We start from the raw sequence: 56,827 nt of genomic DNA on the forward strand, positions 1-56,827 counted from the left end.
CCTCGGCGCCGGCGGTCCGCTCCAGCTCGGCGGCCAGCCGCAGCGGCGCGTACATGAGCTCCTCGAAGCCGAGGACGAGGACGCGGGGCCGCGAGGCGCCTCGCGGGAGGTCCGCCAGCGCCTGCGTGAGCCGGGCCGTCATCCCCGGCAGGGCCGCCTCCAGGCGCTCCCGGTGCTCGGGCGTGAAGCCGTGCCGGCCGCCGTCGGGCAGGCCGGCCGGCCAGGCGAGCGGGACCCGCACGGGCGCGTGGCGCGGTGCGCGGGGGGCGGGCAGGGCGGCGGTCTCGTGGCGGGCGACGAGCTCCTGGCCCCTGGCGAGGACGCCGTCCGGCAGCTCGACGGTGCCGGCGGCGAGGGTGACCAGGTCGACGCGGGCGCCGAGGGCGTCGGCGAAGGCGGTGAGGCGCTCGCGGTCGGCGGGGGTGCGCATGTCGACGAGGGCGACGACGACGTAGCGGTCGCGGGGGTGGCGCTCGTGGAGGTCGCGGATGGTGTTGAGGACGGTGTTGCCGGTGGAGAACTCGTCGTCGACGAGGACCAGCGGGCCGTCGCCGGCGAGCAGCTTGGGGTCCTCGGGGAGCAGCAGGTGGGAGGTGGCGTGGGAGTGGGACTCCTCGAAGCCGCCGGCGGGGGCGACGCCGGGGACCGGGCGCCGGGTGGAGTGGAGGTAGGGGGCGAGGGCGAGGCCGTCGGCGACGCTGTGGCCGAGGCCGGTGGCGGTCTCGGCGTACCCGAGGACGACGGCCCGCGCCGCCTCGTGGTCGCCGAGCAGCCGCCGTACCCGTACGCCCAGGTCGTAGCCGGCGTCGCGGACCACCGAGGGGCGCTGCGGCACGTGCTTGCCGAGCACGTTGGAGACCAGCAGGTGCGCGCGCTTGGGGTTGCGGCGCAGGGCGAGGCCCAGCAGGCCCGGCAGCTGCTCGTCGCCCGTCAGTGCGACGCCCAGTCGCTCCGCGACCCAGGTTCCCGACCACACCATGTGTTCTCCAGACCTTCCGTCAGCCGGCCAGGCCGGCGGTGAGCAGCTCCACGAAGCCGACGTCCTCGCGCGCGACGCCGAAGACCTCGGCGCGCAGCAGGGTCCGTTCGGCCCACGCGCGGTGCGGCTTCACCTCGTTCATCTTGTTCGTGTACGCGGAGCGGAGCACCCCGCCACCGCCGCGTTCCGGCCGCAGGATGTCCTCGGCGTCGCTGTACTCCTCGTGGCTGACCACGGAGAGGGCGTGCACCGGCGGGACGTGGGTGGGGTGGATGCAGGTCTTGCCGAGCAGGCCGTTGGCGCGGTCGAGCTCGATCTCGCGCAGCAGCCCGTCGAGGTCGTGCTCGATGAGCGCGGTCCGCAGGTCCTCGGCGCGGCCCTCCAGGAAGGGGCTGCGGCGCAGCTGGGGCTTGAACATGCGCTCGCCGGGTCGGAAGTACTCCCAGACGGGGCCGGTGATGGTGAAGCCGGTGCCGTCGGAGCGGCCGAGGACGTTGACGACGTCGGCGATGACGTTCGCGACGATCTTGACGTCGTAGGCGGTCATGTCGGGCGAGCGGCGCAGGCCGTAGTGGGAGCAGAAGTCGGTGACGCCGAGGCGCAGCGCGAGGACGCGGTCGCGGTACTTGTCGGTGATCGAGGCGATGCCGGCCAGGGTCTCGGCCCGGGTCTCCAGGTGGAGGAGCTCGGGGGACTCCAGGACCGGCATGGCGAAGAGCCGCCGGCCGCAGTCGCGCTCGGCGACGGCGAGCGCTTCGAGGAAGGCTCGGCCGCGGGTCTCGGTGAACTTGGGGAGTACGAATCCGGACAGCAGCCGGACCGTTTCGCCGAGGCGCTCGACGAGGTCGGTGATCTGGCGGGGTTCGCGGACCCGGATGAAGAGCAGGGGCACGTCGGCGGCGTCGGCACCGTGGGCGGCGCTGCCGGCGGCGAGGTCGGCGAACTGCCGGACGAGGTTGTCCTCGCCCGCCTCGACCTCGGCGTCGCTGATGGAATCCTCCAGGCAGAGCACCATGGAGGCCACTCCGCGCGCGGCCTGCTTGCGTACGTCGTCGGCGAGCCGGGGCCGGGTGGCCGGGCTGTAGAGCGTGGCCCCGAGGGCCACGGCGAGCGTGCGCGCGGGCGAGTCGGCCGTGAACTCGGCCGGTTCCCGGTGGAACAGCCCGGCCCGCGCTGCGGCCGGGAGGTGCCCGAAATGACGCATGTATTTCCCCCGACTGGCCTGGGAGGCTCTGATGACATGTGGCCGGTAATAGTACGTAGGCAAGGGTGTCCGTAGTTCCCCACGTGCGTGAAGTTCAGGTAACTCGTCCGCATCCGGCACCCCGCGTTGTCCGGAAGGGCACCGGGCAGGAATGATGACGGGCATGACGCACGCGATGCTGAAGGGCTCCAACGTCCCTCTCGACACCGCGGCCGTACGGGCCGTGCTCCGCTGGACTCCGGGCCCCGGGGTGCCCGACGTGGACGCCTCGGCCCTGCTGCTCGGCGGGGACGGGCGCGTGCGGTCCGACGAGGACTTCGTCTTCTACAACCAGCCCCGGCATCCCTCGGGCCTGGTCCGCCGGCTGCCCCACAAGAAGCGGGTGGCGGAGGGCCTGACGGACACGGTGGAGGCCGATCTGGGCGATCTCGACGCCTCGGTCGACCGGGTGGTGATCGCGGCCTCATCGGACGGTGACACCTTCCGTTCGGTCTCCGACCTGCGGATCCTGCTGTACGACGCGGCGGCGGGCACCGGGGACCCCGAGCCCCTGGCGGTCTTCGACGTGTCGGCGGAGACCGGCGAGGAGACGGCGATCATCTGCGGCGAGCTGTACCGCCGCGGGGAGGGCTGGAAGTTCCGGGCGGTCGGCCAGGGCTATCCGACCGGGCTGGTGGGGCTCGCGACGGACTTCGGGGTCTCGGTCGACGACTCCGCCGACGCGGCGGCCGACGGGGTCGCGGCCGGGACCGGGGACGCTCCGGCGCCGGCGCACGACCCGGACGCGACGATGGTGCAGCCGGTGGCCGAGCGGACGCCGCCCGCCCCCACGGTGCCGCCGCAGCCGGCCGTCCCCCCGCTCCCGCCGACGGCCCCGGTGCCGGCCGCGGCTCCGGCGTACGGCTATCCGCAGCCGGTGCGCGAGTTCCGGATGCCTCCGATGGGACCGCAGTTCGCACGGTGACGGACGGGCCGCGGCGGGGCACGGCCTAGGTCTTCGACTTGTAGCCGCGGCCCCACTGCAGGCCCCAGCCGTACAGCCGGTCCAGTTCGGCCTGGAAGCCGTACACGAAGCGCACTTCGCGGCGGACGGTCAGCTCGCCCTTGACGTTCTCCACGCTGAAGACGGCGCAGGAGCGGGCCTGGGGGGCGTGCTCGTCCAGCTCGATCTCGATCCGCGGGCCGTTGCTCGGATAGAGCGTGACCTTGGCGTGGGTGCGGTCGAAGGCCGGCGTCTGGTCGTAGATGTAGACGAAGAAGAGCAGGCGCCTGATCTCGTCCTTGTGGTCCAGGTTGACGAAGATCGTCTCGCCCGAGGGCGCTCCGAACCGGTCGTCTCCGCTCAGCTTCACGTACGGCGCCTCGTTCAGCTCGCCGAAGAAGCCGCCGAGCGGCTGCACCACGCCCTTGCTGCCGTCGGCCAGCTCGTAGAGGCAGCCGAGGTCGAGGTCGACGTTGACCACGCCCTGGGTGTGGGCCTGGACCTCCTCGGGCTTGAAGAGCCGCGAGGGGTGGCGCAGCAGGCCCCCGGACTGGCGGGGGCGGCCCTCGATGTCGGAGGTGCGCATGCGCCAGGAGAGGTTGACCCGGAGGTTGCCGGTGGCGGCGCCCTGTTTGGTGAGGGAGACGGCGGGGCGGCGTCTGGTCAGGTCGATGGAGTGGGAGGGGCTGCCCGTGTCGAACTCCTCCGACCTGCCCGGAAACAGGTTGTCCCAGAAGGCCATGCGCCTTCACCCCCCACTCGTCGCCCACCCCTGTCACATGCTGCGGGGCGGCCGGGTGCACCGGCCGCCCCGCAGTGAAGCGTTCCTCATTGTCGGGGGTGTCACACCCCGGACGGCACCTCGGTCTTGTCGTCCGAGGAGTCGGCGTTCCCGCCCGAGGCGGCGAGGGCCTTGTTGCGGCGGACCGAGGACCAGAAGGACCAGCCGATGAGGGCGACACCGATGCCGCCGGTGACGATCTCGGGGATCTCGTACTGGATGGTGATCATGAGGACCACGGCCAGGGCGCCGATCGCGTAGTGGGCGCCGTGCTCCAGGTAGACGTAGTCGTCGAGGGTGCCCTGGCGGACCAGGTAGACGGTCAGCGAACGCACGTACATGGCACCGACGCCGAGGCCGAGGGCCATCAGGACGATGTCGTTGGTGATGGCGAAGGCGCCGATGACGCCGTCGAAGGAGAAGGAGGCGTCGAGGACCTCCAGGTAGAGGAACATGAAGAAGGCGGCCTTGCCGGCCAGCTGGACCGCGGAGACCTGCTTGCCGCTGCGCTTGGCCTCTTCCTCGGCCTCGTGCTCGCGCTCCTCTTCCTCCTCCAGCTTGTTCTCGAAGTAGCCGGAGAGACCGCCGACGACGAGGTACGTGATGAGGCCGGCGATGCCGGAGATCAGGACCGTCTGCGCCTTGTCGACGTGGACGCCGCCGTGCTGGTGGGCGTGGGTCGCGAAGGTCATCGAGGTGACCAGCAGGACGATCAGGGCGATGCAGACCGACAGCATGTCGACCTTGCCCAGCTTGGCCAGCGGGCGCTCGATCCAGCGCAGCCACTGGATGTCGCGGTCCTCGAAGATGAAGTCGAGGAAGATCATCAGCAGGAACATGCCACCGAAGGCGGCGATCGACGGATGCGCGTCGGTGACCAGCTGCTGGTAGTGGTCCGGCTCGTTCAGCGCGAGGTTGACGGCCTCGATCGGGCCGACCTTGGCGCTGATGGCGACGATGACGACGGGGAAGACCAGGCGCATGCCGAAGACGGCGATGAGCACGCCGACCGTGAGGAAGATCTTCTGCCAGAAGGCATTCATCTTCTTCAGGATTCCGGCGTTGACCACCGCGTTGTCGAAGGACAGCGAGATCTCGAGGATGCAGAGGATCGCGACGACTCCGAACGCCTCCCACCCCCCGTAGGCCACGGCGGCGGCCAGGCCGAGCACAGTGATCGCGAACGACCACCCGAAGGTTTTCAGAACCACTGTCTACCCCATCGTGTAATAACGCGGCTTTACGAAACGTTGACCCCGAAGTCTAGAGCGATGCCCCGGAGGCCGGACGCGTACCCCTGTCCCACCGCCCTGAACTTCCATTCGCCGTTGTAGCGGTAGAGCTCGCCGAAGATCATCGCGGTCTCCGTGGAGGCGTCCTCGGAGAGGTCGTAACGGGCGAGTTCCTGCCCGTCCGTCTGGTTCACGACACGGATGAACGCGTTCGCCACCTGGCCGAAGGACTGGCCGCGGTTGTCGGCCTCGTGGATCGAGACCGGGAAGATGATCTTGTCGCAGTGGGCCGGCACCTTGGTGAGGTCCACGATGAGGGACTCGTCGTCGCCGTCCCCCTCGCCGGTGAGGTTGTCACCGGTGTGCTCGACGGAGCCCTCGGGGCTCTTGAGGTTGTTGTAGAAGACGAAGTACTCGTCCCCGAGCACCCGGCCCGACTGGCACAGCAGGGCGCTGGCGTCGAGGTCGAAGGGGGCCCCGGTGGTGGAGCGCGCGTCCCAGCCGAGCCCCACCAGCACCTGGGTGAGGTTGGGTGCGGCCTTGGAGAGGGAGACGTTGCCTCCCTTGGCGAGCGTGACGCCCATGATGATGGTCCTCCCCGGTGATGACTGCTGATGAGGCACGTCCGGCGCCGCACGGAGGGTGCGGCGCCGGACGGATGCGGTGGCGTCGGTCAGACGTTGACGCCGAAGTCCTGCGCGATGCCGCGCAGGCCCGAGGCGTAGCCCTGGCCGACGGCGCGGAACTTCCACTCCGCGCCGTTGCGGTACAGCTCGCCGAAGACCATGGCGGTCTCGGTCGAGGCGTCCTCGGAGAGGTCGTACCGCGCGATCTCGGCGCCGCCGGCCTGGTTCACGACGCGGATGAACGCGTTGCGGACCTGGCCGAAGGACTGCTGGCGGTTGTCGGCGTCGTAGATCGAGACCGGGAAGACGATCTTGGCGACATCCGCGGGGACACCGGCCAGGTTGACCTTGACCTGCTCGTCGTCACCCTCGCCCTCGCCGGTGAGGTTGTCACCGGTGTGCTCGACGGAGCCGTCGGCGCTCTTCAGGTTGTTGAAGAACACGAAGTCCTGGTCGTTGCGGACCTTGCCCTCCGCGTTCACCAGGATGGCGCTGGCGTCGAGGTCGAAGTCCGTCCCGGTGGTGGTGCGGACGTCCCAGCCCAGACCGACGGTGACGGCGGTCAGGCCAGGGGCCTCCTTGGTCAGCGAGACGTTGCCGCCCTTGCTGAGGCTGACTCCCACGAGTCCCTCCATTGGTTTCAGGGGCAGCGCCCCCAGTCGTGCGTTGGCATCGGATCAACGTCTGGATCCTAGTGACGGGTTCCCCGTGGAAACAGACGTTTCGCCCGAGTGTTGGAGCGGGAGCCCCCGGTGGGGGCCGTCAGAGCGCCGCGAGGGCCTTGACGCAGTCGTCGAGGTCACGGGCGTCCGGCAGGGCGTTGACGACCGACCAGCGGACCATGCCGGCCTTGTCGATGACGAAGGTGCCGCGCACCGCGCAGCCCTTGTCCTCGTCGAGGACGCCGTAGGCGCGGGAGGCCGCGCCGTGCGGCCAGAAGTCGGAGAGCAGCGGGAACTCCAGGCCCTCCTGCTCGCCGAAGACACGCAGGGTGTGGATGGAGTCGTTGGAGACGGCGAGGAGCTGGGTGTCGTCGTTGACGAAGGTGTCCAGGTTGTCGCGCAGCTCGCGCAGCTCGCCGGTGCACACCCCGGTGAAGGCGAAGGGGTAGAAGAACAGCACCACGTTACGGCTGTCCGGGGAGTCCCCGAAGAACGCGGAGAGCCGCACCGTGCGGCCGTGGTTGTCCTTCAGCTCGAAGTCCGGTGCCCGGGCGCCGATCTCGATCGCCATCGCGTACGCATCCCTTCACCCGGCGGCCGGTCCTTGGGCCGATCCGGTGAAACCCACCCTAAGGGGCGGCGGGTACGCGCAGAGCCCCCGCCGGTCGTGACCGGCGGGGGCTCCGTGCAGCGTATGGGTGGATCAGCGCTTCGGGGCGGCCAGGCGGGTGCCCGTCCAGTCCTTGGCGACGCTGATGCTCTTGGTCTGGGAGAGACCAGCGGTCTGCGCGGCATCCTGGATGTCGCTCGGCTCGATGTAGCCGTCGCGGCCGGTCTTCGGGGTCAGCAGCCAGATGTTGCCGCCGTCCTCCAGAAGGCCGATGGCATCCACCAGGGCGTCGGTGAGGTCACCGTCCTCGTCACGGAACCACAGCAGCACGACGTCGGCGACGTCGTCGTAGTCCTCGTCCACGAGATCCTGGTTGATGAGGGACTCGATGCCTTCACGGAGATCGAAGTCGACGTCGTCGTCGTAGCCGATCTCCTGGACCACCTGTCCGGGCTCGAACCCCAGCCTCGCTGCCGGGTTGGTCCGCTCCTCCGCGTGGTCCGCGGTCGCGCTCACGGCTTGCCTCCTGATCGTGTATCGGAAAATGCTTCGGCCGCGCGCGTACGCGCGGCGCTGGCCGTAGTCCACACGGGCCGGGGCTCATCGCGCAAGTACCCGGCCGTGGAGACCGCCGAAACGGTGACGTTTGGGGCCGTCTCGCCGCAACTTCCGGCGAGCGCCCGTCGCGCTCCGTGACGAGTCGTGCACTCTTCGCCCCTTATTGAGGGACTCTGCGGCTTCAGTCTGCCGAACGTGCTGACGAAACGCATGCGCGGGATGGGCGTAAGGTTGCGATTTGACCGAACAAGGCACCTCGGGAGGGTTACCCCGCGGTAAAGATGACGTTTGCCGCCGACGGGGTACACGATGGTCACCCCGGCCTCCGCGGGCCCCTCCCCGTGGGCTCCACCGACCAGCGAAGGAACAGCGTGGCTTCCGCATCCGATCGCAGCCCGATCATCATTGGCGGCCTTCCCAGCCAGGTCCCGGATTTCGATCCCGAAGAGACCCAGGAATGGCTCGACTCCCTGGACGCCGCCGTCGACGAGCGGGGCCGGGAGCGGGCCCGCTACCTCATGCTGCGGCTGATCGAGCGGGCCCGCGAGAAGCGGGTCGCGGTGCCCGAGATGCGCAGCACGGACTACGTCAACACCATCGCCACCAAGGACGAGCCGTTCTTCCCCGGCAACGAGGAGATCGAGCGCAAGGTCCTCAACGCCACCCGCTGGAACGCGGCCGTGATGGTCTCGCGCGCCCAGCGCCCCGGCATCGGCGTCGGCGGCCACATCGCGACCTTCGCCTCCTCCGCCTCGCTGTACGACGTGGGCTTCAACCACTTCTTCCGCGGCAAGGACGAGGGCGACGGCGGCGACCAGATCTTCTTCCAGGGGCACGCCTCCCCCGGCATCTACGCCCGCGCCTTCCTCCTCGACCGGCTGACCGAGACGCAGCTCGACGCCTTCCGCCAGGAGAAGTCGAAGTTCCCGAACGGCCTGTCCTCCTACCCGCACCCGCGGCTGATGCCGGACTTCTGGGAGTTCCCGACCGTGTCGATGGGCCTCGGCCCGCTCGGCGCGATCTACCAGGCCCGGATGAACCGCTACATGGAGGCGCGCGGCATCGCCGACACCTCCAAGTCGCACGTGTGGGCCTTCCTCGGCGACGGCGAGATGGACGAGCCGGAGTCGCTCGGCCAGCTGACCATCGCGGCCCGGGAGAACCTGGACAACCTCACCTTCGTCGTCAACTGCAACCTGCAGCGCCTCGACGGCCCGGTGCGCGGCAACGGCAAGGTCATCCAGGAGCTGGAGTCGGTCTTCCGCGGCGCCGGCTGGAACGTCATCAAGCTGGTCTGGGACCGCTCCTGGGACCCGCTGCTCGCGCAGGACCGCGACGGCGTGCTGGTCAACCGGATGAACACCACGCCGGACGGGCAGTTCCAGACGTACGCGACGGAGACCGGCGCCTACATCCGCGACCACTTCTTCGGCGACGACCAGCGGCTGCGGGCCATGGTCGAGAACATGACCGACGACCAGATCCTGCACCTGGGCCGCGGCGGTCACGACCACAAGAAGATCTTCGCGGCGTTCTCGGCGGCCAAGGCCCACAAGGGCCAGCCGACGGTGATCCTGGCCAAGACGGTCAAGGGCTGGACGCTGGGCCCCAACTTCGAGGGCCGCAACGCCACCCACCAGATGAAGAAGCTGACGGTCGACGACCTCAAGCGCTTCCGCGACCGGCTGCACATCCCGATCACGGACAAGCAGCTGGAGGACGGCCTGCCGCCGTACTACCACCCGGGCCGGAACTCCGAGGAGATCCAGTACATGCACGACCGCCGCAAGGCGCTCGGCGGGTACGTCCCGACACGGGTGGTGCGCGCGAAGCCGCTGGCGCTGCCCGACGAGAAGACCTACGCCCCGGTGAAGAAGGGCTCGGGCCAGCAGTCGATCGCCACCACGATGGCCTTCGTCCGGCTGCTCAAGGACCTGATGCGGGACAAGGAGATCGGCAAGCGCTTCGTGCTGATCGCGCCGGACGAGTACCGCACGTTCGGCATGGACTCGTTCTTCCCGAGCGCCAAGATCTACAACCCGCTGGGCCAGCAGTACGAGGCCGTGGACCGCGAACTGCTCCTGGCCTACAAGGAGTCCCCGACCGGCCAGATGCTGCACGACGGCATCTCCGAGGCGGGCTGCACCGCCTCGCTGATCGCCGCGGGCTCGGCGTACGCCACCCACGGCGAGCCGCTGATCCCGGTCTACGTCTTCTACTCGATGTTCGGTTTCCAGCGCACCGGCGACCAGTTCTGGCAGATGGCCGACCAGCTCGCCCGCGGCTTCGTGCTCGGCGCCACCGCCGGCCGCACCACGCTGACCGGCGAGGGCCTCCAGCACGCCGACGGCCACTCGCACCTCCTCGCCTCGACCAACCCGGCCTGTGTCGCCTACGACCCGGCCTTCGGCTTCGAGATCGCGCACATCGTCCAGGACGGCCTGCGACGCATGTACGGCCCCGAGGCCGAGGACGTCTTCTACTACCTGACGGTCTACAACGAGCCGATCCAGCACCCGGCCGAGCCGGCGGACGTGGACGTCGAGGGCATCCTCAAGGGCATCCACCGCTACAAGGCAGGCGAGTCCGGCGCCATCCCGGCGCAGATCATGGCCTCCGGCGTCGGCGTCCCGTGGGCCCTGGAGGCCCAGCGGATCCTCGCCGAGGAGTGGAACGTCCGCGCCGACGTCTGGTCCGCCACCTCCTGGAACGAGCTGCGCCGCGAGGCCGTGGCCGTCGAGGAGCACAACCTGCTCCACCCGGACGAGGAGCAGCGCGTCCCGTACGTGACGCGCAAGCTCCAGGGCGCCCAGGGCCCGTTCGTGGCGGTCTCCGACTGGATGCGCTCGGTGCCGGACCAGATCTCCCGCTGGGTGCCGGGCTCGTACACCTCGCTGGGCGCGGACGGCTTCGGCTTCGCGGACACCCGGGGCGCGGCCCGCCGCTACTTCCACATCGACGCCCAGTCGATCGTGCTGGCGGTCCTGACCGAGCTGGCCCGTGACGGCAAGATCGACCGGTCGGCCCTGAAGCAGGCCGTGGACCGCTATCAGCTGCTCGACGTGGCGGCGGCCGACCCCGGCGCCGCGGGCGGCGACGCGTAGGCACGGACGCGCTGCCGAGGGGCGGTGGGACCGACGGTCCCGCCGCCCTTCGGCGTTCCCTACGATTTCGGGCATGAAGGATCGCCCGTCATGAAGGACCGCTGGGAAGAGCGCACCCAGACGCCGCTGCTCGTACTGGCCGTGGCCTTCGGCATCGCCTACGCGGTGCCGATCGTCGCCCCCGGCGCCGACGCGTGGGTGCACCGGCTGTGCACCCATGTGGAGTGGGTGGTGTGGGCCGCGTTCGCCCTGGACTACCTCGTACGCCTCGCGCTCGCCCCGGCCCGGTGGACGTTCGTGCGGGGGCATCCGCTGGACCTGCTCGCGGTGATACTGCCGATGGTGCAGCCGCTGCGGCTGCTGCGGGTGGTGTCGACGCTCCTCCTGGTGGGCCGGCGGGCCCGGATGGCCCCGCAGATAACGCTCACCACGTATGTGGCGGGCGCGGTGGTCGGGCTGATGATGTTCGGCTCGCTGGCCGTGCTCCATGTGGAGCGGGACGCGCCGAACGGCAACATCAAGACGCTGGGCGACGCGGTCTGGTGGTCCTTCACCACGATGACCACCGTCGGCTACGGCGACCACGCCCCGACCACGGGCCTCGGCCGGGTGCTCGCGGTGGGCCTGATGCTGTCGGGCATCGCCCTGCTCGGTGTGGTGACGGCCAACATCGCGGCCTGGTTCATCTCCCGCTTCGAGCGGGACGACGAGAGCGAGCGGCGTCAGCTGGCGCTCCTGGAGGCGCTGACCGTCGAGGTGCGGGAGCTGCGGGCCGAGGTCGCGCGCCTCTCCGCCCCGCTGCCCGGCGCCCCTCCGCCAGGCGCCCCGCACGCCCCGGATCCGGATGCCGCGGACGCCCCGGGCTCCCTGCACGTCCCGGGCGCCCTGGACGTATCGGGCGCCCTGGACGCCCCGGACGCCCCGGGCTCCCCGGACGTCCCGGCGCCGGCCGCTACCTCTCCCAGATCTTGAAGGCCCTGACCTGGTAGGGCGTCTGGGGCACCCAGGTGCCTCTGCCCGGGTAGGTCTCGAACTCGCCGGTCTCCGCGCACTCGGCGGACTGGTAGGTGGTGACCGGCCGCCCGGTGCGGTTGGCGAGGGCCTGGGCGGTGGTCCCCGCCGGCAGGGCGACACAGCTCTCGATGTCGACCGAGGCCAGCTCGTGGGTCTGGGCCTTGCCCTTGAAGTCGGCCTTGGGCCACAGGCACAGCTGGCCGGGCCCGCAGGCGCCGAGCGCGGTGCCGCTGGTACCGCTCGGGGCCGCCGCCTCCGCGGGCATCGCCACCAGGGCGGTCAGCAGGACTCCGGCGACCAGCATCGTCTTCGTATACATGCAGGTGAACCCCCGTTTCGTAACTCTCCGTAATCAAGAGCATGGCGGAGCGCATCCCTGACACGGAAGAGGGGCCGCCCCCGTTCACGCGAACGGGTGACGGCCCCCTACGGGAACCCTGACGGACGCCGGAGCGGCCTCAGATGTGGGCCGCGCCCGCACCCGCCTCCGCGTTGGCGCCGCGCTTGGTGAGCGTGGCGACGAGGGCGGCGACGACGGCCACGACACCGGCGACGGTGAAGGCGAGCCCCATGCCGTCCATGAACGTGTCGTGGATGACCTTGCCGATCGTCTGCACGGCCTCGGGCGTCATGCCCGGCGCCTTGGCCAGCTCCGGCGGCACCATGCCGAACTCGGCGGCCTGCTCCAGGCGCGGGTCAGGAGGCGTCGGGATGCCGGCGGCCTTCCAGTTCTCCGCGAAGGCGCTGGAGACCTTGGAGGACATCACCGCACCGAGCACGGCCGTGCCGAGCGCGCCGCCGACCTGCATCGCGGCCTGCTGCAGTCCGCCGGCCACACCGGAGAGCTCCAGCGGCGCGTTGCCGACGATGACCTCGGTGGCGCCGACCATGACCGGGGCCAGGCCCAGGCCGAGCAGCGCGAACCAGAGGGACATCGCCAGCGTGCCCGTCCCGGCGGTGAGCGTGATCATGCCGAACATCGCGACGGCGGTGCAGACCATGCCGCCGACCAGCGGGACGCGCGGGCCGAACTTGGTGATGAGCGCGCCGGCCAGGGGCGAGGAGACGATCATCATGCCGGTCAGCGGCAGCAGGTGCATGCCGCTGTCGACCGGGCTGAGCCCCTTCACGCCCTGGAGGTAGAAGGTCACGAAGAACAGACCGCCCATGAAGGCGAAGGCCATCAGGACCATCAGCACCACACCGGCCGAGAGCGGCACGGAGCGGAACATGCCCAGCGGGATGAGCGGCTCCTTGACGCGGGTCTCCCAGAAGGCGAAGACGCCGAAGAGCAGCACCGCGCCGAGCAGACAGCCCCAGGTGTTGCCGCTGGACCAGCCCCAGGACTCACCGGCCTTGATGATGCCCCAGATCAGCGAGGCCATGGCGCCGGAGAGCAGCAGGATGCCGAGCACGTCGAAGGAGCGCGGGGCGTTCTCGGCGCGGTGGTCCTTGAGGATCACCAGGCCGAGGACGAGGGCGAGGGCGCCGACGGGCACGTTGATGAAGAAGACGGACTGCCAGCTGACGTGCTCGACGAGCAGACCGCCGACGATCGGGCCGCCCGCGGTGGAGGCGCCGATGACCATGCCCCAGATGCCGATGGCCATGTTGAGCTTCTCGGCCGGGAAGGTGGCGCGCAGCAGGCCGAGCGCGGCCGGCATCAGCAGGGCGCCGAAGAGGCCCTGGAGGACGCGGAAGGCGACCACGAGCCCGATCGAGCCGGACAGGCCGATCGCGCCGGAGGAGGCGGCGAAGCCCGCGATGCCGATGAGGAAGGTCTGCCGGTGCCCGAAGCGGTCACCGAGCTTGCCGGCGGTGATCAGCGCGACGGCGAGCGCGAGCAGATAGCCGTTGGTGATCCACTGGACCTCGGCGAGGGAGGCCTGGAGGTCGTCCTTGATGGCGGGGTTGGCGATGGCGACGATCGTGCCGTCGAGCGCGACCATCATGACGCCCACTGCGACGGCGAACAGCGTCAACCACGGGTGCCCCCGCAGCCCCTTCGCCTGAGCCGGCGCCGGCGTCGCGTCGGAGCTCCGGCCACCCCCCTGCCCCTGCGGGGTCTTTTCCACGGTGGTCTGACTAGTCATGGGAACGAGGCTAATGTCAGCCGCTGACAATTGACTAATCAGTTCACGCGCCGGTAACTGTCATGTAGCTCACAGGTACGCTGAGCCGGACGAAGTGGCCGAAACACGACGCGAAAAGGGGCCCCCACCGTGACCGTTCCCGCGGCTTCCGGTCTGCGCGAGCGGAAGAAGCAGCGCACCCGCGACGCGCTGATCCGGGTGGCCCTGGAGCTCTTCACCACCCAGGGGTACGAGGGGACCACCGTCGACGAGATCGCCGACACGGTCGAGGTCTCCCAGCGCACCTTCTTCCGCTACTTCGCCTCCAAGGAGGACGTGGCCTTCGCCGTCCAGCAGATGGTGGAGGAGCGGTTCATCCGCGCGCTGACCGAACGCCCCCCGGAGGAGGGCCCCTTCGACGCGATGCGCAACGCGGTCCTGAGCGCCTGGGACACCATCGGCGAGGCCATCGCCGAGGTCGTCCCCGTCGAGCTGTACCTGCGCAGCTTCCAGGTCATCGAGTCCACGCCCGCACTGCTCGCCGTCCATCTGCGCCGCTCCACGGAGATGGAGGAGTCCATCTCGCGGATCATCGCCGGGCGCGAGGGGCTGGACGTGGACGAGGACCCGCGCCCGCGGATCGCCGTCGCGGCCTTCAGCGGGGTGATGCGCGTGACCGGCCAGTTGTGGGGCCGGGGCGAGGACCCGACCCTGGAGGCGATCCGCGCGCTCACCGAGCGGTATCTGGACCACCTCGGCCCGGCACTCGCGCCGCGCTGGAGGGCGTGAACAACCGCCCGTACGGACACGGGGACACCAGGTCCACCGGGACGCTCAGGGCGCGGAGGACAACAGGGCACCGGGACACCCGGACACCGGCGCGCACCCGGACACCCGGACACACTCCGCACCCGGCACCCCCACACACCCGCCCGTATACGAGCTCCGCGTGCGCCCGCGCACACGGAACGTCACCACACCCCACCGGGAGAGTGATCCGCGTCACTCGCCCACCCGGGGGTACGACCGCGCCCCCTAGGGTGGCGCCCAATGCCTTCCTTCGATACCTCCCCCACCCCCACCGTCTGGCGCATGCTGCTCGCGCTGGCCGTGGTGTTCGTCTTCCTCGCGACCACCGGGTGGACCACGATCCGGCATCAGGGCACGCCAGGAGAGTCCCGCGCGAGCGCGCTCGCCGCCTGGGCACACGACAGGGCCGGCAACCGCCCGCTGCCCGACCCGGCGGCCCCCGCGCGGACGATCGCCTCCTTCTTCGCCTCGCTCTCCCCCGCGCAGGGCGCCCGGCTCGCCGACACCCACCCGCTGGTCGTCGGAAACCTCAACGGCGTCCCCGTCACCCTCCGCTATCGCGCCAACCGCGTCTCGCTCGCACGGTCGCTCGACGCCGAGCGGGGCCGCGTCGACGACCCCCGGCTCAGCGCCGAGGGCCTGCACGAGGCGCAGCGCCGCCTGGACCGCTTCCGCTCGCTGATGCGCCCGGGCCGCCAGATCCTCGCCTTCGACCCGACCGGTACGGGCCGGACCGCGGAGGTCCTCGGCGATCTGGAGCGGGCCCGGCGGGTGTCCGTGATCGTGCCGGGCGTCGACACCAATCTGCTGACCTTCCAGAAGACGGCCCGGATGTACTCGGCGCCCGCCGGCATGGCCGCTTCCCTGTACGCGGCCGAGCACCGCGCCGACCCGAGCGCCCGCACCGCCGTGATCGCCTGGGCCGACTACACGGCGCCGGTCGGCGTCGGGATCGAGGCGGCCATCGGACGGCTCGCCGAGAACGGCGCCGTACGGCTCGTCGACCTGACCGCCGCACTGCCCGGGGACGCCCCGATCAGCCTGTTCTGCCACAGCTACGGCTCCGTGCTCTGCGGGGTCGCCGCGCCCCGGCTGCCCGCCCGGGTCACCGACGTCGTGGTGGCCGGCAGCCCCGGCATGCGCGCCGAACACGCCGCCGACCTCGCCACCCCGGCCCGGATCTGGGCCATGCGCGACGCCGACGACTGGATCGCCGACGTCCCCCACCTGGAGCTCGGCGGAGTCGGCCACGGAGCCGACCCGGTGGCGCCGGAGTTCGGCGCGCGGCTGCTCTCGGCGGCCGGGGCCGCCGGGCACGCCGGCTACTTCGAGCCGGGCACCGGCAGCCTGGAGAACTTCGCGGCGATAGGCGTCGGGGCGTACGACGAACTGACCTGCGCCGGCGCCGACAGCGCTTGCCGCAGGGGAATCTCCGGTGCGGAAGCGGCCTGACGCGCGTAGATCACGGCGGATTTCCGGCGTTCCCACAGGGGCGACGTCGGGGCATACGCCGCATACGATGAAGCGTATGGGTGATGTGCTGGCCGGAATTCATGCCACCTGGCAGTTCGAGAGCGACGCCATCGTCATCCGTTTCGAACGGGGGATCCGCACGCCGAAGCTATTCGGCACGCTGCGCGAACGGCGCATCCCGCACGAGGCGCTGGCGTCCGTGACGCTCGCCCCGGGCAAGCGGGGCACCGTGGTGCTGCACGCCGTGCCGAGAGCCGGGGCCGATCCGCTGGTCGAGGCGGCGGCGGGGCAGCTGAAGGAGGGGGGCGACCCCTATCGGCTCGTGCTGTCCGCCGAGCGCGAGGCGCAGGCCGCGTACCACCGCGACGAGCTGCTCGCGCTGCTCGCCCCGGACGCGGCGGAGCCCACCGACGGCTTCCTGGTCGCGGCGCCCGAGGGCCCGCAGTCCTTCAAGGCGTACGACGGGAAGGCGAGCTTCGACGGAGCCGGGGAGGTCTCCTTCCGCTGGTCGCGGACGGGCGCGTCCTCGGAGAAGTGGCGGGCGGGCGACCAGACCTTCCCCGTACGGGAGCTGAGCGGGGTCGAGTGGCACTCGCCGGACGGCCCGGACGGCTGCCTGCGGCTGCTGCGGCGCGACGGGCACGCCTCCCGCCCGGACCACCCGGACCGGGACCCGGCCTCGGTGGTCTTCGGCCTCGGCTACGGGCCGGTGCACGAGTCGCTGCCCTTCGCCGCCGCGGTGCTCGCCGCGATCCGCGGCTCCGCGCGGGTCCCCGCCCTCCCCGGCCAGACCCGGCCGTACGACCCCGCCGGGGTCGGGGAAAGGATTCGGCACCTCGGGGAGCTGCACCAGGCGGGCCTCGTGACGGACGAGGAGTTCTCCTCCAGGAAAGCGGAACTGCTCGCCGAGCTCTAGGGGCCGGTGGCCCCCCGCCCTCGTACCGGGGTATGACCCCCTGGCCCGCACCCCGGTATGACGTGTGGCCCCCTGGGGGCTGCCTACGCTGTGGGGGCCATGACGATCGAAGAGAAGCGGCGGCTGCCGCACCTGCCGAGGACGGCGCTCCGCGCGGTCGGGACCTGGGCCAGCGGCCTGCTCCGGGGCGTCGGGATCGCGCTCACCACGCCCACCGGACCCGGCGAGGCGCTGCTCGGGCGGGCCTCCTCGCCCTGGGTGCGGCTGCTGCCGTACGGGGTCGCGCTGGCGTTCACCGCCTCGCTGCTGCCCGTCACCATCGCCGTGCTCGTGCACGACTACGGGGTGCACGGCGCCGTCGCCGGCGCCCTCGCCACCGCGCAGACCGCGCCCCTCGTGCTCGCCGTCACCCGGCCGCTGCAGGCCTGGTGGGTGATCTTCGCGGCCGATGTCCTCGGCGGCTTCGTGCTGCTCGGCTCCGAGGGCGTCGACGGGCGGCCCTGGCCGTGGACGCCGATGGTCGTGGTCGGCTACCTGGTCCTGATGCTCGCCCTCGGCCTGCGCGAGTCACGGCGCGCGCTGCTCTCGGTGTGGCTGGTGACCGGGGCCGCGGCGGCCCTCTTCGAGATCGTCTCGCCGAACCGGGCCCGCGGCATCACGCTGCTCCTGTTCGTACTCAGCGGGGTCGTGCTGCTGATCACCGCGACCCTGCGGGGCCGCGGCGAGGCCGAGCGGCGGCTCATCGAGCAGGAGACCATCAGCGAGGCCGAGCGCGCCCGCCGCACCCTCCTGGAGGAGCGGGCCAGGATCGCCCGCGAGTTGCACGACGTGGTCGCCCACCACATGTCCGTGATCACCGTGCAGGCGGACTCCGCCCCGTACCGCATCCCGGAGCTCCCGGACGCGGCCCGCGAGGAGTTCGCCTCGATCGCGGCCGGCGCCCGCGAGTCGCTCGCGGAGATGCGGCGGCTGCTCGTGGTGCTGCGCAGCGAGGGCACGGAGGGCGAGCGGGCCCCGCAGCCCGGGCTCGACCGGGTCCAGCAGCTGGTCGAGGCGACGGTAAGGGCCGGGGTGCCGGCCGAGCTGTCCCTCGCGGCCGAACTGGGCGCCGTACCGCAGGCGGTGGACCTCTCGGCGTACCGGATCGTGCAGGAGGCCCTGGCCAACGTCGTCCGGCACGCGCCGGGCGCCGCCACCCGGGTGTCGGTACGCCCGGACGGCGAGGGCTGGCTGACCGTCCTGGTCGTCAACGGACCGCCGAGGGGCGCCGGTTCGCCCGTCGAGGGCGGGGCCGGGACCGGGCACGGACTCGTCGGGATGCGGGAGCGCGTACGGTTGACCGGCGGCTCGCTCGACACCGGGCCGCTGCCGGACGGGGGCTTCCGGGTCGCCGCCCGGCTGCCGCTGGGTACCACCGACAGCTGAGGAAGCCCGTGACCATCCGCGTGATCATCGTCGACGACCAGGCCATGGTGCGGGCGGGCTTCGCCGCACTGCTCTCCGCGCAGCCCGACATCGACGTCGTGGGCGAGGCGCCGGACGGCCGGCAGGGCGTCGACGTGGCCCGCTCCACCCATCCGGACGTGGTCCTCATGGACGTGCGGATGCCGGAGCTCGACGGACTCGCGGCGGCGCGGGAGATCCTGAACCCCCCGCCGGGCGTGGTCCACCGCCCGAAGGTGCTGATGCTCACCACCTTCGACGTGGACGACTACGTGTACGAGGCGCTGCGCGCCGGCGCCTCCGGCTTCCTCCTGAAGGACGCGCCGCCGGCCGACCTGATCGCGGCGGTACGGGTGGTGGCGGCCGGCGAGGCGCTGCTCGCGCCTTCCGTGACCCGCCGCCTGATCGCCGACTTCGCCGCCTCCAGGCCCGCCCCCCGCGCCGACCGGGCGGCGCTGCGCCTCAACGGCCTGACCCCGCGCGAGACGGAGGTCCTGGAACTGATCGCCCGGGGCCTGTCGAACCAGGAGATCGCCGACCACCTGGTGCTCGCCGAGCAGACCGTGAAGACCCACATCGGGCGGGTCCTGGCCAAGATGGACCTGCGCGACCGGGCGCAGGCGGTCATCTTCGCGTACGAGTCGGGGCTGGTCACGCCGGGCGACGGCCGCTAGCCGCGGCCGGAGCCGGGGGGGAACCGGGGGAACCGGGGGAAAACCCCACCCCCGTCCTCGGGGTGGCTGCTCGTCCTCCCCCTACCCCGGTATCACCTCACGGTTGGCGCCCCGGTGTGACGTCCCGTCACCCGTCCCGTTCCTACCTTCCTCTCGCCAACGACGAGAGAGAGGAAGGGCCGTCACATGCGCCGCTTCACGAGGACCCTGGTCGCCGCCGCGCTCACCGCGACCGTGGTGGCCGGGACCGCAGGCTGGGCGTCCGGCAACAGCCAGCAGCCCGTGACGGGCGCCCCGGTCGGGACGACGGCCTGGCGGGCCGACGGGCTGCCCGACCCGGAGCGCATGACGCCCGCTCAGACCGCCGCCTACTTCGGCTCCTTGAGCCTGCGACGGCAGCAGGAGCTCGCCGCCGCCCACCCGTCCGTCGTCGGCAACCTGGACGGCGCACCGCTCGCGCTGCGCTACGCCGCCAACGCCCGTACGGCGGGCGCCCGTTTCCCCGGCCGGCAGGTCCTCGCGTACGACCCCCGGGGGCGCGGCCAGGCGGTCCTCGTCTTCGGGGACCTGGCCAAGGCCGCGCACGTGGCCGTGATCGTGCCGGGCTCCGACATCGACGCGGCGAACCTCGCGCCGCTCACCCGCAAGGCCACCGCCCTGCGCGAGGCCACCGGCGGCCGGACCGCCGTCGTCGCCTGGGCCGGTTACACCACGCCGGTGGGGGTCGGCGTGGACGCCGCCACCGGGGAGCTCGCCGAGGCCGGCGCCGGGCGGCTCACCCGCTTCGCCGAGGGTCTCGCCGCCGTCGGCGCCGCCGAACCCTCGCTGTTCTGCCACAGCTACGGCTCCGTCGTCTGCGGGCTCGCCGCGCACGAGATCGCGGCCAAGGACCTCGTCGTCCTCGGCTCCCCCGGGATGCGCGCCGAGAACGCGGCCGCCCTGGGCACCACCGCGCGGGTGTGGGCCGCGAAGGACCCCACCGACTGGATCGACCGGGTCCCCTACGTGGAGGTGGCCGGCCTCGGGCACGGCGCCGACCCCGCCGCGCCGGAGTTCGGCGCCCGCCGGATCGACGCCGAGGACGCGCGGGGCCACGACGGCTACTTCGCGCCCGGGACCGCGTCCCTGCGCACGTTCGCCGCCATCGCCGAGGGGGACGTCCGATGAGGCGGCTCGCCGCGAGGATCGAGGCCCGTACGCCCGCCCACCGCGACCGCGCGATCGACGGTCTGCGCGCCCTCGCCCTGCTCGCCGTGCCCACCGGGCACTGGCTGCTCGGCGGGTTCACGCTCTCCGCCGACCGCGCCATCCACAACGCAAGCCCGCTCTCCGCCTTCGGCGGGCTCGCCCCCGTCAGCTGGATCCTGCAGATGCTGGGCATCTTCTTCCTCGTCGGCGGCTACGCCTCGGTGCTCTCCTTCCGCCGCCACGAGGGGCCCGCAAGGGAGTGGCTCAAGGCGCGGCTCGCCCGGCTCGGACGGCCGGTGCTCGGTGTCACCGCCGTGTGGGCGGCGCTGCTGCCGCTGCTGCACTACGGCTTCGGGGTGCCGGGCGACACCCTGCGGACGGCGTCCACGCTGGTCGTCCAACCGCTGTGGTTCGTGGGCGTGTACGTGGTCGTCACCGCGCTCACCCCGTACTGCGTGCGGGCCGCGCGGCGGCTGGGGGTCTGGGCTGCGGCGCCGCTGCTCGGGACGGTCGCCGTCGTGGACGTGCTGCGGTACGGGCCGGCCGCCGATGCCATGCCCTCGTGGCTGAGCGTCCTCAACATCCTGCCCGGCTGGCTCTTCGCGTACCAGCTCGGCGTCTCCTGGGGCGAGGGCCGGGTCACCCGGCGGCACGCCTGGGGGCTGCTGATCGGCGGCGCCGCGCTCTTCGCCGCGCTCCTGGTCCTCTTCGGCTACCCCGCCTCGATGGTCGGCGTCCCCGGCGAGGCCCGCACCAACTCGCACCCGCCGTCGCTGCTGGTGCTCGCGCTGGCGGCGGCGCAGAGCGGGGCGGCGATCCTGCTGCGGGAGCGGCTGGGAAGGCTGCTGCGGCGGCCCGTGCTCTGGGCGCCCGTGGTCGTGATCAACCTGTCGGCGATGACGATCCTGTGCTGGCACCAGACGGCGATGCTGGCGGCCGCGATCCCCGCGTCGTACGTGGGGGAGGTCGGCGGACTCGTCGGGGCGCCGGACTCGGTGGGGTGGATCGTGGCGCGGCTGGCGTGGATGCCGGTGTTCGCGGGGCTGCTGGTGCTGATCGGGCGCTTCGCGCGGGGGTTCGAGTCGCCGTGGACGCGGACCGGCACCGCGAGGCGGGCGCTGGCGGGGGTGCTGGCGGCGGGGTTCGCGGTGTTCGCGCTGGGCTTGGCGTAGGGGGTCGGTGCGGGTTGCCCCGGCGCGGATCGCGCCCGCAAGGGCGCCGTCCCGTTGTGCCCACCCGTTCCCGCCCCAGCGGGACGAATGCCCACGACGGGTGGGCGAGCGCGACTGCCGCGACGGGACGGCGGCTTTCCCCCTCGTCTACGCCTCCCGTGCCGCCGACGTGAAGGTCATGTCCGGGTAGCGGTCGCCCGCCACCTGGGAGGCGATCGGTTCCAGGGTCGCCAGCTGGGCTTCGGTCAGGGTGATGCGGGTGGCGGCCGCGTTCTCCTGGAGGCGGGAGCGCTTGCGGGTGCCGGGGATGGGGACGACGGTCAGGCCGTGGACGGCGGAGCGCTGCTGGACCCAGGCCAGGGCGATCTGCGCCGGCGTCGCCCCGTGCTCCTCGGCGACGGCCCGGATCGGGGCGAGCAGGGCCGCGTTCCGGCTCGCGTTCTCGCCGGTGAAGCGGGGCTGGTGGCGGCGGAAGTCGGCGCCGGAGAGCTCCTTGGAGGCGTCGGCGAACGCGCCGGTGAGGAAGCCGCGGCCGAGCGGCGAGTACGGCACGAAGGTCACGCCGAGTTCGGCCGCCGCGCCGACCGCGCTGCGCTCCACGTCGCGGGAGAACAGCGACCACTCCGACTGGAGCGCGGCGATCGGGTGGACGGCGTGGGCCTCGCGCAGCTCGGCCCCGGTCACCTCGCTCAGGCCCAGGTGGCGGACCTTGCCCTCCTTGACGAGCTCGGCCATCGCGCCGACCGACTCGGCGAGCGGGACGTCCGGGTCGCGGCGGTGCATGTAGTAGAGGTCGATCGTCTCGACGCCGAGGCGGCGCAGGCTGCCTTCGACCGAGCTGCGGATGTAGGCCGGGGTGTTGTTGACGCCCCGGTACGCCGGGTCGTCGGCCCGCCGCTCGATGGCGAACTTGGTGGCGAGGACGATCTCGTCGCGGTGCGCGGCGACGAACGGCGCGAGGAACTCCTCGTTGGCCCCCTGCCCGTACACGTCGGCGGTGTCGATGAGGGTGACACCGGACTCCAGGGCCGCGTCGAGGGTGTCGCGGGCGGCCGACTCGTCGGTGTCGCCGTAGAACTCGCTGATGCCCATCGCGCCGAAGCCCTGGACGCCGATCTCCGGTCCGTCCTGGCCCGCGCCGAGCCGGACGGTGTCGATCCTGCCGTTGCTGCTGGTCATGAGGTGGCCTCTCCGCATGTGGTCGCCTGGTTGCCGTAGTAGCCGATCTTGAGGTCGAGCACGGCGAGGGTGTCCTGGAGCTCGGCGATCCGGTCCAGGACGTCGCGCCGGGTGGTCTCCAGGAGCGCGCGCCGCTCGGGGTGGGTGTGCTCGCCCTCGCGGACGAGTTCCGCGTACCGGACCATGTCCGCCACCGACATCCCGGTGAGCCGCAGCTTGCCGACGAAGCCCAGCCAGTCCAGGTCCCGCCCGGTGAAGCGGCGCTGCCCGGTGTGCGAACGGTCGACGTGCGGCATCAGGCCGATCCGCTCGTACCAGCGCAGGGTGTGCGCCGAGAGTCCGGTCAGGGCGGCCACCTCACTGATCGTGTAGCGGTCCTTCCGCACCGGCGGCGTCGTGCTCTCGATCAAGCTCATGGTCCTCACGCTAGAAGGTTGGAGTGCACTCGAAGCAAGCGGGCCAAGTACGCTCGGCACCATGCCGAACAGCTTGCAGACCCTGGCGTCGATCGAGAACTGGCCCGTCCCCACCGCGGCCGCCGCCGTCGTCCGCGCGGACGGCACCCTGGCCGGCGCGCACGGCCCCACCGACCGGCGCTTCCCGCTCGCCTCCGTCACCAAGCCGCTGGCGGCGTACGCGGTGCTCGTCGCGTACGAGGAGGGGGCGATCGACCTCGACGAGCCCGCCGGTCCCGAGGGCTCGACCGTACGGCACCTGCTCGCCCACACCTCCGGGCTCGCCTTCGACGAGAACCGGGTCATGGCGGCGCCCGGCAGCCGCCGGATCTACTCCAACACCGGCTTCGAGGCGCTCGGCGACCATGTCGCCAAGGCCACCGACATCCCCTTCGCCGAGTATCTGCACCAGGCGGTCCTGGAGCCGCTCGGCATGGCCTCGACGACCCTGGAGGGCTCGCCCGCCAAGGACGCCGTGTCGACCGTCGACGACCTGGTGCGCTTCGCCGCCGAGGTGCAGGCGCCGCGCCTGCTCGACGCGCGGACGGTGCTGGACGCGATGACCGTGACGTACCCCGGTCTGACCGGCATCCTGCCCGGCTACGGCCACCAGAAGCCCAACGACTGGGGGCTCGGCTTCGAGATCCGCGACGGCAAGTCGCCGCACTGGACGGGCGCGTCGTCCTCGCCGCGCACCTTCGGGCACTTCGGCCAGTCCGGCACCTTCCTGTGGATCGACCCGGACGCCGGGGCGGCCTGCGTGGCGCTGACCGACCGGCCCTTCGGCGCGTGGGCCGTCGAGGCGTGGCCGCCGTTCACGGACGCGGTGCTCGCGGAGCTGCGGGGCGTCTGAGAAGGCTCGGTGCGTCAGTCCGTCTCGCAGCGGGTCCCCGGCAGCGCCCCGTCCAGCCCGGAGAGGACGATCTCGGCCGCGCTGCCGAGCTCCTCGGCGTAGGCGGCCGTGCACACCAGCTGGCGTACGGCGACGGGGTCGAGGTCCTGGACCCGGACCGTGAGCCGGACACGGAGCTCCGGGCGCCCGTCGGGGCCGCGCTCCTTCACCGTGTGCGGTTCGCCCCCGCCGTGGAAGTCGAGGCGGCTGGTGAGGCCGGCGGCGCGCTCCTTCCCGTCCGGGCCTTCGATGAGGGCCCTGAGCACCTTGTCGGTGGGTATCCGGTAGCCGACGTCGGGCGGGTGGGTGGTCACCGTTCCGTCGCGGTCCACACTCTCGTAGGGAAAGCCGCCGAAGCTGAAGCCCACGTCGCGCACGACCGGCATCAGCTTGCCGTCCCGGCTGACGAAGAACAGCAGGAGCCGCGGGTTGCCGGTCGGGTTGACCGTGACCGGGGCCCCGCCGCCGGCCTCCACGACGTCGCTCTTCTGTATGCCGCAGCCGGCGAGCGGCAGCAGCGCCAGGGCGAGGAGGGCGGCGACGCGGCGCCGCGGGGGCCGGCTCACAGCGGGATCCTGACGGTGAAGACGGCGCCGCCGTCGGGCCGGTTGGCGGCGACCACCGTACCGCCGTGCAGCCGGACGTTCTCCAGGGTGATGGCGAGGCCGAGGCCGCTGCCCGCCGAGCGGGTACGGGCCGCGTCGGCCTTGTAGAAGCGGTCGAAGACGTGCGGCAGGACGTCCTCGGGGATGCCGGGGCCCCGGTCGGCGACCTCCGTGACGAGCCGGCCGTCCTGCGCGTACACCCGGACGGTCACCGGCGGGCGGCCGTGCCGCAGCGCGTTGCCGACCAGGTTGGCGACGACGACGTCGAAGCGGCGCGGGTCGAGCGGGGCGCGGATGCCGTCCGTGAGCTCGGTGACGATCTGCTCGGGGTCGGTCCAGTGCCGGTTCTGGAGGCTCTTGCGGACCGAGGCCGCCGCGTCGACCTCGTCGGTGTGGAGCTCGGCGGCGCGGGCGTCGAAGCGGGAGATCTCCATCAGGTCCTCGACGAGGACGGCGAGTTTGCCGGTCTCGGCGCTGATGAGGCGGACGGCGCGGGCCGTGTCGGAGTCGAGGGTGCCGGCGTCCTCGTCGAGCACCTCGGTCACGGCGAGCATCCCGGCGAGCGGGGTGCGCAGCTCGTGGGAGACGTCGGAGGCGAAGCGGCGGGCGCGGGCCTCGGCGCGCCGCAGCTCCGTGACGGAACGTTCCAGCTCGGCGGCCGACTCGTTGAACGTGCGGGCGAGGTCGGCGAGTTCGTCGCTGCCCTTGGCGTGGATCCGGGTGTCCAGGCGGCCCCGGCCCATGCTGTGCGCGGCCAGCCGCAGCTCCCGCACCGGCCGCAGCACGCCACGGGCGGCGAGGAAGGCCGGGATCAGGGCGACGAGCAGGGCGGGCAGGGCGCCGTCGCGGGCGGCGGCGACCATGGCCTCGATGTTGGCCTCCTCCTCGCCGAGGTCCATCACCGCGTACAGCACGAGACCGGTGGGGCTGCCCTCCGGGACGCCCCGGTAGTAGGTGCCGAAGACGGCGGGGACGGCGATGGTGAGGTACGGGGTGCCGTCCTTGACCACCCGCTGGAAGCTGCCGTGGGTGGCGCCGATCGCCGTGGCGCGGCGGCGCAGCTCGGGGGTGAGGACGCTCGACTCGGGCCGGTCGGTCGACGACACCCGCAGGTCGCCGTACTCCGCGTAGACCCGCCAGGGCCGCGGCTTGCCCTGCCGGGCGATGCCCTGCAGGGCGGTGCGCAGTCCTTCGGCGTTGATCGGCAGCTGGGTGTTCAGGGTCTCGACCTGCTGGCGGAACGCGGTGACGGCGGTGTCCTGGGTCTGCTCCAGGATCGCGTTGCGCGCGGCGCGGTAGGTGAGGGCGGCGGTGGTGCCGCAGCCGACGGCGGCGACGAGCAGGAAGGCGAGGACCAGCCGGGTGCGCAGGCCGAAGGGCCGCAGGCGTCGGCGGCGGGTGTCGGCGGGCCGGTCGGCGCCCGGCACATGGGCTCTCACAGCGGTCCGAAGCGGTAGCCGAAGCCGCGCAGGGTCTGGATGTAGCGGGGGTCGCCCGGGGTGTCCTCGATCTTGTTGCGGAGGCGGCGGACACAGGCGTCGACCAGGCGGGCGTCGCCGTGGAAGCTGTGCTCCCAGACGTGTTCGAGGAGCTGCTGGCGGCTGAAGACCTGCTCGGGGGCGGCGGTGAGGTGGAGCAGCAGCTTCAGCTCGGAGGGGGCGAGGGCGAGGCGTTCGCCGTTCTTGGCGACGGTGAGTCCGGCCCGGTCGACGGCGAGCTCCCCGTGGAACTCGACGGCGGGGCGGCCGCCGCCGGGCTCCTCGATCCGGCGGAGCACGGCGCGGATCCGGGCCTCGATGACCTCGGTACGGGCGGGCTTGACGATGTAGTCGTCGGCGCCGGCCTCCAGGCCGACGACGACGTCGAAGTCGTCGCCGCGCGCGGTGAGCATGATGATCGGCAGCTGGCTGGTCTCCCGGACCCGGCGGCAGACCTGGACGCCGTTCATCCCGGGCAGCATGAGGTCGAGCAGCAGCAGGTCGGGGCGGAACTCCCCGAGCGCGGCGAGTCCGGCCTCACCGGTCGCGGCGGTCCGCACCTCGTGCCCGCGGCGCCGGAGCCCGAGCTCGACGCCTTCGCGGACGGAGGGGTCGTCTTCGATCAGCAGCACGCGTGGCATCTGTGGAGTATCCCAAGCTCGTTCGGTGGTGCTCCCCGCCGGGGAGGGGGACCGGCGGGGAGCGGGTTCAGGAGTCAGCGGTTCCGGGCCAGGCGACCGGCGGTGCTCGTCATCAGCGCCTGGACCTCGGTGAGGCGCAGGGGGCGGGCGAGCAGGGCGAAGACGGCGAGGACGGCGAGCGCGCCGGCGAGGCCCGAGAGCACGGAGCCGGCCCCCTTGGCCGCGTCCGCGACGAACAGCGCGAACCCGGCGGCGGGCAGGGCCGCGACCAGGAGGCGCAGCAGCGCGCCGCCGGATCCGGGCGTCGCACCCGCCCCGGCGAGTCGGCGGCCCAGCACGTACGCCGTCAGGCCCCAGCCCGTCCAGAGCGCCAGCGAGTACCCGGCGGCCATGCCCGTCACGGCCCAGCGGGCGGGCAGGACGGCGTAGGCGCCGACGGCGAGCAGGGCGTTGAGCCCCGCGATGACCAGGTTGAGGAAGAAGGGCGTACGGGTGTCGCGCAGGGCGTAGAAGGCGCGGGTGCAGACGTACTGGCCCGACAGGGCGATCAGGCCGGGCGCGAGGGCCATCAGGATCCAGGCCATCGAGCGGACCGCGTCCGCGTCCGTGACGCCGTACTGGAAGACCGTTGCGATCAACGGGACCGCCAGGGCGAAGAGCGCGCACGCGGCGGGGACGATGGCCGCCATGGTGGTGCGCTGCGCGTAGCCGACGTCGCGGCGCACCCCGGCCAGGTCGCCCTCGGCCGCCGCCCCGCTCATCCGGGGCAGCAGGGCGGTGACGAGGGCGACGGTGACGATGCCGTGCGGCACGGCCCACAGCAGGTAGGCGTTGTTGTACGCGCTGAGCCCGGCGCCCTCGGCCCGCTGGCCGGCCGCCGTGGCGATCTTGGTGGTGACCCAGTACGCGGCCTGGTTGGTGAGGACCAGCAGGACCAGCCAGCCCGCCGACTTCAGGGGCGCGGTCAGTCCGCTGCCCCGCCAGTCGAAGCGGGGGCGCCAGCGGAAGCCGGCCGCCTTCAGGGAGGGCACGAGGGCCAGGGCCTGGAGGGCGATGCCCGCCGTGGTGCCCCAGCCGAGCAGCGCCGTCTCGCCGGGGGTGAGCCCGCCGCCCGCGGAGACGGCCAGGAACAGGCCGAAGACGGCGACCACGACGACGTTGTTGAGGACCGGCGTCCACATCATGGCGCCGAACCGGCCGCGCGCGTTGAGCACCTGCCCGAGCAGCGTGAACAGGCCCAGGAAGAAGATCTGCGGCAGGCAGGAGCGGGCGAAGGCGACGGTCAGCTCCCGCTGCGCGCCGGTGTAGTCGGTGTACCCGTCGACGATCGCGGGGGCCGCGAGCACGGCGACGGCGGTCAGGACGGTCAGGGCGATCGCACAGACGGTGAGCAGCCGGTCGGTGTAGGCCGCGCCGCCGTCCTCGTGCTCCTTGGCCGCCTTGACCAGCTCGGGGACGAAGACCGCGTTGAGCGCGCCGCCGAGCAGCAGCATGTAGACGATCGTGGGGACGGAGTTGCCGACCGCGTAGCCGTCGGCGACGAGCCCGGTGCCGATGGCCGCGGCGACGACGGCGGAGCGTACGAAACCGGTGGCGCGGGAGACCAGCGAGCCGGCGGCCATCAGGGCGCCGCTGCGCAGGACGGAGGGCGCCTTGGCCGGTGCGGCGGCCTCGGCGGCCGTGGCCGTCATCGGCGGGCCAGATACGCCTGGAAGGCGCGGTACAGCGTGTGGTTGGTCGTGCCGTGCAACGGAATCTCCCACTCCCCCAGCGTCTCGACGACCCGCCCGCCGGTGCCCAGCTTCCAGCGGAGCAGCCCGTGGGCGCGGTCGTCCGGATCGAGGGTGGAGGGTACCCCGCGCAGGTCGTAGACGTCCGCCCCGAGGGCGTGGGCGTCGAGCATCATGCGCCACTGCAGGGCGTTGGAGGGGCGCACCTCGCGGCGGTGGTCGGCGGAGGCGCCGGTCTGGTACCAGACCCGCCGGCCGACGGTGATCATGGTGTGGGCGGCGAGGACCTCGCCCTCGTGGCGGGCCAGGTAGAGCTTCATCCGCCCGGGGTGCTCGGCGTTGAGGACGGCGTACTGGCGCTCGTAGTACGCGAGGGAGCGGCCGAGCCGGAAGCCGTCGCGCTCCTCGGTGACGCGCAGCAGCCGGTAGAACTCGGGCAGGTCGGCGGCGGAGCCGACGACGACCTCGACGCCGGACTTGCGGGCCTTGCGGATGTTGCGCCGCCACTCCTGGTTGAGCCCGGACCACAGGTCGTCGGAGCTGCGGCCGGTGAGCGGCACCTGGTAGACGAACCGCGGCTGGGCGTCGGCGCCGTCGTCGGACTCGCCGCCGCACCGCTTCCAGCCGCGGGCCCGCAGCCGTTCGGCGACGGCGGAGCCGAGCGGGTCGACCTCGCTGGCGAGGACGTCGGCGAGGCGGCGACCCGGCCCGGTGTGCGCCTTGAGGGTGGCGGCGGACCAACGGCGGTAGTCGGGCCCGGGTCCCATGCGTACGGCGAAGACGCCGCAGGCCCGCAGATGCCGCAGCAGCGGGTCGAGCCAGCCGTCGAGGTCGGGGTCGGCCCAGTCGGCGACGGGCCCTTCGGGCAGATACGCGAAGTACTTGCGGGTCCCGGGGAACTGCCGCAGCAGGACGAGCGCGGCCCCGCGCAGCTCCCCGGACTCGTCTCCCCATCCCACGAGTTGGTGGCTCCATCCCTCCTTCACCCGGGCCCAGGAGGGCAGTTGCAGGAAGCTCGGGCCGCCGGGGCCGGTGGAGCGGGTGGCGAGGAAGGCGCGGTACGCCTCGGGGGTGATGGGGCCGAGCCGCGGCGCGGGGCGGGTGGACGCAGGCGTCACGAGCAGCGCTGACACAACGAGGGCCTCCTTGTTCCGCCCCTCGGTGGTGGGGCGCACAGCAGGCTCACAGCCGGTCTTGACCGCTCCGCGCGAGGAATGTGACCGGACGATGACCGTTTCTCACCAGCCGCCGTCACATGCCCCCGCGACCAGGCGCGACTCCCTTCCGGCGGCCTACAGTCCGAGGCATCCCACCCTTTCCACACCACCCTCCCGCGGAGGCCGTTCCGTGCTGCGCACACCCATACGCATCCCCCTCTTCCTGATCGCGGCCGCCTCGCTGACCGCCTGCTCGGCGGCGACGGCCAGCCAGCCCCCCGGGTCCCGGGCGCCCGCGGACGACACCCCCGCGAAGGTGACGGTGGCGGCCCCGGCGGCCGGCCGCCCGGTGACGGTGACGGCGGCCGGCGGCACCCTGGCCACGGTGAGGGTGGTCGACGCGGACGGCACCGCGCTCACCGGCCGCACCGCCTCGGGCGGCACCTCCTGGTCCTCGGACCGCAAGGCGGCGCCGGGGACCACGTACACCGTGGAGGTGACGGCGCGGACGGCCGCCGGCACGGAGACGAAGGACCGCAAGTCGTTCTCGACCCCGAAGGCGGACGAGGTCAACAAGCTGACCCTGGCCCCCGGCAAGAACACGACGGTGGGCATCGCGCAGCCCCTGTCGATCGTCTTCGACCGCCCGGTGACCAACAAGGCGGACGTGGAGAAGCAGCTGAAGGTGACCACGTCCAACGGCACCGAGGGCTCGTGGGGCTGGCTGACGGACTACTCGGGCAAGGACAGGGTGGACTGGCGCCCGAAGCAGTACTGGAAGCCCGGCACGAAGGTCACCCTCGACGCCACGCTGAACGGCACCGACTCGGGCGACGGCTGGTTCGTCCGCGACTACCGCACCGGCTTCACCGTCTCCGCGCAGGCGCAGGTGGTGAAGGTCGACCTGGACGCCAAGAAGCTCTCCGTCGTCCGCGACGGACGCACCGTCCGCACGATCCCCGTCTCCGGCGGCACCCCCGGCGGCGACAAGCGGTCCTGGCGGGGCACGGCCGTCCTGATGGCGAAGGAGGGCACGATCAACATGAACTCGGAGACGGTCGGGCTCGGGGACGCCTACGACAAGATGGTCGACTACTCGATGCGCCTGACCTGGTCGGGCATGTACACCCACGCGGCCCCCTGGAACGCGCGCTACTTCGGGCGCGTCAACCACAGCTCCGGCTGCATCGGCATGAGCACCGAGAACGCCGCCTCCTTCTACGCCTCGGTCCGCGTCGGCGACCCCTTCGAGATCACCGGCGAGGACACCAAGGGCGTGGTGGCCGAGGGCAACGGCTACGGCGCGTGGAACGTCTCGTGGCCGGCCTGGCAGGCGAAGAGCGCGCTGCGCTGAAGGCCACTCACCGGGGTGGCCGTACGGGATTCCCGCCTCCGGCCGGGGCGCGCCGGATGCCCTCGGCGACACAGCGGGCCGACACGCCGTGCGCGTCCAGGCCGGGAGGCACCCGCCGGCCGGCGGGCCCGGTGCTGCGCGGCCGGTTGCCGAACGGCAGGAACCCCTCCGGCCCGGCCCTGGTCGTGAGCGCCGCCGCCCGGGCCCCCGCTTAACCGTTCGACACCCGCTCCGGCCGACGGCAGACTTCCGCCGATGACGACTACCGAACGTACCGACACGCCGCCCTCCTGGGACGAGCGCACCCAGCTGACCACCTTCCTGGACTACGCCCGCGCCACGGCGGTCGCCAAGTGCGAGGGCGTGTCCGCGGAGGACGCCCGCAAGGCCCCCGTCCCCAGCTCGCCGCTGATGACGCTGTGCGGGCTGATCAGCCATCTGCGCTGGGTCGAGCACTGGTGGCTGGACGTGGTGTTCCTCGACGGCGAGCTGGAGGGCCCGCTCGCCGGGGCGACCGACGAGGACCCCGACCCGGAGATGCGGACGGCGGTGGACGTCCCGCTGCCCCGGCTCGTCGCCGAGTACGAGGAGCAGAGCGCCCGCCTCCGCCGCCTGGTCTCCGAGCACGACCTGGACACCAAGGCCAAGCGGACGGTCCGCGACGGCCTCCAGGTGGACCTCCGCTGGATCCTCCACCACCTCATCGAGGAGACCGCCCGCCACAACGGCCACCTCGACATCCTCCGCGAACTCCTCGACGGCCGTACGGGGTACTAGAAGCGGTACGGGAAGCGGGTACCGGAAGCGGTCAGGCGCCCCGCATCTCCCACACCAGCACCTCCGCGTCCGAGGTCGCGAGCAGGGCCAGGTCCTTCTCGGCCGTGGCCCGGGCCGCGTCGCCGGCCGCGAGTTCCTCTCCGGCCAGGCGGACCGTGCCGCGGACCACGTGGACGTAGACGTGGTCCGCGTCGGGGACGGCCGCGCGTTCGCCCAGTTCAAGGCGGCGGACGTGGAGCATCGCGCCGGCGGCAGGCAGGGCGTACGGGGTGGCGTCGGCGATGCCGCGGACCACCTCGTACGCGGGCTCGCCGCCCGGGGTCAGCGGGGCCAGCCACATCTGGACGAAGGTCAGGGGGGCCGCGCCGTCGTTGCGCTCCACGTGCCGGACGCCGGCCGCCGCGCTCAGGTGCTGGAGGTCGCCGGGGCGGACCACCGTGGCGTGGCCGGTCGAGTCGCGGTGGGTCAGCTCGCCCTCGACGACCCAGGTGACGATCTCCGTGTGGCTGTGCGGGTGCTCGTCGAAGCCCGCGCCCGGTGCGAGGCGCTCCTCGTTGCAGGCGAGCAGCGCGCCGAAGCGGAGGTTGTCGGGGTCGTAGAAGCGGCCGAAGGAGAAGGCGTGCCGGGTGTCGATGCCGGTCTCGGGGGCGCCGCCCCGGTACCTCTCGCCCGCGCGGTGAATGCGTATCACGGGTTCACGGTAGCCGCGGCCGGAGCGGCGGGAGGCCGCCAAAGCGCCCCGACCCCGCATGTGACCGCCCCGATAAGGCAGTCTTGTCCCCGTGTCTGAACCCGTGAACGCCGCTCACCCGCATGCCGCGACCCTCAAGCGCCTCGAACAGTCCTCGGGGCGGCTTGCCGCCAGCGCCATCGCCCGCATGGACGAGACGCTGCCGTGGTACCGGGCGATGCCGCCCGAGAACCGGTCGTGGATCGGTCTGGTCGCCCAGGCCGGTATCGCCGCGTTCACCGAGTGGTTCCGGCACCCGGAGACGCCGCAGGCGATCTCCACCGACGTGTTCGGCACCGCGCCGCGCGAGCTGACCCGGGCGATCACGCTGCGGCAGACCGTGGAGATGGTGCGGACGACCATCGAGGTCATGGAGTCGGCGATCGACGAGGTCGCCGCCCCCGGCGACGAGCGGGTGCTGCGCGAGGCGCTGCTGGTCTACGCGCGGGAGATCGCCTTCGCCACCGCGCAGGTGTACGCGCAGGCCGCCGAGGCCCGCGGTGCCTGGGACGCCCGGCTCGAGTCGCTGGTCGTGAACGCGGTGCTGTCCGGCGAGGCCGACGAGGGGGCCGTGTCGCGGGCCGCCGCGCTCGGCTGGAACTCGCCGGAGAACGTGTGCGTGGTGCTGGGCACCGCGCCCGACGGGGACAGCGAGCTGACCGTGGAGGCGATCCGGCGGGCCGCCCGGCACGCCAAGCTCCAGGTGCTGACCGGTGTGCTCGGCGACCGGCTCGTCGTCATCGCGGGTGGGAACGACAATCCGCTGGCCGTGGCCAAGGCCCTGATCGGGCCGTACGCCGCCGGGCCCGTGGTCGCCGGGCCCGTGGTCCCCGACCTGCTGGCCGCCACCCGCTCCGCACAGGCCGCCGCCGCCGGGCTCAAGGCCTGTACGGCCTGGCAGGACGCCCCGCGCCCGGTCCTCGCGGACGATCTCCTGCCGGAACGCGCCATCGCCTCGGACCCTTCGGCCCGTGAGCAGCTGGTGGAGGAGATCTACAGACCGCTGGAGGAAGCCGGCTCGGCCCTCCTGGAGACGCTGAGTGTCTACCTGGAGCAGGCGAGCAGCCTGGAAGGCGCGGCGCGGATGCTGTTCGTGCACCCCAACACCGTGCGCTACCGGCTCCGACGTGTGACCGACGTCACCGGATGGTCACCCTCTGACGTCCGCTCGGCGTTCACGCTGCGGATCGCACTGATCCTGGGGCGCTTGGCCGACGCCGACACCCAGTCCTAGACTTTTGTCGAACACCAACAATTCCCCCGACGGTTCTTCGTCCTAGTCCCCACGGGCGTCCAGGACCGTCCCCAAGAGAGAGTGTGAGGGTGCTCGTACTCGTCGCTCCCGGCCAAGGCGCCCAGACGCCCGGCTTCCTGACTCCCTGGCTCGAACTCCCCGGTGCCGCCGACCGCGTCGCGGCCTGGTCCGACGCCATCGGGCTCGACCTCGCCCACTACGGCACGAAGGCCGACGCGGACGAGATCCGCGACACCGCCGTGGCCCAGCCGCTGCTGGTCGCCGCGGGTCTGCTGTCCGCCGCCGCCCTCGGTGACGTGTCCCCCGGCGCCGTCGCCGGTCACAGCGTCGGCGAGTTCACCGCGGCCGCCTTCGCGGGCGTCCTCGACCCGACGGCCGCGCTGCGTCTCGTACGCACCCGTGGTCTGGCGATGGCCGAGGCCGCCGCGATCACGCAGACCGGCATGTCGGCGCTGCTCGGCGGCGACCCCGAGGTGACCGTCCCGCACCTGGAGAAGCTGGGCCTGACCCCGGCCAACGTCAACGGCGCCGGCCAGATCGTCGCCGCCGGCACCCTGGAGCAGCTGGCCGCCCTGGCCGAGGACAAGCCCGAGGGCGTCCGCCGGGTGGTCCCGCTGCAGGTCGCCGGCGCGTTCCACACGCACCACATGGCTCCGGCCGTGGAGAAGCTGGCCGCGGCCGCCGAGGAGCTGTCGCCGGCCGACCCGGCCGTGCGCTACGTCTCCAACAAGGACGGCCAGGTCGTCACCGGCGGCGCGGAGGTCATCGCCCGCCTGGTCGGCCAGGTCGCCAACCCGGTCCGCTGGGACCTGTGCATGGAGACCTTCCAGGAGCTCGGTGCGACCGGCCTGGTCGAGGTGTGCCCCGGCGGCACCCTGACCGGCATCGCCAAGCGCGCCCTGCCCGGTGTCCGCACCGTGGCCCTGAAGACCCCCGACGACCTCGACGCGGCCCGGGCGCTCATCGCCGAGACGGCGGCCACCGACACGGCCACGGCCTGACAAGGAGTGTCGAGAAGCATGGCGAAGATCAAGCCCAGCAAGGGCGCCCCGTACGCGCGCATCCTCGGTGTCGGCGGCTACCGCCCGACCCGCGTGGTGCCCAACGAGGTGATCCTCGAGAAGATCGACTCCTCCGACGAGTGGATCCGCTCGCGCTCCGGCATCGCGACCCGTCACTGGGCGTCCCCGGAGGAGACCGTCACCGCGATGTCGGTGGAGGCCGCGGGCAAGGCCATCGCCGACGCCGGGATCACCCCGGAGCAGATCGGCGCGGTCGTCGTCTCCACGGTGTCGCACTTCAAGCAGACCCCCGCGGTGGCCACCGAGATCGCCGACAAGATCGGCGCCGGCAAGCCCGCCGCGTTCGACATCTCCGCCGGCTGCGCGGGCTTCGGCTACGGCCTCACCCTCGCCAAGGGCATGATCGTCGAGGGTTCGGCCGAGCACGTCCTGGTGATCGGCGTGGAGCGGCTGAGCGACCTGACGGACCTGGAGGACCGCGCGACGGCCTTCCTGTTCGGCGACGGCGCGGGCGCCGTGGTCGTCGGCCCCTCGGACGAGCCGCACATCGGCCCCACCGTGTGGGGTTCGGAGGGCGACAAGTCCGAGACGATCAAGCAGACCGTGCCGTGGAACGAGTTCCAGGTCGGCGACGTGTCGAAGCTCCCCCTGAACACGCAGGGCGAGATCAAGTTCCCCGCCATCACGCAGGAGGGCCAGGCGGTCTTCCGCTGGGCCGTCTTCGAGATGGCGAAGGTCGCCCAGCAGGCGCTGGACGCCGCCGGCATCTCGGCGGACGACCTGGACGTCTTCATCCCGCACCAGGCGAACATGCGGATCATCGACTCGATGGTGAAGACCCTCAAGCTGCCGGAGCACGTCACGGTCGCCCGTGACGTGGAGACCACCGGCAACACCTCGGCCGCCTCGATCCCGCTCGCGATGGAGCGGCTCCTGGCGACCGGCAAGGCCAAGAGCGGCGACACGGCGCTCATCATCGGCTTCGGGGCGGGTCTCGTCTTCGCCGCGACGGTCGTTACTCTCCCCTAGGCACTCCGGATCTGCCGGAAGCCTCTTTTTCTCAGCACACACAAGAAGGAGCGCCACCATGGCCTTTACCCAGGACGACATCGTCAAGGGCCTCGCCGAGATCGTCAACGAGATCGCCGGCATTCCGGTCGAGGACGTCGAGATCGACAAGTCCTTCACCGACGACCTGGACGTCGACTCCCTGTCCATGGTCGAGGTCGTCGTGGCCGCCGAAGAGCGCTTCGACGTCAAGATCCCCGACGAGGACGTCAAGAACCTGAAGACGGTCGGCGACGCCACCAACTACATCCTCGAGCACCAGGCCTGATTCGGGCCTAGCTGACCCGGTTCGCCACCCGGCGGTGGCGCCGCTTTTCGACCATCACACACATGGAGAAAGAATTCCTGTGAGCTCGACCAATCGCACCGTGGTCGTCACCGGTATCGGCGCAACCACTCCGCTGGGTGGCGACTCCGCTTCCACCTGGGAGGGCCTCCTCGCCGGCCGCTCCGGCGTCAAGCCCCTGGAGGGCGAGCGCTTCGAGGAGCTGCCCGTACGGATCGCCGCGCGTGCCGCGGTGGACCCCTCCGAGGTGCTGCCCCGCCCGCTGGCCCGCAAGCTGGACCGCTCGGCGCAGTTCGCGCTGATCGCGGCCCGTGAGGCGTGGGCCGACGCGGGTTACACCGCGCCCGCCGGTGAGGACGAGAAGATCGTTCCCGAGCGGCTCGGTTCCGTGATCGCCTCCGGCATCGGCGGCGTCACCACCCTGCTCGACCAGTACGACGTGCTGAAGGAGTCCGGCGTCCGCCGCGTCTCCCCGCACACCGTGCCGATGCTGATGCCCAACAGCCCCTCCGCCAACGTCGGCCTCGAGGTGAACGCCCGGGCGGGCGTGCACACCCCGGTCTCCGCGTGCGCGTCGGGTGCCGAGGCGATCGGCTACGCCGTCGAGATGATCCGTACCGGCCGTGCCGACGTGGTCGTCGCGGGCGGCACCGAGGCGGCGATCCACCCGCTGCCGATCGCGGCCTTCGCCAACATGATGGCGATGTCCAAGAACAACGACGAGCCCGAACTGGCCTCGCGCCCCTACGACAAGGGCCGGGACGGCTTCGTCCTGGGCGAGGGCGCGGGCGTGGTCGTGCTCGAGTCCGAGGAGCACGCGAAGGCGCGCGGCGCGAAGATCTACTGCGAGGTGCTGGGCCAGGGCCTGTCGGCCGACAGCCACCACATCGCGCAGCCCGAGCCGACCGGCCGGGGCATCGCCGCGGCGCTGCAGAACCTGCTCGACTCGACGGACCTGAAGCCGTCCGAGGTCGTCCACCTCAACGCCCACGCCACCTCGACCCCGCAGGGCGACGTCGCCGAGATCAAGGCGCTGCGCAAGGTCCTGGGCGACGACCTGGACCACGTCGCGGTCTCCGCGACCAAGTCGATGACCGGCCACCTCCTGGGCGGCGCGGGCGGCATCGAGACCGTCGCGACGGTCCTGGCGCTCCACAACCGGGTGGCCCCGCCGACCATCAACGTGTCCGACCTGGACCCGGAGGTCGACGCCGACATCGTCCGCGACGAGCCGCGCGAGCTGCCGCAGGGCACGATCGCGGCGATCAACAACTCGTTCGGCTTCGGCGGGCACAACGTGGTGCTGGCGTTCCGTACCGTCTGACACCGGCGACCGGCCCCCCACCGGCCGCCGGACGGAGTCCGGCACAGCGCCCCGAAGCCCGCGAAGCGGCGCGAGGGACGCACGGAGGAGGGGCCGACTCGTTCGGCTTCGGCGGGCACAACGTGGTGCCGGCGTTCCGTACGGTCTGATCGGCGCTGTGACGTTCCGTCACGTGTGAGGCCCACCCCCTGCCGGGGGTGGGCCTTCGTCGTCTCCTGGGGGCGCCTACACCACCTGGTGCAGCCACCGCACCGGCGCGCCCTCGCCCGCGTAGCGGAAGGGTTCCAGTTCGTCGTCCCAGGGCTTGCCGAGGAGTCTGGCGATCTCGGCCTCCAGGACCGTCTCGCCCTGCACCGAGCGGGCCAGGGCGGCGCGCAGGCGGTCCTCGGGGATCAGGATGTCGCCGTGGATGCCGGTGACCGCGTGGAAGATGCCCAGTTCGGGGGTGGCGCTGTAGCGCTCGCCCTCGGCGGTGGGACAGGGCTCCGCGGTGACCTCGAAGCGGAGCATCTGCCAGCCGCGCAGGGCGGAGGCGAGTTTGGAGGCGGTGCCGGTCTCGCCCTTCCAGGAGAACTCGGCTCTCCAGGTGCCGGGGGACGCCGGCTGGCGGATCCAGTCGAGCTGGACCCTCGCACCGAGGACGCCCGCGACCGCCCATTCGACGTGCGGGCAGAGCGCGCGCGGTGCGGAGTGTACGTACAGGACTCCACGTGTCGTCACCGGGACCTCCAGTGTGGGACGAGGTTCGCCTTGCCCAGCGGCCTCAGTAAACACATCAGGAGGTGATCTTCGCAAACCCCCAAAAAGGGGACAGCATGTGACGTGATGTAATTTACCGGACCCGATCGGCCGAGGCGCCTCTGGTTCGACGGGGGAAAAGCTACCGTGCCGCACCCACATCGGGGTGACGTACGGTCGGTCAGGGGCGGGTGGACACGAAGCTTTCACCCGCCAGGACGCCGAGGAGGGGCCCCGAGGATGCGCGGGCGACGTCGTTTCCGTACCACCGCCGCCGCGGTCGCGCTGCTGTGCGTCGCGGCGCTGCCCGGCTGCTCGGCGGAGACCGGCGGCCCGGGTGGGGTCGCGCGCCCGGCGGCCGCCACGCCGAAGCCTACGCCCCCACCGACCCCGAAGCCGACGTCCCTGTGGAACCCCTCCCCCGGCTCCCTGGCCGCCGTCGGCGACTCCATCACCCGCGCCTTCGACGCCTGCTCGGTCCTGGCCGACTGCCCCGAGGCGTCCTGGGCGACCGGCACGGACGCGGGCGTCAACAGCCTCGCACTGCGGCTGTTCGGCCCGGCCGGCGCGGCGGGCCGCAGCTGGAACCTGGCGCGCACCGGGGCGCGGATGGCGGAGCTGCCCGGGCAGATGGCCGCGGCGGCGGCCCGGCGGCCGGAACTGGTGACGGTCATGATGGGCGCCAACGACGCCTGCCGGGCGCGGCCGGAGCAGATGACCCCGGTCGAGGAGTTCCGCGCCTCGTTCCGGGACTCGCTCGCCCGGCTGCGGGCCGGGGCGCCGAAGGCCCAGGTGTACGTGTCGAGCCTGCCGGACCTGAAGCGCCTGTGGGCGACGGGACGGGTCAGCCCGACGGGCCGTCAGGTGTGGAGCCTCGACGTCTGCGGCTCGATGCTGGCGGCCCCGGAGGACCTGAGCCCGGCGGCCGAGGAGCGCAGGACGCGGGTGCGGGACCGGGTGGTGGCGTACAACCGGGTCCTGCGGGAGGTGTGCGCGAAGGACGCGCGCTGCCGTTACGACGGCGGGGCGGTGTTCGGTTTCCGCTTCGAGGGCGGGCAGCTGAGCCCGTGGGACTGGTTCCATCCGAGCCGGGACGGCCAGGCGCGGCTCGCGGAGATCGCGTACCGGCGAATCAGCGCGCGGTAGCCCCGGGGCGGGCGTCAGGACCCGTCCCGGGGCTGGTCACAGGCGGTCCGGAAGGGTCAGATCTCCAGGCTCGCGGTCAGCCGGGCGTCGGCCAGCGAGTGCGCGGCCAGCACCTCGTACCCGCCGGTGACGAGGGTCCAGGCGTTCTTCTCCTCGTCCCAGATCTCGAAGGCGCGGCGCGGCAGTTCGACCGTCACCTCGACGCTCTCGCCCGCGGCGGCCTCGACGCTCGCGAAGGCGGCCAGCCAGCGGGCCGGGCGCTCGACCCGGTCGGCGACGGGCGCCAGGTAGATCTGGACGACCTCGCGGCCGGTGCGCTCGCCGGTGTTGGTGAGGCGGACGGTGGCGCTGTCGGGGGTGACGACGAGCGAGTCGTACGTCCAGGTGGTGTAGCCGAGGCCGTGCCCGAAGGGGTACGCGGGGGCGGCGCCGGCCCTGTCCCAGGCGCGGTAGCCGATGAACACGCCCTCGTCGTAGACGAGTTCGCCGTCGGCCGGGGTGACGTCGACGACGGGCACGTCGGCGAGGGCCACCGGCCAGGTGGTGGGGAGCCGGCCGCCGGGCTCCTCGGCCCCGGTGAGCACGTCGGCGAGCGCGGCGCCGCCCTCCTGGCCGGGGAACCAGCTGAGCAGGACCGCCGCGACCTCCTCGCGCCAGGGCATCTCGACCGGGGAGCCGGCGTTGACGACGACGACCGTGTTCGGGTTGGCGGCGGCGACCGCCCGGACCAGGTCGTCCTGGCGGCCGGGCAGGGCGAGGTCCTTGCGGTCGAAGCCCTCGGACTCGACGCGCTCGGTGGTGGCGACGACCACGACGGCGGTGTCGGCGGCGCGGGCGGCCTCGACGGCTTCGGCGATCAGTTCGTCGGGGTCACGGCGCGGACCGAGGTGGACGAAGGAGAACATGACGGCCGGCAGCGGGGCCGCGAAGGCCTTGTCGAGGGTGTGCAGCAGGGAGACCTCGACGGTCTCGCCCGCGGTGAGCGGCACCCGGCCGCGTTCGACGGGCGAGCCGAAGAAGGCCTCGAAGGGGTCGGTCTCGGGGCCCAGGGCCTGGACGCCGTCGAAGAGGGTCCGCCCGGCGACGGTGAGGACGAAGGCGCCGAGGCCGCGGGTGCCGAAGGAGTGCTCGCCGGTCTCGCGGGGCGTGAAGCTGCCGATGACCTCGATGGAGGCGAGGGCCTCGTGGGTGACGCCGGCCGGGAGGTCGTCGCCGATCCACTGGACCTGGCCGTTGGGCAGGGTGCCCTCGCCGAGGACGGTGCCGTCGGCGGCGCGGCAGACCGCGCGGAGGGTGAAGCCCTGGTCGGCGGGGGCGAGTTCCTCGCTGGGGTCGGCGCCGACGTGGAAGGTGAGCGCGCCGTCGGGCAGGGCGGCGGTGAGGCCGTCCAGCGGGGAGACGGTGTGGTCGGGGAAGACCTGGGCGGAGCCGCCGCCGAGGACCCGGGCGTCCCGGGCGGCGGCTCCGGAGAGGGCGACGGTGCCGCCGCGCAGCGGCAGGGCCCGGCCCTCGTTGCGGACGAGGACGAAGCCGCGGCGGGCGATCTCGCGGGCGAGGGCGTCGCCGTCGAGGGCGGCGGGCGGTTCGGCGACGACGGCCGGGGCGCCTTCGAGGGCGCCGACCCGGGCGGCGAGCCGCAGCACGTTGCGCACGGCGGCGTCGACGGCGGACTCCTCGACCTCGCCGGCGCGCACGGCGGCGGCGAGCGCCTCGCCGTAGACGGTCCGGGGGCCGGGCATGGCGACGTCGAGGCCGCCCTCGATGTCGCCCTTGGTGGAGCGGGCGGCCATCCAGTCGGAGACGTTGTAGCCGTCGAAGCCCCACTCGCCGCGCAGGACCTCGTTGACGAGGTAGCGGTGCTCGGTCATCGTCGTGCCGTTGACCCGGTTGTAGGCGGTCATGATGCCCCAGGGGTGGGCGTTCCTCACGATGGCCTCGAAGGGCGCGAGGTACAGCTCGCGCAGCGGGCGCGGGGCGATCCGGTTGTCGACGGTGAAGCGCTCGGTCTCCGCGTCGTTGCCGACGAAGTGCTTCACGGTGGTGCCGACGCCGCCGTCCTGCACGCCCTGGACGTAGCCGGTGCCGATGGCGCCGGTCAGGTACGGGTCCTCGCTGTACGCCTCGAAGTGGCGGCCGCCGAGGGGCGAGCGGTGCAGGTTGACGGTGGGGGCGAGGAGGACGTGGACGCCCTTGCGGCGGGCCTCCTGGGCGAGCAGCCGGCCGGCCCGGCGGGCGAGCGCCGGGTCCCAGGTGGCGGCGAGCGCGGTCGGGGACGGCAGGGCGACGGACGGGTCGTCGGCGGTCCAGCGGACGCCGCGGACGCCGATCGGGCCGTCGGACATGACCAGGGAGGCCAGGCCGATCTCGGGCAGGGCCGGCAGCGACCACATGTCCTGACCGGCGAGCAGCCGGGCCTTGGCGTCCAGGTCGAGCTTGGCCAGGGCCGCCTCGACGGCCTCTTCGCGCGCGGTGTCCGCGTTCGTCTCCGGCACGTCCGTACCTCCTCGTTGAAGTGCTGGTGCGGCCATGGTGACCCGACCTACCTGTAGATCGGTAGGTTACGTTAGCATTTCGTTATCGAAGCATGGCGTACGGTCCTTCCGACAAGGACCTTCGGAAGGGGGACGGAGCGATGGCACGGGCCAGGAGCGAGGAGCGCCGGGCGGAGATCGTCCGCGCCGCCCTGGAGGTGATCGCCGAGCGCGGCTACCGGGGCGCCTCCCTCGGCGCGGTCGCCGAGCGGGTCGGGCTCACCCAGCAGGGGCTGCTGCACTACTTCCCGACCAAGGAGGCGCTGCTCGTCGCCGTCCTGGAGGAGCGCGACCGCTGGGACACCAGCGGCGGCCGGGACCGCGGGCCCTGGCGGCTCGACCTCATGGAGTCGCTCGTCGAGTACAACGCGATGCGCCCCGGCATCGTGCAGACCTTCTCCGCCCTGCTCGGCGAGAGCGTCACCGAGGACCACCCGGCCCGCGCCTTCTTCACCGAGCGCTACACCCAGGTGCGGGAGAGCATGGCCGAGGTCCTGCGCGCCGAGTTCGGCGACGAGCTGCCCGGCGGGCTCAGCCCGGAGCGGGCGGCGCCGCTGCTCACGGCGGTGATGGACGGACTGCAGTACCAGTGGCTCCTGGACCCGGACGCGGTGGACATGGGGGCGTCCTTCCGGGACTTCCTGGCGCTGCTGAAGGAACCGCAGGTGAGGGCGGTGTAGCGGGAGTTCGGACCGGGAGGCGATACTTCCGGCGGCCCGTCACCCGCCGTACGGAAGGACCTCCGTGCCCCCGATACGCCGCACGCCCACCCGTTCGCTCACCCTCGCCCTCGCCGCCGCCTCGCTCGTCGCCGGGGCCCCGCCCGTCTCCGCCGCCCCCGCCCCCGCCCCCGCCGTCACCGTGGAGGAGGCACGGCTCGACCGGGCCGCACCCCGGGAGATCCTGCGCAGGAGCGGATTCGACGGTCTGGCACCGGAGTTCGCCGACGCGCTGGCGGACGCCCGCACGATCGGACAGGCCGAGCACACCGTCGCCCGGTACGGAGCACGGCTCTGGCGCCGGGCGGTGGACCGGGCCCAGGGCCGCGGGCCCACGACCGGCGACCTCTCCCGGGACGACGACCGGCCGCTGTACTGGGCGCGACTCGCGCTCACCCGGGAACTGCGCGGCTGGCGGCCCGAGTTCGGGCTCGACGAGGAGGGCAGGGCCCGGCTCCTGGACCGCCTGGAGCGCTCCTCGCGCGGGCAGGACTCGATCCGCTACCCGGCCGGCAAGGGCGTCAAGCGGATCCTGCTCACCGGCTTCGACCCGTTCACCCTCGACCGCGACGTGCGGATCAGCAACCCCTCCGGGGCCACCGCGCTCGCCCTGGACGGCACCTGGCTGCGCACCGCCGACGGCTCCCTCGCCCGGGTCGAGACGGCGGTCTTCCCGGTCCGCTGGGAGGACTTCGCGGACGGCACGGTCGAGCGGACCCTGCGCCCGCACCTGCCCGAGGTGGACCTGTTCACCACCGTGAGCCAGGGCCGTCCCGGCCGCTTCGACATCGAGCGCACCAACGGCGCCTGGCGCGGCGGCTTCCCCGACAACGAGAACCTCTCCAGGACCGGGACGGTGCCGGTGCCCGAGGCGGCCGGCCAGCCCCAGTGGACGTCGACGACCCTGCCGTACGCGGCGATCACGGCGGCGGGCACCGGGCGCTTCCCGGTGTACGACAACACCTCGGTGACCGAGCTCCCGGCCGGCTCGGACACCCCTGTGGTCCGCCCCGACGGCCCGACGCCGGGCTCGCTCGCCCGGGCGGGCGGCGGCGGGAACTACCTCTCCAACGAGATCGCCTACCGCGCCACGCTGCTGCGCGACCGGCTCGGTCTGACCGGGCTGCCCGGCGGGCATGTGCACACCCCGGTGCTGCAGTTCGGCCCGGACAACGCGGACCCGGCGACCGGGACGGTCACCGACCCCGGGTTCGTGCGCAACCGGCTGGACATCATCGCGCAGGTACGGGCGATCGTGGCGGTGGCCGCGGGCTCCTGAGACCCGGAGGCCGCCGAGACCCGGAGACCGCCGAGGCCCGCAGACCGCCGAGGCCCGCAGACCGCCGGGCCCGGAGGCCGCCGAGGCCCTGGCGGCTCCTGAGGCCAGGGAGGCCGCCGAGGCCCTGGCGGCACCTGAGGTCCGGGAGGCCTGGGGTCCGGAAGGCCCCTGAGACCCGGGAGGCCGGGCGACCCCTGGGGTCCGGGAGGCCCCGTAGGCCCGGGCGGCCCCGTAGGCCCGGCGGCCCCTGAGGCCCGGGCGGCCGCTGGGGTCCCGGAGGCCGCTGAGCTAATACCCCAAGCCCGCCATTGATCCTTACCGGCGCAGGCGGGATGATGGCGGTCATGATCCTCGCAGCCACCCAGTTCGCCCCCGTCGCCGGGGACATCGCCGCCAATGTCCACACCGTCGCCGGGCTCGTCCGCGCCGCCGGGGCCGAGGGGGCCAGGGTCGTCGTCTTCGCCGAGCTGGCCCTCACCGGCTACGAGCCGAGCCTCGTGCGGGACACCCCCGACCTGGTCCTGACCGAGGACGACCCGCGCCTCGACCCGGTGCGGGAGGCCTGCCGGGCGGCCTCCGCCGCGGCCGTCGTCAACGGGCCGGTGCGGACGGCCTCGGGCCGGCCGGCGATCACCACCCTGGTGATCGGACCGGACGGCTCGCTGCTCGCCCGTTACGACAAGCAGCACCTGTACGGGATCGAGGCGGAGGTCTTCGCGCCGGGCACCGCCGACGGGCGCTTCGTGCTCGACGGCGTCCGCTTCGCGACGGCCACCTGCTACGACAACCGCTTCCCGGAGCTGGCCGAGCGGGCCGCCGCCGACGCCTGCGCGGTGTACCTGGCCAGCTCGGTGCTCGACGCGGCCAACGACTCCTTCGAGAAGGTCTACCCGGTACGGGCCAGGGACTTCGGCCTGTACGTGGTCCTGGGCAACGTGCTCGGCCCCAACGAGGACGGCGTCGGCACCGGCCGCGCCGGGGCCTGGGGCCCGGACGGGCGGCGGATCGCCGACGCGGGGGCGCAGGAGCCGGGGTACGTGCTCGCGGAGGTCCCGGACGGCGCCTGACCCGGGGGAGACACCGGACGGCCGGCAACCGGATCGGTCACCGGCCACCGGCCGTCCGGCGGGGAGGCCGCCGCGGAACCCCCGGTCCGCGACGGCGCCCCGGCCCCGTTACGGGGCGCTCAGACCCAGCGTGTACGCGCCGGAGCCGCTGTAGGCGTGGACCACATAGCGGTAGTAGCCCGCGGTCCCCTTGTACGTGATGTCCTCGTCGGCACCTGCCGTGCCGCCGACCGCCACGTCCGCCCAGGCAGAGCCGTTCCACTTCTGCAGGTACAGGTCGAAGTCGGTCCCGGCCGGGCCGCGCAGGCAGCCCACGTGGGTGCCGGAGGTGGCCGAGTAGTAGTAGGAGCCGTCGGGCTGGGCCTCCGCCTCGCCGTCGGTCAGCGAACCCCGGTACGTGTACTTGGTGTTGTCGCAGCCGGTGGGCGGCGGGGTCGTGCTGCCGACGGTCAGCTGGTAGGTGACCGTGTGGGTCGCCGAGCCGGTGCCGGTGACGGTGATCGGGTAGGTGCCGTTGGCCGTGCCGGCCGCGGCCTGCACGGTCATCGTCGAGGAGCCGCCCGAGGTGACCGAGGACGGGCTGAAGGAGACGGTGACCCCGCTCGGGGCGCCGCTCGCGGAGAGCTGCACGCTCTGCGCGCTGCCGCCGGTGGTGGTGGTGTTCACCGTGGCGGTGACCGAGGCGCCCGGCTGGACCGAGCCGGAGGCCGGGTTCAGGGCCAGCGAGAAGTCCGGGGTGGTGGTGCCGCCGCAGTCGGTCTCACCGGACTGGGCCGGGACGCCGATCGCGTTCCAGGCCGTCTTCACCGCGTTGCACTCGGCGCTGCCGTAGGTGTTCTTGGCGCTGGAGAGCGTCGCCTTGCGGGCGGCGAGGTGGTTCCAGGAGGAGGTCTTCATCAGCAGGGCGCCCATGAAGATCTTGCCGGCCTTCTGGATGCCGATGCCGGTCACCGAGGAGGGGCCGCCGGAACATATGGGGCTCGCGGGCTTGCCGCCGCCCGGGTTGGAGCCCTCGGCGAGCAGGTAGAACCAGTGGTTCTGCGGGCCGGCCGCGGCGTGCACCTCGGTGCCGGAGCTCAGCTGCGGGTAGCAGTTGGGGTCGCCGGCGAGCGAGGGGTTGTACATGTAGCGGATCGGCTTGTTGTCGCCGAGGAAGTTCAGCTTCTCGCCGACCGTGTAGTCGGGGGTGTCGTTCGGGTTGTTGGCGAAGTGCTCGGTGAGCGCGCCGAAGATGTCGCCGGTGGACTCGTTCATCCCGCCGTTCTCGTTGGACGAGCCCGAGCTGCCCGGGGTGCGGTCGAAGATCTCGTGACCGTACTCGTGGGCGACGACGTCGATGCCGGTGAGCTGCATCGTGCTGTTCTGGTTGTGGCCGTACGTGGTCTTCGTGCCGTCGTAGTAGGCGTTGACCTCGCCCAGGCCGGCCCGCGCCGGGACCATGCCGCCCTGCCCGTTCTGGCCGTTGTAGCCGAACCACTGCTTGAGCATGTCGCTCTCGCGCTGGGCCGCGTACATGATGTCGACGCAGGCGGTCACGAGGTCGTTGGCGGTGCCGTTGCCCCAGGGCGAGGAGCCGGTGTAGGCGCTGCCGTTCTGGCCGCCGCACTTGAAGCCGGAGCGGTTCGGGTCGGTCATGGAGCCGGCGGCGGTGTCGATGGTGACGTTGCCGTTGTGGTAGCCGCGCCCGTCGGCGTGCAGGATCTTGTCGGTGGCGCGGGCGACGGCGCCGGTGCGGGCGTCGACGTAGGTGTCCAGCGAGCTGGGCAGGCCCTTGGCGGTGCGGCCGACGACCAGGGTGTGCCAGGTGAGGACCGGCTTGTTCCCCTTGAGCAGCACGGTCAGTTCGGGGGTGCCGGCGCTCTCGACCGCGGCGAGCTGGCCGCGGGCCGTGGCGAGCGCGGCGGCGGAGCTCACCGTCGCCTTGGTGGAGAGCCGGATGGCCGGGGCGGGCGCGGAGGTGATGTCCCGGACCTTGCCGGCGCTGTCGGAGAGGACCACGGCGTCGCCGCCGGCCACCGGGAGCCCCTTGTAGGTGCGCTGGTAGGTGGCGTAGTAGAGGCCGTCGGCCCAGGGGGTGACACCGGTGCGGACGAGTTCCTCGTCCACGCCGTGGCGCAGTCCGTCGAGTCCGCTGTCGGCGGCCTTGTCGGCGGCGGCGAGGGCGAGGGACTTGCCGTGCCCGGGCGGTACGGGCTGCGGCGCCGGGGTCGCGGCGGTGGCGGTTCCCGCGAGGGTGCCCGCGAGGCTCGCCGTCAGCGCGAGCGCTGCCACGGCCGCCGAGAGTCTGGTGGGGTGCACGTCTGCTCCGATCAGGTGGGGGGAGACGGTGGGTCGCGCCGAGTATGTGCGTGGACATGGCAAGTCGGGGACCTCTCACCGGCCATAAGACCCGCGTTATGCCTCGGACCCGTCAGAAGCCCTCCGTCCGCCCCCATCCGCTGCGTACGCTGCTGAAATGCAGCTGGAGTTGAGGCATCTCGAAGCCGTCTGCCGGATAGCGGAAGCGGGCAGTCTGGGCCGCGCGGCGGCCCGGCTGGGGGTCTCGCAGCCCGCGCTCTCCGCGCAGCTGCGGCGCATCGAACGGGCCGCGGGCGGCGAGCTGTTCTTCCGCGGCCGGCACGGGGTGGACCCCACCCCGCTGGGCGAGTTCGTGCTGGCCAAGGCGCGCCGGGTGCTCGACGAGATGGACGCGCTCGCGGCCGGCGCCCGGGCCGCCGCGCCGCACCCGACGCTGCGGCTCGGCTGCATCCTGCTCGTCCTGGTGGACGACCTGATCGGGCGGCTCGACCGGGAGCTCGCGGGCCAGGAGATCGCGGTCAGCATCGAGCACTCGGTGACCACGCTCACCCGGCTGCTCGGCGCCGGGCAGTACGACGCGATCGTGTACGGGGAGTGCAACGACCACGAGGTGCCGCTCCCCGACGGCACGGCGGCCCGCACGCTGATCCCGAAGGAACCTTTCTGTGTGCGCATGTCGGCGGCGCACCCGCTGGCCGCGCGGGAGCGGGTGGAGCTCGCGGAGCTGGCGGGCGAGACCTGGATGACGCTGATCGAGGACGACGACGGCGGTCCGGAGGCGCTGGTCGAGGCCTGCCGCAGGGCCGGCTTCACCCCGGCGCTGCGCTACCGGATCGCGGACCGCAAGATGCACTACGACCTGATCGCGGCGGGCCGTGCGATCTCGATGAGCCAGCCGACGGCGCCCCCGGCGGAGGGCACCGTGCTGCGTCCGCTGGCCGGCGACCCGATCACGGGCCGCATCCGGCTCGCGTGGAACCGGTCGGCGGTCTCCGAGCGCCGGGCGAAGCTGCTGTACCGCGCGGCGGGACTCGCGTATCTGGCCAACGTCCCCAACAACGCCTTCCACCGGACGTGGTGGGAGTCCCGCCCGGAGCTGCACCCGGTCCTGGACTGAGCCTGAGTCCGGGCCGGGACCCGCACCCCGGGCCGAGCCAAACCCCGGGCCGAGACCGCTAGTGGGCGGCTCCCTCGGCCGGTCGGGGCTCGTCGCTGCCGTCGCGGCCCTCGCCGCTGTCGTCGCCCTCGTCCGTCTCGCCGTTCAGGTCCCGGGCCATCAGGGTGGCTCCGGCGACCGCGCCCGGCATCAGCAGGACGGCGACGAAGGGGACGAGGAAGGCGAGGGTGAGGGGGACGCCGAAGCCGAGGGCGGCCATCCGGCGGCCGCGCAGCAGCCCGAGCCGCTCCTTGAGCTCGACCCCGCGGCGCTGGAGCGCGACGGCGGTCAGCTCCTCGGTGAGGAAGAAGCCGGAGACGCAGAAGCCGAGCGCGGGGACGAGCGTCTGCCCGAGGACCGGGATGAAGCCGGCCGCGAAGAGCAGGATGCCGTAGAACGCGACCCGCACCAGGACCCGCAGGCTGTCGCGGGCCGAGATCCACAGGTCCTTCCAGAGCGGCAGCCCGGACTCGGGGACCTCGCCGCCCTGGCTGCGGTCGACCGCCTCGGACAGCGACTCGTAGAAGGGCTGGCCGATCAGGAGGGTCACGGCGGTGAAGGTGATCACGGCGAGGAAGAGCCCGAGCGCGAAGACCAGGAAGGTCAGCGCCCCGCGGAGGACGCCCTGCCAGGGCGAGCCCCAGCCGTCGGCGAAGGGGGTGGCCCAGGCGCTGACGTCGTCGGCGCCGTAGAAGAGGCCGATGAGGGCCCCCACGTAGAGGACGAAGGTCACCAGGCCCGGCAGCAGCCCGAAGCCGAACCACCGTCCGTGCCGGCCGACCCACTTCTGTCCCTGCAGCAGGTAACCGAGTCCCGCCCCGAAATCGCGCATGTGATCACCCTATCGGCGGCGGGCACGCGGCGGGCATGAAGGAGGGCCGCACCTCGGTCGGTCGGGGTGCGGCCCCCTTCTACGGTATCCCGTGTCGGGCGTCCGCGATCAGACGGCGAGCTCGACCGTGATGTTGCCGCGGGTCGCCTTGGAGTACGGGCAGACCTGGTGGGCCTTCTCGATCAGGCTCTTGGCGGTCTCGGCGTCCACGTTCGGGATGGTCGCCGAGATCCTGACGATGATGCCGAAGCCCTCGTCGTTCTTGCCGATGCCGACCTCGGCGGTGACCGTCGAGCCGGAGACGTCCGCGTTCTCGTTGCGCGCGACGACGCCCAGGGCGCCCTGGAAGCAGGCGCTGTACCCGGCGGCGAAGAGCTGCTCGGGGTTGGTGCCGGCGCCGGAGCCGCCCATGGCCTTGGGCGGGTTCACGACGACGTCGAGCTGCCCGTCGTCGGTGGCGACCCGGCCGTCGCGGCCGTTCTCGGCGGTCGCGACGGCGGTGTACAGGACGTCGGAGTGCTGGATGGACATGCTGATGTCTTCCTTCTTCGTTCGCCGCGACTCGCGCCCACGATCGCGACGGCTGAGGGAAGACTAACGGGTCAGCGAGACGATCATCTTTCCGGTGTTGTCACCGCGGAGCAGGCCCAGGAAGCCGTCCACGCCGTTCTCGATGCCCTCGACGAAGGTCTCGCCGTACTTCAGCTCGCCGGAGCGCAGCCAGCCGCCGACCTCCTCGACGAACTGCTGCTGCAGCCCGTAGTGGTCGCCGACGAGGACGCCCTGGAGGCGCAGCCGCTTGCCGATGATCATGGCCATGTTGCGCGGGCCGGGGACCGGCTCGGTGTCGTTGTACTGCGCGATCATGCCGCAGATGGTGGCGCGGCCGTGCACGTTGAGCGAGGAGATCGCGGCTTCGAGGTGGTCGCCGCCGACGTTGTCGAAGTAGACGTCGATGCCGTCCGGGGCGGCCTCGCGGAGCTGGTCCTTGACCGGGCCCTTCTTGTAGTTGAAGGCGGCGTCGAAGCCGAGCTCCTCGACCAGCCACTTGACCTTCTCGTCGGAGCCGGCCGAGCCGATGACCCGGGAGGCGCCCTTGAGCCGGGCCATCTGGCCGACCTGGCTGCCGACGGCACCGGCCGCGCCGGAGACGAAGACGGCGTCGCCCTCCTTGAAGGAGGCCACGTCGAAGAGGCCCGCGTAGGCGGTGAGGCCGGTCATGCCGAGCACGCCGAGGTAGGTGGAGAGCGGGGCGAGCTCCGGGTCGACCTTGGTGGCGTGCTGGGCGGGCACGTCGGCGTACTCGCGCCAGCCGAGGCCGTGCAGCACGTGGTCGCCGACGGCGAAGCCCTCGGCGTTGGAGGCGACGACCTCGCCGACCGCGCCGCCGTCCATGGGGTGGTCCAGCCGGAACGGGGGAATGTAGGACTTCACGTCGTTCATGCGGCCGCGCATGTACGGGTCGACGGAGAAGTGCAGGTTGCGCACGAGGATGCGGCCCTCGGCGGGCTCGGCGACCGCGGTCTCGCGCAGGGCGAAGTCCGAGGGGACGGGCCAGCCGTGCGGGCGGGAGACGAGGTGCCACTCACGGCTGGACGCGGACAGTGCGGACATCGGCTGAGCCTCCTAAAAAATGCTTCACGATCTGAAACAACCATGCTCCTCAATATTTCATGTTGTCAAGTATCGGAGTACGATGAAGTCATGCCCACCACACGCACGGACCCCCTGACGCTGGAAGTCGTGGAGCTCATCGGCACGGTCGTGGCGCGCTACCACGACGAGTACGAGGAGGCCGCCGCCCAGCACGCCCTCACCGGCGCGCAGGCCCGCGTCCTCGGCCTGCTCTCGCTGGAGCCCGCCCCGATGCGGAAGATCGCCGAGAAGCTCAAGTGCGAGCCGTCGAACGTGACGGGGATCATCGACCGCCTGGAGTCCCGCGGCCTCGCCGAGCGCCGCCCGGACCCCGCCGACCGCCGGGTCAAGGTGGCCGCCCCCACCGAGGAGGGCCTGGACCTCGCCCGCAGGCTGCGCGAGTCCCTGCACTTCGCCCGCGAGCCCCTCGGCGAGCTCAGCGAGGCCGAGCGCACCCTGCTGCGCGACCTGCTGAAGCGGATGCTCGGCACGCCGTAGCGGCAGCGCGCTACACGCACCACCAAAGGAAGCGCGTGCAGGTCGGCTCCGGGCTGGGCGTGCTGCTCGGCGTAGAGCCGGGCGCGGGCGTGCCCGTGGTCGGGGCCGGGCCGCTCGCCGTGGGCGAGGCCGACCCGGAGGGCGCGCCGGTGGGCGAGCCGCTCGGTGTCGGAGCTCCGGCCGTCGCCCTGGGCGAGGCGCCGGAGCCGCCCCCGGAGCCCGCACCCGCGCCCGTACCGGCGCCGCCGCCGCTCCCCGTCCCGCTTCCCGTACCGCTCCCCGGCCCGCCCGGGCCTTCGGCACCGCCGGAGCCGGAGGCGCTCCCGGAGCCGTGCGAGGCGTGCCCGGTGGGCGTCGGGGCCATGGATTCGGGCTGCTCGACCGTCCCGGGGCCCTCGGACTGCCCGGCGCTCTCCGACGGGGTCGGCTGCTCCGGGTCGAGGGGGGTCTCGACGACCTCCTCCTCCTGTACGGCGGTGGCGGCGCCCCCCTCGTCGGGCTGCTCCAGAGCCAGCCTCGCCATGCTCAGCGCCCCGGCCGCCAGCACCAGGCCGAGCGTGCCGACCAGGACCGTGCGCCCGCGCCGCGAGCGCGCCCGGCGGCCTCCCTTGCCGCCCCTCGCGCTCCGGCGCGCGGCGGCCCGCCCCCGACCGGAGCGCGAGGGCTCCAGGGGGTCGAGCTCGAAGGCGTAACCGAACTCCGGCTCGGCCGGCGGGGGAAAGTCCGCCGGTTCGGCGACCGGGTGGGGGGCTCGGTACCGCAGCTCCTCGGCGGGGGTTCCGCAGCCTGCACAGGCCAGCGCGCCGTTGAGGTGCCGTCGGCACTGGTGGCAGTAGTCCATGGCGCCCGCAGGCTATGCGCCCCATGGACACGACAGGTAGCCACAGACGTGAGGATCCTGTGAGGAAACCGCAGGTCGTCGGCGTGCCGTCGCTAATCTCCCCCTTCGGGCAGGATGGGCGCATGACCCCTGCCGCCCCCTTTGGGCCGCTCGAGTTCCAGCTCGTCCTGCTCCGCCGGATGGCCGACCACCAGCCGGGGCTCGTCGAGGACGCGCTGCGCGCGCTCGGCACCACCCGCACCGCGATGCGCGAGGCGAACAAGCGCTGGCAGGCGCGGGCGCGAGCCCGCCCGTCACCCACCGCCGCCCGGCCCGACGCGCTTCGCGCGGCCCCCTCCACTCCGGGCGGCCCCGTCGAACTCGACCTCTACCGCGCGGCCCTCGGCGAACCCGAGTCGCGCCGCGCGCTCCCCGGCTTCCCGGCCGGGCACGAGGAGTGGGCCTGGCCGGTGCCGCTCTGGCCCGAGCTGCGGTTCACGGCGTACGCCGGGCCGGGCCGGGCCGTCTGGTCCCGGGCCCTGACCAGGGCGCCGGGCACCCCCGCGCCCGCGCTGCGCGGGGCGGCCGACCTGCTGCCGTGGCGGTGCACGATCGACGAGGTCTACGCGGCCTTCCCGGGGGCCCGGGCGCGGGAGCAGGCCTCCCCCGCCCTCACCCGACTGGACTTCACGCTGCCCGACGGCACGGCGTGCGCCGCCGAGTTCGCCTGGGGGCTGTTGCAGCGGCTGCTGCCCGTGACGCCCTGACGAGCACCCACACGCGCACACGGGCCCCCACTCACCCACAAGCACTCACCCGAGCCTGACCCTCCGTCAGCGATCGCCCACCCCCGGGCGGCGCAGCACAACGCGCGCCCCGGCCGGGGCGGCAGCACGATGCCAACAGGACCGCGCCCCGCGCACCGCCTCGCCCGTGCCAGCACCGCACTCCGGAGGAACGCCGTGACCGTCAGCCTTGAGCAGCTGCGCCGCTGCCATGTCGCCGTCGACCTGGGAGCAGCCCGCACCCGGGTCTTCGTCAAGGGCGCCGGACTCGTCGTCGACGAGCCGTCCGTCGCCGCCGTCAACACCCGCACCGGCGCGCTGATCGCCGTCGGCGCGCTCGCCGAGAAGATGACCGGCCGCACCCCGGACTACATCCGGGTGGTCCGCCCGGTCTCCGGCGGCACCGTCGTCGACATCGAGATGGCACAGCGGATGCTCCGTCACCTCCTGGGCGACAAGCTCCGCCGCCAGCTGCGCCGCAAGCCCCGGCTGCGGGCCGCCGCCTGCACCCCGCACGACAGCGACCCGCTCGCCCAGCGCGCCGCCGTGGAGACCCTGGTCGGTCTCGGCGCCCGCCGGGTCGAGCTGGTCGACACGCTGATCGCGGCGGCCGTGGGCTGCGGACTCCCGGTGGAGCAGCCCACCGCGACCATGATCATGGTGTGCGGCGCGGCCACCACCCAGGTCGCGGTGCTGTCGCTCGGCGCGATCGTCACCGCCGAGCGCGTCCCGGTCGGCGGCGACGCCATCGACCACGCGGTCATCCAGCACCTGCGCCACCAGCACGAGCTGATGCTGCCCAGCCAGTCGGTCCGCCCGCTGCAGGTCGCCCTGCACAGCAACGGCCTCACCCTGCAGGGCCCGACCTACACCGAGATCCACGGCCGTGACGTGGCCACCGGCCTGGCCCGGTCGGTGACGGTGGACACCGCCGCCGTACGGGAGGCCATCCAGACCCCGCTGACCGCCGTCCTCGACGGCATCGGCAAGGTGCTCCGGGACTGCCCGCCCGACCTCGTGGCCGACCTCGCCGACCGCGGCATCATGATGGTCGGCGGCAGCGCCCTGCTGCCGGGGCTCGACCAGATGCTGCGCGAAGCCACCGGGATGCCCGTGCACATCGCGGAGCGGCCCGACGTCTGCGCCGTGCTCGGCCTGGGCGCGATGCTGGAGGGCAGGATCCAGCCACTGGTCCTCGACCCGCTGTCCGAAAGCGAATAGCAGGCGGTCGGTCGTTTTGTACGACAATGACCGTATGTCGATCATGGACGAGCAGGGCGACGAGGCCCACGGCGACGCCGACGGGGCCGGCACGGGCGGCGGCTCCCCCGCCCCCGGGCCGGGCTCGCCGCCCACCTCGCCGCCCTCGCCGGCCCCGCTGCCCTCGCTGCTCGAAGCCGTCCTCGGCGTCGGCAGCGAGCTGGAGCTGCGGTCCACCCTCCAGCACCTCGTGGAGACCGCGACCCAGCTGACCGACGCCCGCTACGGGGCGCTCGGCGTCGTCGACCCCGAGCGCCTGACCCTGACCGAGCTGTACACCTCCGGGATCAGCGAGGAGCAGCGCGAGCGCATCGGCCGGCTCCCCGACGGACACAGCGGCCTGATCGGCGTGCTCGTCCGGGACCCGCAGCCGCTGCGGCTCGACGACCTGACCGCAGACCCGCGCTCCGCCGGCCTGCCCGAGGGCCACCCGGAGATGCGCTCCTTCCTCGGCGTGCCCATCCGGGTCCACACCGAGGTGTTCGGCAACCTCTACCTCACCGAGAAGCGCTCCGGCCCCTTCACCGACGAGGACCTCGCCCTGCTGCGCGTCCTCGCCTCCCAGGCCGGCATCGCCATCGGCAACGCCCGGCTCTACGAGACGGCCCGGCAGCGCGAGCGGTGGATCGAGGGCGCCGCCGCCGTCACCACGGCCCTGCTCGCCGGCGAACCGGCCGAGAACGCCCTGATGACCGTCGCCGAGCGGGCCAGGCTGCTCGCCGACGCCTCCGCCGGGGTGGTGCTCCAGCCCACCGCGGAGGGCGGCATGGAGATCGTCGCCGCCTCCACCACCGACGACCCGGGCGACCTCGTCGGCACCACGATCGCCCCCGGCTCCCCCGTCCTGGTCCAACTGCTCGGCGGCGAGCCCGTCTTCGTCGAGGACTCCTCGACCGACCCCCGCATGACCACCCACGTCCGCAGCCGGTTCGGGCCCTCGATGATGCTGCCGCTGCAGAGCGGCGGGCAGCTCATCGGCACCCTCGCCCTGCCCCGGCGGCGCGGCGGCCGCCCGTACACGGCGGTGGACCGGCTGCTCGCCGCCCAGTTCGCCTCCCAGGCGGCCCTCGCCCTGGTCCTCGCCGACGCCCAGCACAACCGGGAGCGGCTCGCCGTCTACGAGGACCGCGACCGGATCGCCCGCGATCTGCACGACCTGGTCGTCCAGCGCCTCTTCGCCACGGAGATGATGCTGGAGTCGACCCGGCGCCGGGCGGCCGACTCCTCCGACGAGGACGCGCTCCTCGGAAAGGCCGTCGACGAGCTGGACTCCACGATCCAGGAGGTCCGCACGACGATCTTCGCGCTCCAGCAGCCGCCCGCCGACGCGCCGACCTCGTTCCGCGGCAGGGTGCTGCGGGAGACCGGCGGCGCGGCCGCGCTGCTCGGCTTCCAGCCCTCCGTCCACTTCTCCGGCGCGGTCGACACCCTCGCCGACGAGGCCACCGCCGACCGGCTGCTCGCCGCCCTGCGCGGTGCGCTGGCCGCCGCGCACCGCCGCCCGGGCGTCGGCACGGTCACGGTCGAGGTGACGGCGGACGACAGCGGACTGCGGCTGCGCGTCGAGGACGACGGGACCCCGCCGACGACGGTGAGCTGGCCCTGACCCTCGCGGACGCCCCCGGACGGACCAGTCCGGCGCGCACCACCCCCGCCACCGATCTTGACTGGGATCGTGGACACCGAAGCGAAGATCCCCGCGGCCGCCTACCGCAACCTCGCGCTGGCGACGATCGGCTTCACGCTCACCTTCTGGGCCTGGGACCTGATCGCCCCGCTCGCCAGCTGGTACGGGGACCGGCTCTCGCTCAGCTCCTTCCAGCAGTCGCTGCTCGTCGCCGTCCCCGTCCTGGTCGGCTCGGTGGGCCGGATCCCGGCGGGGGCGCTCACCGACCGGTACGGCGCGAAGCGGATGTTCCCGCTGGCCGCGGCCCTCACCATCGTGCCCGTACTGCTCCTGACCGTCGTGAAGGACTCGTACGGTCTGATGCTGGCCGTCGGCTTCCTCCTCGGCCTCGGCGGCACCACGTTCGCCATCGGCATCCCGCTCGTCAACTCCTGGTTCCCGCCCGCCAAGCGCGGCTTCGCCCTCGGCGTCTTCGGCATGGGCATGGGCGGGGTGGCGCTCTCCGGCTACTTCACCCCGCGGATCGCCAAGCACGGCGAGAACCTGCCCTTCTACGTGGTGGCCCTCGCCCTCGCCGTGTACGCCGTCCTGGCCGCGCTGCTCATCACCGACCGCCCCGACCGCCCGGTCCCCTCCGCCTCCCTCGCCGACCGGCTCGGCCGGGCCGGCCGGCTGCGGGTCACCTGGGAGCTGTCCGCGCTGTACGCGATCGGCTTCGGCGGCATCGTCGCCTTCGGCGTCTACCTGCCGACGTACCTGAAGACCTGGTACGAGCTCGACCCCACCGACGCGGGCACCAAGGCCGCCGGATTCGCCCTGGTGACCGTCGTGTTCCGGCCGATCGGCGGCTGGCTCTCGGACCGGATCCACCCCGCGCTGGTGACCGCCGCCGCGCTCGGCGTCGTCGCGCTCCTCGCGATCGTCCAGGCCTTCGACCCGCCCCTGAACCCGGGCGGCACCATCGCCCTGCTCGTCATGGCCGC

The 56,827-nt window shown here is 72.8% G+C and carries 53 protein-coding genes (2 of these 53 cut by a window edge); 28 read left to right on the top strand and 25 right to left on the bottom strand.

The features are described 5' to 3' along the window. Positions 1–979: the start of a phosphoribosyltransferase gene (locus ACH414_RS04570; protein ID WP_398940790.1), read on the bottom strand. 1,451 nt of this gene lie to the left of the window's left edge; 979 of the gene's 2,430 nt are visible here — the first part of the coding sequence; its start codon is at positions 977–979; its stop codon lies off the left edge, out of view. Between the two features lie 19 nt (positions 980–998). Further along, a complete protein-coding gene (locus ACH414_RS04575; protein ID WP_382543297.1) occupies positions 999–2,183 on the bottom strand; it encodes an HpcH/HpaI aldolase/citrate lyase family protein in 1,185 nt (394 codons plus the stop codon). A 154-nt stretch (positions 2,184–2,337) separates the two neighbouring features. Between ACH414_RS04575 and ACH414_RS04580 the strand changes: the two genes are divergently transcribed. Further along, a complete protein-coding gene (locus tag ACH414_RS04580) occupies positions 2,338–3,147 on the top strand; it encodes a TerD family protein (RefSeq protein WP_382543300.1) in 810 nt (269 codons plus the stop codon). 25 nt (positions 3,148–3,172) lie between these two features. Here the strand turns inward: ACH414_RS04580 and ACH414_RS04585 are convergent, their stop codons facing one another. The 6 genes from ACH414_RS04585 to ACH414_RS04610 form a co-directional block, all read right to left on the bottom strand. Next, positions 3,173–3,907 carry a Tellurium resistance gene (locus ACH414_RS04585; protein ID WP_382543303.1) on the bottom strand — a complete coding sequence of 245 codons (735 nt, stop codon included), beginning with the start codon at positions 3,905–3,907 and terminating at the stop codon, positions 3,173–3,175. Between the two features lie 101 nt (positions 3,908–4,008). Beyond that, entirely contained in the window at positions 4,009–5,157 is a 1,149-nt protein-coding gene (locus ACH414_RS04590; protein WP_382543306.1) for a DUF475 domain-containing protein, read from the bottom strand. Between the two features lie 29 nt (positions 5,158–5,186). Beyond that, a complete protein-coding gene (locus ACH414_RS04595; protein ID WP_382543309.1) occupies positions 5,187–5,762 on the bottom strand; it encodes a TerD family protein in 576 nt (191 codons plus the stop codon). Between the two features lie 89 nt (positions 5,763–5,851). Then, the gene (locus tag ACH414_RS04600) at positions 5,852–6,427 is read right to left on the bottom strand and encodes a TerD family protein (protein WP_132917322.1); all 576 of its coding nucleotides are present in this window, start codon (positions 6,425–6,427) and stop codon (positions 5,852–5,854) included. 139 nt (positions 6,428–6,566) lie between these two features. Next, complete coding sequence (locus ACH414_RS04605; RefSeq protein WP_382543313.1) at positions 6,567–7,037, bottom strand: peroxiredoxin; 471 nt, start codon at positions 7,035–7,037, stop codon at positions 6,567–6,569. A gap of 132 nt (positions 7,038–7,169) precedes the next feature. Then, the gene (locus tag ACH414_RS04610; protein ID WP_382543315.1) at positions 7,170–7,592 is read right to left on the bottom strand and encodes a DUF3052 domain-containing protein; all 423 of its coding nucleotides are present in this window, start codon (positions 7,590–7,592) and stop codon (positions 7,170–7,172) included. 413 nt (positions 7,593–8,005) lie between these two features. Between ACH414_RS04610 and aceE the strand changes: the two genes are divergently transcribed. Next, positions 8,006–10,738 (top strand): pyruvate dehydrogenase (acetyl-transferring), homodimeric type, encoded by a 2,733-nt coding sequence (gene aceE / locus ACH414_RS04615; RefSeq protein WP_382543318.1) that lies wholly within the window; start codon positions 8,006–8,008, stop codon positions 10,736–10,738. 90 nt (positions 10,739–10,828) lie between these two features. After that, on the top strand, positions 10,829–11,710 hold the full coding sequence (locus ACH414_RS04620; RefSeq protein ID WP_386563964.1) for a potassium channel family protein: 882 nt from the start codon (positions 10,829–10,831) through the stop codon (positions 11,708–11,710). Here ACH414_RS04620 and ACH414_RS04625 read toward each other — a convergent pair. Further along, the gene (locus tag ACH414_RS04625; protein WP_382543324.1) at positions 11,691–12,071 is read right to left on the bottom strand and encodes a peptidase inhibitor family I36 protein; all 381 of its coding nucleotides are present in this window, start codon (positions 12,069–12,071) and stop codon (positions 11,691–11,693) included. The genes ACH414_RS04620 and ACH414_RS04625 overlap by 20 nt on opposite strands. A gap of 139 nt (positions 12,072–12,210) precedes the next feature. After that, positions 12,211–13,845 carry an MFS transporter gene (locus ACH414_RS04630; protein ID WP_382543327.1) on the bottom strand — a complete coding sequence of 545 codons (1,635 nt, stop codon included), beginning with the start codon at positions 13,843–13,845 and terminating at the stop codon, positions 12,211–12,213. Between the two features lie 129 nt (positions 13,846–13,974). Between ACH414_RS04630 and ACH414_RS04635 the strand changes: the two genes are divergently transcribed. From ACH414_RS04635 to ACH414_RS04665, 7 genes are all read left to right on the top strand, one after another. After that, positions 13,975–14,613 (top strand): TetR/AcrR family transcriptional regulator, encoded by a 639-nt coding sequence (locus tag ACH414_RS04635; RefSeq protein ID WP_382543330.1) that lies wholly within the window; start codon positions 13,975–13,977, stop codon positions 14,611–14,613. 261 nt (positions 14,614–14,874) lie between these two features. Then, the gene (locus tag ACH414_RS04640) at positions 14,875–16,086 is read left to right on the top strand and encodes an alpha/beta hydrolase (RefSeq protein ID WP_398940791.1); all 1,212 of its coding nucleotides are present in this window, start codon (positions 14,875–14,877) and stop codon (positions 16,084–16,086) included. Between the two features lie 76 nt (positions 16,087–16,162). Continuing rightward, positions 16,163–17,023 carry a DUF4429 domain-containing protein gene (locus ACH414_RS04645; RefSeq protein WP_382543336.1) on the top strand — a complete coding sequence of 287 codons (861 nt, stop codon included), beginning with the start codon at positions 16,163–16,165 and terminating at the stop codon, positions 17,021–17,023. A gap of 99 nt (positions 17,024–17,122) precedes the next feature. Continuing rightward, positions 17,123–18,448: a sensor histidine kinase gene (locus tag ACH414_RS04650; protein WP_382543339.1), complete on the top strand. Its 1,326-nt coding sequence runs from the start codon at positions 17,123–17,125 to the stop codon at positions 18,446–18,448. An 8-nt stretch (positions 18,449–18,456) separates the two neighbouring features. Then, positions 18,457–19,140, top strand: a complete 684-nt coding sequence (locus ACH414_RS04655; protein ID WP_382543342.1) for a response regulator — start codon at positions 18,457–18,459, stop codon at positions 19,138–19,140. A gap of 186 nt (positions 19,141–19,326) precedes the next feature. Continuing rightward, entirely contained in the window at positions 19,327–20,307 is a 981-nt protein-coding gene (locus ACH414_RS04660; protein ID WP_398940792.1) for an alpha/beta hydrolase, read from the top strand. Further along, positions 20,304–21,500, top strand: a complete 1,197-nt coding sequence (locus tag ACH414_RS04665) for an acyltransferase (RefSeq protein WP_398940793.1) — start codon at positions 20,304–20,306, stop codon at positions 21,498–21,500. The genes ACH414_RS04660 and ACH414_RS04665 overlap by 4 nt, the downstream gene beginning before the upstream one ends. Before the next feature lie 147 nt (positions 21,501–21,647). On the opposite strand, the gene ACH414_RS04670 is transcribed toward ACH414_RS04665, so the two are convergent. Both ACH414_RS04670 and ACH414_RS04675 read right to left on the bottom strand, forming a co-directional pair. Continuing rightward, positions 21,648–22,679 carry an aldo/keto reductase gene (locus ACH414_RS04670; protein ID WP_382543351.1) on the bottom strand — a complete coding sequence of 344 codons (1,032 nt, stop codon included), beginning with the start codon at positions 22,677–22,679 and terminating at the stop codon, positions 21,648–21,650. Next, entirely contained in the window at positions 22,676–23,095 is a 420-nt protein-coding gene (locus tag ACH414_RS04675) for a MerR family transcriptional regulator (RefSeq protein ID WP_382543354.1), read from the bottom strand. The genes ACH414_RS04670 and ACH414_RS04675 overlap by 4 nt, the downstream gene beginning before the upstream one ends. A 73-nt stretch (positions 23,096–23,168) precedes the next feature. On the opposite strand from ACH414_RS04675, the gene ACH414_RS04680 reads away from it, so the two are divergent. Continuing rightward, on the top strand, positions 23,169–23,987 hold the full coding sequence (locus ACH414_RS04680) for a serine hydrolase domain-containing protein (RefSeq protein WP_382543866.1): 819 nt from the start codon (positions 23,169–23,171) through the stop codon (positions 23,985–23,987). A gap of 14 nt (positions 23,988–24,001) precedes the next feature. Here ACH414_RS04680 and ACH414_RS04685 read toward each other — a convergent pair whose 3' ends face one another. The 5 genes from ACH414_RS04685 to ACH414_RS04705 form a co-directional block, all read right to left on the bottom strand. Then, complete coding sequence (locus ACH414_RS04685) at positions 24,002–24,592, bottom strand: hypothetical protein (protein ID WP_382543357.1); 591 nt, start codon at positions 24,590–24,592, stop codon at positions 24,002–24,004. Further along, complete coding sequence (locus ACH414_RS04690) at positions 24,589–26,070, bottom strand: ATP-binding protein (protein WP_386563979.1); 1,482 nt, start codon at positions 26,068–26,070, stop codon at positions 24,589–24,591. The genes ACH414_RS04685 and ACH414_RS04690 overlap by 4 nt, the downstream gene beginning before the upstream one ends. Next, positions 26,067–26,750 (bottom strand): response regulator, encoded by a 684-nt coding sequence (locus ACH414_RS04695; protein WP_382543362.1) that lies wholly within the window; start codon positions 26,748–26,750, stop codon positions 26,067–26,069. The genes ACH414_RS04690 and ACH414_RS04695 overlap by 4 nt, the downstream gene beginning before the upstream one ends. A gap of 74 nt (positions 26,751–26,824) precedes the next feature. Further along, positions 26,825–28,441, bottom strand: a complete 1,617-nt coding sequence (murJ, locus tag ACH414_RS04700; RefSeq protein ID WP_386563982.1) for a murein biosynthesis integral membrane protein MurJ — start codon at positions 28,439–28,441, stop codon at positions 26,825–26,827. Next, positions 28,438–29,613 (bottom strand): lipid II:glycine glycyltransferase FemX, encoded by a 1,176-nt coding sequence (locus tag ACH414_RS04705; protein WP_386563985.1) that lies wholly within the window; start codon positions 29,611–29,613, stop codon positions 28,438–28,440. Before ACH414_RS04705 ends, murJ begins: the two co-directional genes overlap by 4 nt. 214 nt (positions 29,614–29,827) lie before the next feature. Here ACH414_RS04705 and ACH414_RS04710 point away from each other — a divergent pair, with 214 nt between their 5' ends. Beyond that, positions 29,828–30,991 (top strand): Ig-like domain-containing protein, encoded by a 1,164-nt coding sequence (locus ACH414_RS04710; protein WP_382543371.1) that lies wholly within the window; start codon positions 29,828–29,830, stop codon positions 30,989–30,991. A 255-nt stretch (positions 30,992–31,246) separates the two neighbouring features. Continuing rightward, complete coding sequence (locus ACH414_RS04715; protein WP_382543374.1) at positions 31,247–31,768, top strand: DinB family protein; 522 nt, start codon at positions 31,247–31,249, stop codon at positions 31,766–31,768. A gap of 31 nt (positions 31,769–31,799) precedes the next feature. Here the strand turns inward: ACH414_RS04715 and ACH414_RS04720 are convergent, their stop codons facing one another. Next, a complete protein-coding gene (locus ACH414_RS04720) occupies positions 31,800–32,456 on the bottom strand; it encodes a pirin family protein (RefSeq protein WP_391769208.1) in 657 nt (218 codons plus the stop codon). A 94-nt stretch (positions 32,457–32,550) separates the two neighbouring features. Here ACH414_RS04720 and fasR point away from each other — a divergent pair, with 94 nt between their 5' ends. From fasR to fabF, 5 genes are all read left to right on the top strand, one after another. Then, on the top strand, positions 32,551–33,732 hold the full coding sequence (fasR, locus tag ACH414_RS04725) for a fatty acid biosynthesis transcriptional regulator FasR (RefSeq protein WP_382543380.1): 1,182 nt from the start codon (positions 32,551–32,553) through the stop codon (positions 33,730–33,732). Positions 33,733–33,821: 89 nt separating this feature from the next. Further along, positions 33,822–34,754 carry an ACP S-malonyltransferase gene (locus ACH414_RS04730; protein ID WP_382543383.1) on the top strand — a complete coding sequence of 311 codons (933 nt, stop codon included), beginning with the start codon at positions 33,822–33,824 and terminating at the stop codon, positions 34,752–34,754. An 18-nt stretch (positions 34,755–34,772) separates the two neighbouring features. Continuing rightward, positions 34,773–35,804, top strand: a complete 1,032-nt coding sequence (locus ACH414_RS04735; RefSeq protein WP_382543386.1) for a ketoacyl-ACP synthase III — start codon at positions 34,773–34,775, stop codon at positions 35,802–35,804. A 58-nt stretch (positions 35,805–35,862) separates the two neighbouring features. Beyond that, entirely contained in the window at positions 35,863–36,111 is a 249-nt protein-coding gene (locus ACH414_RS04740) for an acyl carrier protein (protein WP_382543388.1), read from the top strand. Positions 36,112–36,190: 79 nt separating this feature from the next. Beyond that, a complete protein-coding gene (fabF, locus tag ACH414_RS04745) occupies positions 36,191–37,453 on the top strand; it encodes a beta-ketoacyl-ACP synthase II (protein WP_382543391.1) in 1,263 nt (420 codons plus the stop codon). Positions 37,454–37,678: 225 nt separating this feature from the next. On the opposite strand, the gene ACH414_RS04750 is transcribed toward fabF, so the two are convergent. Then, positions 37,679–38,173 (bottom strand): DUF3145 domain-containing protein, encoded by a 495-nt coding sequence (locus ACH414_RS04750; protein WP_382543394.1) that lies wholly within the window; start codon positions 38,171–38,173, stop codon positions 37,679–37,681. A 258-nt stretch (positions 38,174–38,431) separates the two neighbouring features. Between ACH414_RS04750 and ACH414_RS04755 the strand changes: the two genes are divergently transcribed. Then, on the top strand, positions 38,432–39,337 hold the full coding sequence (locus tag ACH414_RS04755; RefSeq protein ID WP_398940794.1) for an SGNH/GDSL hydrolase family protein: 906 nt from the start codon (positions 38,432–38,434) through the stop codon (positions 39,335–39,337). Positions 39,338–39,393: 56 nt separating this feature from the next. Here ACH414_RS04755 and ACH414_RS04760 read toward each other — a convergent pair whose 3' ends face one another. Beyond that, positions 39,394–41,865: a beta-glucosidase gene (locus ACH414_RS04760; RefSeq protein WP_382543400.1), complete on the bottom strand. Its 2,472-nt coding sequence runs from the start codon at positions 41,863–41,865 to the stop codon at positions 39,394–39,396. A 104-nt stretch (positions 41,866–41,969) separates the two neighbouring features. Here ACH414_RS04760 and ACH414_RS04765 point away from each other — a divergent pair, with 104 nt between their 5' ends. From ACH414_RS04765 to ACH414_RS04775, 3 genes are all read left to right on the top strand, one after another. Then, entirely contained in the window at positions 41,970–42,548 is a 579-nt protein-coding gene (locus tag ACH414_RS04765; RefSeq protein WP_398940795.1) for a TetR/AcrR family transcriptional regulator, read from the top strand. A gap of 64 nt (positions 42,549–42,612) precedes the next feature. Continuing rightward, complete coding sequence (locus tag ACH414_RS04770; RefSeq protein ID WP_382543406.1) at positions 42,613–43,866, top strand: pyroglutamyl peptidase; 1,254 nt, start codon at positions 42,613–42,615, stop codon at positions 43,864–43,866. Between the two features lie 344 nt (positions 43,867–44,210). Next, a complete protein-coding gene (locus ACH414_RS04775) occupies positions 44,211–44,933 on the top strand; it encodes a carbon-nitrogen hydrolase family protein (RefSeq protein WP_382543409.1) in 723 nt (240 codons plus the stop codon). 108 nt (positions 44,934–45,041) lie between these two features. Here ACH414_RS04775 and ACH414_RS04780 read toward each other — a convergent pair whose 3' ends face one another. Beyond that, positions 45,042–47,231: a M4 family metallopeptidase gene (locus ACH414_RS04780; protein WP_398940796.1), complete on the bottom strand. Its 2,190-nt coding sequence runs from the start codon at positions 47,229–47,231 to the stop codon at positions 45,042–45,044. A gap of 157 nt (positions 47,232–47,388) precedes the next feature. Between ACH414_RS04780 and ACH414_RS04785 the strand changes: the two genes are divergently transcribed. Beyond that, on the top strand, positions 47,389–48,348 hold the full coding sequence (locus ACH414_RS04785; RefSeq protein ID WP_386564003.1) for a LysR family transcriptional regulator: 960 nt from the start codon (positions 47,389–47,391) through the stop codon (positions 48,346–48,348). A gap of 58 nt (positions 48,349–48,406) precedes the next feature. Here the strand turns inward: ACH414_RS04785 and ACH414_RS04790 are convergent, their stop codons facing one another. From ACH414_RS04790 to ACH414_RS04800, 3 genes are all read right to left on the bottom strand, one after another. Continuing rightward, on the bottom strand, positions 48,407–49,219 hold the full coding sequence (locus tag ACH414_RS04790) for an EI24 domain-containing protein (RefSeq protein ID WP_382543418.1): 813 nt from the start codon (positions 49,217–49,219) through the stop codon (positions 48,407–48,409). A gap of 108 nt (positions 49,220–49,327) precedes the next feature. Beyond that, on the bottom strand, positions 49,328–49,750 hold the full coding sequence (locus ACH414_RS04795; protein ID WP_382543421.1) for an organic hydroperoxide resistance protein: 423 nt from the start codon (positions 49,748–49,750) through the stop codon (positions 49,328–49,330). Positions 49,751–49,813: 63 nt separating this feature from the next. Further along, positions 49,814–50,833: an NADP-dependent oxidoreductase gene (locus tag ACH414_RS04800; protein ID WP_398940797.1), complete on the bottom strand. Its 1,020-nt coding sequence runs from the start codon at positions 50,831–50,833 to the stop codon at positions 49,814–49,816. A 90-nt stretch (positions 50,834–50,923) separates the two neighbouring features. Here ACH414_RS04800 and ACH414_RS04805 point away from each other — a divergent pair, with 90 nt between their 5' ends. Continuing rightward, the gene (locus tag ACH414_RS04805; RefSeq protein ID WP_382543427.1) at positions 50,924–51,352 is read left to right on the top strand and encodes a MarR family winged helix-turn-helix transcriptional regulator; all 429 of its coding nucleotides are present in this window, start codon (positions 50,924–50,926) and stop codon (positions 51,350–51,352) included. 10 nt (positions 51,353–51,362) lie between these two features. Here ACH414_RS04805 and ACH414_RS04810 read toward each other — a convergent pair whose 3' ends face one another. Beyond that, complete coding sequence (locus ACH414_RS04810) at positions 51,363–52,193, bottom strand: hypothetical protein (RefSeq protein WP_398940798.1); 831 nt, start codon at positions 52,191–52,193, stop codon at positions 51,363–51,365. A 122-nt stretch (positions 52,194–52,315) separates the two neighbouring features. On the opposite strand from ACH414_RS04810, the gene ACH414_RS04815 reads away from it, so the two are divergent. The 4 genes from ACH414_RS04815 to ACH414_RS04830 all read left to right on the top strand — a co-directional run. Next, complete coding sequence (locus ACH414_RS04815) at positions 52,316–52,939, top strand: hypothetical protein (RefSeq protein WP_391769138.1); 624 nt, start codon at positions 52,316–52,318, stop codon at positions 52,937–52,939. Positions 52,940–53,134: 195 nt separating this feature from the next. Then, complete coding sequence (locus tag ACH414_RS04820) at positions 53,135–54,178, top strand: rod shape-determining protein (RefSeq protein WP_398940799.1); 1,044 nt, start codon at positions 53,135–53,137, stop codon at positions 54,176–54,178. Between the two features lie 34 nt (positions 54,179–54,212). Next, positions 54,213–55,823 (top strand): GAF domain-containing protein, encoded by a 1,611-nt coding sequence (locus ACH414_RS04825; RefSeq protein ID WP_382543437.1) that lies wholly within the window; start codon positions 54,213–54,215, stop codon positions 55,821–55,823. A 69-nt stretch (positions 55,824–55,892) separates the two neighbouring features. Then, positions 55,893–56,827 carry the 5' portion of a nitrate/nitrite transporter gene (locus ACH414_RS04830; RefSeq protein ID WP_382543440.1) on the top strand. Its footprint extends 298 nt past the window's final position, so only the first 935 of its 1,233 coding nucleotides appear in the window; its start codon is at positions 55,893–55,895; its stop codon lies off the right edge, out of view.

The organism is Streptomyces sp. NPDC020422, assembly GCF_044386705.1.
In the GTDB taxonomy this organism is placed as follows: domain Bacteria; phylum Actinomycetota; class Actinomycetes; order Streptomycetales; family Streptomycetaceae; genus Streptomyces.

Excerpts from the sequence above, each read along its gene's own strand:
- ACH414_RS04575 (WP_382543297.1), bottom strand. The coding sequence starts at position 2,183 with ATGCGTCATTTCGGGCACCTCCCGGCCGCAGCGCGGGCCGGGCTGTTC.
- ACH414_RS04580 (WP_382543300.1), top strand. The coding sequence starts at position 2,338 with ATGACGGGCATGACGCACGCGATGCTGAAGGGCTCCAACGTCCCTCTC.
- ACH414_RS04585 (WP_382543303.1), bottom strand. The coding sequence starts at position 3,907 with ATGGCCTTCTGGGACAACCTGTTTCCGGGCAGGTCGGAGGAGTTCGAC.
- ACH414_RS04595 (WP_382543309.1), bottom strand. The coding sequence starts at position 5,762 with ATGGGCGTCACGCTCGCCAAGGGAGGCAACGTCTCCCTCTCCAAGGCC.
- ACH414_RS04605 (WP_382543313.1), bottom strand. The coding sequence starts at position 7,037 with ATGGCGATCGAGATCGGCGCCCGGGCACCGGACTTCGAGCTGAAGGAC.
- ACH414_RS04620 (WP_386563964.1), top strand. The coding sequence starts at position 10,829 with ATGAAGGACCGCTGGGAAGAGCGCACCCAGACGCCGCTGCTCGTACTG.
- ACH414_RS04625 (WP_382543324.1), bottom strand. The coding sequence starts at position 12,071 with ATGTATACGAAGACGATGCTGGTCGCCGGAGTCCTGCTGACCGCCCTG.
- ACH414_RS04630 (WP_382543327.1), bottom strand. The coding sequence starts at position 13,845 with ATGACTAGTCAGACCACCGTGGAAAAGACCCCGCAGGGGCAGGGGGGT.
- ACH414_RS04640 (WP_398940791.1), top strand. The coding sequence starts at position 14,875 with ATGCCTTCCTTCGATACCTCCCCCACCCCCACCGTCTGGCGCATGCTG.
- ACH414_RS04645 (WP_382543336.1), top strand. The coding sequence starts at position 16,163 with ATGGGTGATGTGCTGGCCGGAATTCATGCCACCTGGCAGTTCGAGAGC.
- ACH414_RS04650 (WP_382543339.1), top strand. The coding sequence starts at position 17,123 with ATGACGATCGAAGAGAAGCGGCGGCTGCCGCACCTGCCGAGGACGGCG.
- ACH414_RS04660 (WP_398940792.1), top strand. The coding sequence starts at position 19,327 with ATGCGCCGCTTCACGAGGACCCTGGTCGCCGCCGCGCTCACCGCGACC.
- ACH414_RS04665 (WP_398940793.1), top strand. The coding sequence starts at position 20,304 with ATGAGGCGGCTCGCCGCGAGGATCGAGGCCCGTACGCCCGCCCACCGC.
- ACH414_RS04670 (WP_382543351.1), bottom strand. The coding sequence starts at position 22,679 with ATGACCAGCAGCAACGGCAGGATCGACACCGTCCGGCTCGGCGCGGGC.
- ACH414_RS04675 (WP_382543354.1), bottom strand. The coding sequence starts at position 23,095 with ATGAGCTTGATCGAGAGCACGACGCCGCCGGTGCGGAAGGACCGCTAC.
- ACH414_RS04695 (WP_382543362.1), bottom strand. The coding sequence starts at position 26,750 with ATGCCACGCGTGCTGCTGATCGAAGACGACCCCTCCGTCCGCGAAGGC.
- murJ (WP_386563982.1), bottom strand. The coding sequence starts at position 28,441 with ATGACGGCCACGGCCGCCGAGGCCGCCGCACCGGCCAAGGCGCCCTCC.
- ACH414_RS04715 (WP_382543374.1), top strand. The coding sequence starts at position 31,247 with ATGACGACTACCGAACGTACCGACACGCCGCCCTCCTGGGACGAGCGC.
- ACH414_RS04735 (WP_382543386.1), top strand. The coding sequence starts at position 34,773 with ATGGCGAAGATCAAGCCCAGCAAGGGCGCCCCGTACGCGCGCATCCTC.
- ACH414_RS04740 (WP_382543388.1), top strand. The coding sequence starts at position 35,863 with ATGGCCTTTACCCAGGACGACATCGTCAAGGGCCTCGCCGAGATCGTC.
- ACH414_RS04755 (WP_398940794.1), top strand. The coding sequence starts at position 38,432 with ATGCGCGGGCGACGTCGTTTCCGTACCACCGCCGCCGCGGTCGCGCTG.
- ACH414_RS04760 (WP_382543400.1), bottom strand. The coding sequence starts at position 41,865 with ATGGCCGCACCAGCACTTCAACGAGGAGGTACGGACGTGCCGGAGACG.
- ACH414_RS04765 (WP_398940795.1), top strand. The coding sequence starts at position 41,970 with ATGGCACGGGCCAGGAGCGAGGAGCGCCGGGCGGAGATCGTCCGCGCC.
- ACH414_RS04775 (WP_382543409.1), top strand. The coding sequence starts at position 44,211 with ATGATCCTCGCAGCCACCCAGTTCGCCCCCGTCGCCGGGGACATCGCC.
- ACH414_RS04785 (WP_386564003.1), top strand. The coding sequence starts at position 47,389 with ATGCAGCTGGAGTTGAGGCATCTCGAAGCCGTCTGCCGGATAGCGGAA.
- ACH414_RS04790 (WP_382543418.1), bottom strand. The coding sequence starts at position 49,219 with ATGCGCGATTTCGGGGCGGGACTCGGTTACCTGCTGCAGGGACAGAAG.
- ACH414_RS04795 (WP_382543421.1), bottom strand. The coding sequence starts at position 49,750 with ATGTCCATCCAGCACTCCGACGTCCTGTACACCGCCGTCGCGACCGCC.
- ACH414_RS04800 (WP_398940797.1), bottom strand. The coding sequence starts at position 50,833 with ATGTCCGCACTGTCCGCGTCCAGCCGTGAGTGGCACCTCGTCTCCCGC.
- ACH414_RS04805 (WP_382543427.1), top strand. The coding sequence starts at position 50,924 with ATGCCCACCACACGCACGGACCCCCTGACGCTGGAAGTCGTGGAGCTC.
- ACH414_RS04810 (WP_398940798.1), bottom strand. The coding sequence starts at position 52,193 with ATGGACTACTGCCACCAGTGCCGACGGCACCTCAACGGCGCGCTGGCC.
- ACH414_RS04815 (WP_391769138.1), top strand. The coding sequence starts at position 52,316 with ATGACCCCTGCCGCCCCCTTTGGGCCGCTCGAGTTCCAGCTCGTCCTG.
- ACH414_RS04825 (WP_382543437.1), top strand. The coding sequence starts at position 54,213 with ATGTCGATCATGGACGAGCAGGGCGACGAGGCCCACGGCGACGCCGAC.